Genomic DNA, 54,654 nt, shown 5'->3' with positions numbered 1-54,654 from the left:
CAGCTTTCAGGGCGCCCGGCTGGCGGCGCTCCACCTTGCGGCAGCCGGGCGCACCCGGCTCGGAACCGTCACCGGCCCGCTGGACATGACGGCCTCGGCGGATCGGCTCGCCGGCTGGCATGCGGGCCTCCGGGAAGCCGGACTCCCGCCGGGCCCGGTCGCCCACGGAGACTTCACCGCCGCCGGAGGCGCCCAGGCCACGGAGCAGCTGCTGGCCCAGGACGGAGGCCTGGACGGCATCTTTGCCGCCTCCGACCTCATGGCCCGCGGCGCGATCACGGCCATCCGGGCCTCGGGGCGGACGGTCCCCGGGGACGTCGCCGTCGTCGGTTTTGACGACCACGTGTCGGCTCCGGGCGAGCTGCCCCTGACCACGATCAACCAGCCCATGGTGGAAATGGCCACTGAGGCGGGCCGTCTCCTCCTCGCTGACATCGAAAATTCGGGTGCAGACCGCGATCCGGTGATCTACCCGGCGCGACTGGTTGTGCGGGCCAGCAGCGGGCCGAAGGGCGGGTAGGCCCGAAAGCCGTGGGCGTCATTACGGCTGGAGCGGTGCCGGCCCTGATCGGGTAGCAGCTGGTGACTGCGCCTGCTGCGTCTCCGCCTGACGGGTCGCGGCCCAGCTGGCCAGCAGCCGCAGCGCGTCCCCGGTGGGAGAACCGGGCTCGGCGGTGTAGACAAGCAGCGACAGCCCGGCGTCGGCCGCGAGATCCAGGCCCTCGTACATGAGGTGGAGGTCCCCGACCACGGGGTGCCGGAAGTGCTTGAGCCCGGTGTAGTGCTGACGCACGTTGTGGGCAGCCCACCGGGTGCGGAACTCCTCACTGCGTGTGGAGAGTTCCCCGACGAGGTCGGTCAGGCCCCGGTCGTAGGGGTCACGGCCGGCCTCGGTCCGCAGGATCGCCACCGTGTCATTCGCGGCACGCTCCCAGTCCGGGTAAAACCCGTAGGCCCGGCTGTCCAGGAAGATGAACCGGGCGTGGTTGGCCGGCCGGACAGGGCTGGCGTACATCTCGGAATACAGCGCGTAGCCGAGCTGGTTGGCGGCAAGGATATCCAGGCGTCCGTTGCGCACGAACGCCGGGGCGTTGGTCATCGCGTCGAGCATGAGTTGCACGGACGGACGGACGGGCTGGGTGGCGGGGCGGCGTCGCTGCGGCTTGCGGCTGGTGCTGGAGGCCCGGGCGAGGTCAAACAGGTGGGCCTGCTCCGCCTCGTCGAGCTGCAGCGCCCGCGCCAGGGCTTCCAGGACTCCCTCGGAGACGCCGGAGAGGTTTCCGCGCTCCAGCCGGGTGTAATACTCGACACTGACCCCGGCCAGCATGGCAACCTCGCCGCGGCGCAGTCCGGGGACCCGGCGGTTGCCGCCGTAGACGGGCAGACCCGCCTGTTCCGGGGTGATTTTCGCCCGCCGGGTGGCCAGGAAGTCCCGGGTCTCGCTCTGGTTGTCCATACCTTCAACGTTAGAGGGTGCGGCCCCGTAAGGGAGTCCCTGCCAGTACCCCTTACAGCAGGGCCTCCCTCTCCGGCAGCTGAGTAGTGTTTGATGGATAGTGCCCCCGATGACGTCCGGGCCGAAAGGCCGCACCTGACCGGTGCCGGACGCCGGGGCACCCCCCAAACCATCCAAAAGCAGGAGATCCATGCTTACCGTTAACGCTTACGCCGCCACTTCCGCGACGGAATCCCTCGTTCCGACCACCATTGAACGCCGGGACGTTGGCCCGCACGACGTCCTGATCGATATCAAGTTCGCCGGCATCTGCCACTCCGACATCCACACCGTCCGCGGCGACTGGGGCCCCCAGCAGTACCCGCTGGCACCGGGCCACGAAATCGCCGGCATCGTCACCGAGGTCGGTTCGGCCGTCACCAAGCACGCCGTCGGCGACCGGGTCGGCGTCGGCTGCATGGTGAATTCCTGCCGCGAATGCGTCAACTGCCAAAAGGGCGAGGAACAGTACTGCCTCGCCGGGAACACGGGCACGTACGGCGCCGTCGACCGCGACGGAACGATCACCCAGGGCGGCTATTCCACCCATGTGGTGGTGACCGAGGACTTCGTCGTACAGATCCCGGAGGGCATCGAGCTCGACGTCGCCGCGCCGCTGCTTTGCGCCGGCATCACCACCTACTCGCCGCTGCGCCACTGGGGGGCGGGACCCGGCAAGAAGGTGGCAGTCGTGGGGCTCGGCGGACTCGGACACATGGCCGTCAAGCTCGCCCACGCCATGGGCGCCGAGGTGACCGTGCTGTCACAGTCGCTGAAGAAGCAGGAGGACGGGCTCAAACTGGGCGCCGACCACTACTACGCCACCAGCGACGAAAACACCTTCACGGATCTGGCGGGCTCCTTCGACCTGATCATCAACACCGTCAGCGCGAAGATCGACATCAGTTCCTACCTGCAGCTGCTGACCCTCGACGGCGCCCTGGTGAACGTGGGCGCCCCGGCGGAACCGCTGCCGGTGAACGCGTTCGCCCTGATTATGGGACGCCGGTCCTTCGCCGGATCCATGATCGGCGGCATCCGCGAGACCCAGGAAATGCTTGACTTCTGCGCCGAGCACAACCTTGGCGCCGAAATCGAGGTCATCCCGGCCGAGAAGATCAACGACGCCTACGAGCGCGTGCTCGCCTCCGACGTGCGCTACCGTTTCGTGATTGACACCTCCACGCTGAGCTAGTCTCCGCGGCCGCGGCAAAGAGTGAGGCAAGGGGCCCGGCCGGTTTCAACCGGCCGGGCCCCTCCTGGTTCTGCTGGGCGGAAGATGGTCCTTGCCCGCGGCCGGTTCGGCGGGCACGCTGGCAGGATGACCAAACTGCATCCCGACGCCAACTTTTCCGGCCTGGACATCTCCGCGGGGATCGAAGCGGAGCCCGACGGCGTCCTCGCGCTGGACCCGGAACTGGCCGCCATCTGGACCCTTGCGGCGCCGTACCTGTTGGTTCGCGACAACGACGCCCACACGCTCTACGCCTTCGGGCTGGCCCGGGCGCTTCTCGAGGCGCACCCCGAGGCGGACGCCGCCGTCGTCCTCCCCGCGATCATGCTGCACGACATCGGCTGGTCCCGGGTGCCGCCCGCGGAGGTCCTGCAGGCAATTGCGCCCGGCGGCGGCAAGCCGGACCTGGTGCTGCTGCACGAGAAGGAAGGCGCCCGGCTCGCCGCCGGGATCCTCGCCGAGGCCGGGTACGACGCCGGGAAGGTGCCGGCCATCCTGGACATCATCGACGGCCACGACTCCCGCCGCGAGGCGATGTCGATCGAGGACGCGATCGTCAAGGACGCGGATAAGACCTGGCGGCTCAGCCCGCACGGCATCGACACGGTGATGGATTGGTTCGGCCTGGACCGCGGGCAGGCGCTGCGGCTGTGCAGCCAGCGGGTCCACGGGCATCTGTTCACCGCGGAGGCCCGGGCCATGGCCCGGGCACTGTCCGCGCTGGAATCGGTGACGCTGTGGCCGCAGCGGCAGGCGCTGCCCGGCGCGGGATAGGGCGCCAGCCGGGGGCGCACCGGGGCCATGCTGCAGAGTATCGTCCCAGCTCAGGCCTAGAATGAGCACGATGATGCCTGTAGAAGCTGTCGCCGCCGAAGGGAAGAATTCCCTGAGCGTGCGCGCGGGGATCATTGAATCCGTCTGGCGTCCCGGCTCGTTTGTTGACGTCGACGACGCCAAGGACGCCATGCTGGCCGTGGCTCGACTCAGCGGAGGCACCCCGATGCCGATGCTCTCCGAAATGACCGATGTGGAGATCAGCGCCGCCGCCCGGTACGAGTTCGCGCAAACCACCGGTGTGCTGGCCATCGCGGTCCTCGGATCCAGCGCAGTGGACCGCGTGGTTGCCGCCGCCATGAGCCGCCACACCCTGTACCCGCACGAGTTCTTTACCTCCAGGAACGCCGCCATGACCTGGCTGGCGGACGTCGTCAAAGGCCGGGGCTAGGTTCTCCCTGCTCAGACTCCGCTCAGGGTGTCGATGTAATCCAGCGTTTTGGCGCTGACATGCCGCACGGCCGCAAGGTCCTCCCGGAGGGCTGTTCTCCTGGCCGGGTCACCGAGCGCGGCTCGGAGTTCCACGACCGTCTCGATGCCCTGGCGCTCGAACACGCGTGTGATGTCCTCGACCTGGGCCAGGCGGCCCGGCGACGGCCAGCTGATAACGTCCGAGAGCTTCCCCGTCTCAAGGTGCTGGCGGAACCCGCTGGTCGTGGCGGCATCCGGCCATGCCGCAATCAAGGCGTCAACGCGCGGCTTGACGGTCTCGTGGTAGTTCTGCCGTCGCTGCAAGGTGGCATCGACAATGATCGCCCCGATGTGGTCCCAACCACGGCTGGCTTCGGTCGAGGCGTCTGTGCCGTGGGAGTCCTTTGGCGCCGGAAGGTTGGCAGCATCATTATCGCTAGTCATAAGTGAATACTTCCATGAGCCGGACGTGAGCGTGTGGCTGCGGCAGTCGAGGTCGGGGGAGGGGATCCCGCCAAACATATCTACGAGGGCAAGAAATCCGGGTCCTTGCCTAATCTGGCCCTGCCGCCTTCGGAGGGAAGACGTGAACCCAACGCGCAGCCATTGCCCTTGGTGTCTGCGTTGCATAGCCTAACCATGCCGAGCAGGGAGAAGGCCATGAAGCTGACAGTGACCGAGTTCGTGAGCATCGACGGCGTATCGCAGGGCCCGGGATCGCCTGAGGAAGACACCAGCGACGGGTTTACCCGGGGTGGATGGCTTGTCCCCTACATGGACCAAACATTCATCCGCCAGGCCGCGGAGTGGCTCAGCCGGGCCGACGCGCTCTTGCTCGGCCGGCGCACCTACGACGCCTTCGCGAGGGACTGGCCGCAGATCACAGATCCGAACGATCCCTTCACCCCGTCCATGAACAACCTGCCGAAATACGTCGCCTCGCGCACCTTAACCAGGGGCACATGGAATCCGACCACGATCCTCTCCGCCGACGTCGCAGCCGAGGTCGCGGAGCTCAAACAGCAACCCGGACGGGAACTCCAGATCCACGGAAGCGCTCGGCTCGTCCAGTCCCTGCTAGCCGCAGGGCTGATCGATGAGTTCCGACTCGTGATTGCTCCCGTCATCGTCGGTCTCGGTCGCCGCCTCTTCCCCGACGGCGGCCCGTCCGTGGGACTGCGCCTGGTCAGCAGTCAGACCACCCCTGGCGGACTCACCCTCCAGGTCTACGAACAAGCTGGACTCGCCACCTACGCGACCTACACGGGCGTCTCCGATCTGCCCTAGCAGTCAGACCTGCAGCCTTTTAGTGAGGCCCGACACCGCCTCATAATAGGGCTGAGCACCAAAGCGGTGCCGCAGAGAAGAGCCGACGGCTGGCGCCGTCGGAGGAGAGGAGTCCTCGCATGACGAAGTACCTGATCTCGTTCCCCGGTGAGGCCATGGTGTTCCCCGAGGAGGACTTCGAGGCTGTGGTCGAAGCCTCGCATGCCGTCATCGACGAGGCCAAGGCGGCGGGCGTGTACGTCTTCGGCGGCGGCATCGATGAGGACGTAGACCCCGTGCTCGTGGCCGGTGACGGCACCGTCACCGAGGGCACGTACCCAGGGCACAAGGTGCCCAACGGCGGCTACACCGTTCTCGAGCTGCCCTCGCGGGAGGCTGCACTCGAGTGGGCCGCGAAGATCGCCGTCGCCTGCCGCTGCTCGCAAGAGGTCCGGCAGTTCCAGTACGACCCGGCCAGCTGACGAGGGCAACCTCAACCAAAGGGTCGTGCATTGCGCGCCCATAACGAAAGAAGCGCAGCAGCGCACAGGGCGGGTGCCGTCGATCGACGGCACCTCGCTGGCCTATTCGTCGATCGGACCCGGGTGGCCATTGAAGGCTAAGCGCGGCCTTTTAGGATCAGGTTCCAGTACACCTGGGGGAAGATATCGCGGTCCACAACCCATGATGCGCGGCTTTCTTTCCACGTTGGCACCTTCGGGACAGAGGGCATGGGCCGGTACTGGTCATCGAACTCAGCGAAGACAACCGTTGCGCGGGAAACCGTGAAGGGGCACACCGAATATCCGTCGTACTTCTCCGTCAGGGGATTGCCCTTCCGGGCCGCTACCAGGTTCTTGGCCAAGACCTTCGTCTGCTTTCGCAACGCACCGCCGGACTTGGAGTTGGTGGTCGCCGCGGCATCCCCCAAAGACCAGATGTCCGGAAAACGGACGTGCCGGAGGGTCTGCGGATCCACCTCCACAAATCCGCCGGAGTCGCCCGGAGCGGGCAGCTCCGTGGCTTTGAGCCAGTCCGGGGCCGACTGCGGCGGGACGGCATTGAGCACGTCGTAGTGCAGCTCCTCGGTGGCTCCGGTTGCATTGTCCCGGATCAGCGCGTTCTGTGCCGCAGCGTCCACCGAAACCAGTTCGCTATTGAGACGCAGTTCAATGCCGTACTCGGCAATCTTGCGGTTCAGCTCGTCATCCACTCCGGGCACTCCGAACACGGTGGGGTACGGCTGCACCATGACTACCCGAATGTCCTGGAGCACCCCCTGCTCCCGCCAGTAATCGCAGGCCAGGTACATCGGCTTCTGTGCGGCGCCGCCGCACTTGATGGGGCCTGAGGGCATGGTGAAAACGGCGGTCCCGGCCGTGAGGCCGCTGAGCAGCGTCCAGGCCTTGGCTGCCAGGCTGAATTCATAGTGGGACGCGCCGGACGGGGAATGGACGGCCTCTGCCAGACCAGGGATCTTGTCCCAGTCCAGCTGCAGGCCGGGGCAAACCACCAAGTGGCCAAACCCCAGTTGCCCGCCCGAGGCCAAAGTCACCGTGTTGCCTGCCGGGTCGATGTCCACTGCGCCGTCCCGGATCCATTCCACGCCCCGCGGCATAACGTTGCGCTGGGGCCGGCTGGCTTCCGAGGCCTTAGCCCTCCCGCCGGCGATGTGGGAAAACAGCGGCTGGTAGAAGTGGTGGTCCTGGGGCTCCACCACGGCTACATCCTTAACCCCGTAGCGATGGAGGCGCGCCGCGAGGGAAACTCCGGCGTTACCCCCGCCGATAATGAGGACTTCGCGGTACTGCCCGGCCATGACGTTACTTCCTTACAGTCAGGGCAGAGGCTTTGTGGGCTGCCCGGGCGCCGGTTTTAGCGGACTCCACGACGTACTGCGGCTCGTCCTCACTGGCCCGGTGGGTTTTTCCGTCCACCTCGAAGTCACTGACTTTTTTCTGCACGATCTTGCCGTGGGTGGGGCCCTGGGGCGTGTTCCATTCCACGGGTGTTCCCTTGCTCAGCGACATCGGTGCTCCTCGGATAGGACGGTTCCAGCAGCGCATGGGTGACCTGCAACCGGAGCCTCAATAGTAAGCATGATGAGCTTTATTGGGTATGGTCCGCTGGCTGCCGGGATCCTGTTACGTCAGCCCGGCTCCCGGCAGCAACGCGACGGCCGCCCTCCTCTCACTGCACGTTGTGCTACCTTGCATTGCCGGACCACGAGGCGCCGCGTCTGCCCGGCAGGCAAGAACGAACCGAACCGTTTGGAGTCCGAAACGATGCCCAGTAACACCAAGCTGTCCCGCATCCTCGATGCCGGAGCGAACCTGACCGTGGACGGCGCACTTGCCACCGAGCTCGAAGCGCACGGCTGCGATCTGGAAGACCCGTTGTGGTCGGCTAAAGTCCTTCTGGAACAGCCTCACCTCGTCAAGCGCGTACACCTCGATTACTTCCGCGCCGGAGCAGCGGTCGCCATCACGGCAAGCTATCAGGCCACGACCCTGGGATTTGCGCGGCGCGGCCTCGGCGAAGAAGAGGCCTTGGAACGGGTGGGGTTGAGTGTGCGCCTGGCCGATGAGGCGCGCCGCGAGTACCTCGTCGAAAACCCGGATGCGGGCCCCCTGCTGGTTGCTGGGTCGGTCGGACCCTACGGCGCGTACCTCGCGGACGGATCGGAATACCGGGGCGACTACGTCCTCAGCCGAAACGAGTTTTTGGAGTTCCACCGGCCTCGAATCGCGGCGCTGGTGGACGCCGGAGCGGACTTTCTGGCCTGTGAGACGCTGCCTTCATTGCCGGAGGCCGAGGCCCTGGTGGCACTCATGAAAGAGTTCGACGTCGAGGCCTGGCTCTCCTTCACGCTGAGGGATGGCGGCCACATCAGTGACGGCACGCCGCTGGCTCAGGTGGCAGAGCTCTGCAGGGATCAGCCGCTCGCGGTGGCGATCGGCGTAAACTGTGTGCCGCTGGAGCTGGTCTCCCCAGCCCTGGAGGCCTTGGGCAACGCCACCGAAACGCCACTGATCGCCTACCCAAATTCGGGAGAAACTTATGACGCAGTCACCAAGACTTGGGGGCCGGCCGCGGCCGGGGACCGCCCGGCGGGCCCTCATAGCAAAACGCCCCTAAGCCTTGCGGAGGGAGCGCCGATCTGGCGTGAACTTGGTGCCCGGCTCGTGGGCGGATGCTGTCGAACGACCCCGCACGATATCGCCGCCGTGGCAAGGCTGTCCGGCAATCCCTGACCAGAATCTCCCGGCGGGGATTGTGCTTCAAGAACCCGCGTATTGGGCGACGGACGGGGCGCCGATTGCCATGTTGAGTTCTTCCAGGGTCGGAGGATTCGCTCCCGGGCGCTGTACGGTAATGGCCGCGGCTGCAGCTGCGGTGTGACCGAGCTGGTCCAAGACAGCTGGGGCAAAGCCCTCGGTTCCCCGGGTGAGAAAGCCCAGGATCAGGGCGGACATGTAGGAGTCTCCGGCGCCGATAGTGTCGGCAACTCTGCATTTATCGGCAGGAATGCCGACGTTAGCGGCGGCGGTCGTGAATTGTGAGCCGTGCGCGCCCTTGGTGATGACGGCAAGTCCGGCGCCCAAGCCGAGGAGGTGGGCTGCCGTTTCGTCCAGGCTTTTTTGGGGGTACAGCCATTGGGCGTCCTCGTCGCTGAGTTTGACGACGTCGGTTAAGGGCACGAGCTCTTCGAAGATGGCTTTCGCCTCCCTGTGGCTGCCGAGCAGGGCTGGCCGGATATTCGGGTCGTATGTGATCATGCAGTGTCTGTGGGCCTGTTCGAGGAGAGATTTCACGGCGCCGGCGCCGGGACTAAGGAAAGTGGCGATGGATCCGGTGTGCAGAATTCTTGGGAAGTGGGCGGGGGCTGCCGGGGCAAGGTCCCAGGAGATGTCGAAGTCGTACCTGGCGGAGCCGTCCGGTTCAAGTGTTGCTGTTGCCGATGCCGTCCGGGCCATGGATCTTGATCCGGGCAGAAGTATCACTCCTGCGCTGCGGAGATGGTTTTCGATGGCGATCCCCCGCGCGTCCGGGCCGATGGCCGTGAGCAGACCGGTGGTTACGCCGAGGCGACCAAGTCCGTAGGCGACATTGGCCGGCGAGCCGCCAGGGTGTTCCACTTGGTTGTGTGACGTAGTGACCACGTCGATCAGCGCTTCACCCACGACCATGACGTCGAGCGTCTGGTGAGGGTCGCGCCGGGCTGTTTTGAGGTAATCCATGCTGTGTCTCTCGTGGGAAGCTGATGGCGGGGCGCGTCCGAGCCACTTCAGTCCGCGGACTGGTAACCCGGTCCGCGGACTGAAATGGCGGCAGCAGTGGATCAGGCGGTGGCTGCGCCGGTCATGATCGCAACTGCATCGGTCATGGTGTGTGATTGCGGGGTGATGGTGGCAGCGCATTTGCCGAGGCGCTGGATGTGGATCCTGTCCGCTACGTCAAACACGTGGGGCATGTTGTGACTGATCAGGATGACTGGCAGGCCGCGGTCCCGGAGGTCCCGGACCAGCTGCAGGACCTGGTTGGATTCCCGGACGCCGAGAGCCGCCGTCGGCTCGTCCAGCACGACAACCTTGGAACCGAACGCCGCGGCGCGGGCCACGGCCACGGCCTGGCGCTGGCCGCCGGAGAGGTTCTCCACCGGCACTGTGACGTCCTGGAGGGTGGAGATTCCCAGCCGGGCCAATTCCTGTTTGGCCTTCGTGCGCATGCCTTTGGTGTCAAGCATCCGGAACACGCTCCCGAGGAGACCTGCACGCCGTTCTTCCCGGCCAAGGAACAGGTTGGAGGCGACGTCCAGGGCCGGCGAGACGGCAAGGTTCTGGTACACCGTTTCGATGCCGTGGGCACGGGCGTCCTGGGGGCGTTTGAAGTGGACCGGCTGCCCGGACACCATCAGCTCGCCGGTATCCGGAATTTCGGCACCGGTGAGGCACTTGATCAGCGTGGACTTTCCTGCGCCGTTATCGCCGATGATCGCCAGGACCTCGCCCGGGTAGAGGTCCAGGCTGACGCCGTCCAGCCCTACGACGCGGCCGAAGGTCTTGACGAGGTTCCGGGCCTGCAGGATGGGCTGCCGAACTTGGGTACCGGCCGGCTCCAGGTGGGTGGCGGTCATGATTTCACCTTTCGGATCCACTGGTCGATGGACACAGCGACGATGATGAGGACGCCCACGGCGAGTGTCTGGTAGAGCACGTCCAGGCCTGCGAGGGAGAGGCCGTTGCGGAAGACGCCAACGATCAGGGCGCCCAGGAGGGTTCCCCATACGGACCCGCGTCCGCCAAAGAGGCTGGTTCCGCCGATAACGACGGCGGTGATGGAGTCCAGATTCAGGTCGACGCCGGCGTTGGGACTGGCTGCGTTGGTGCGGCCGATCTGTATCCAGGCGCCGACGGCCAGGACAGCGCCGGCGGCGAGGTAAACGCTCATGAGGACTTTGTTGACGGCGATGCCGGCCAGGCGGGCGGCTTCCTTGTCATCGCCCACGGCGTAGACGTGCCGGCCCCATGCGGTCTTCCCGAGGATGAACGCGACGACGATGTAGAGCAGGAGCATTACGACGACACCGGTGGAGATCCTGACCGGGCCCACCGGGAACGTGGTTCCGGTCCAGGTGAGCAGGTCAGGCATGGCCGAACCGCGCACTGTCGCGCCGTTGGAGTAGAGCAGGGTCAGGGCGATGAAGATATTCAGCGTGCCGAGGGTGACGATGAACGGCGGGAGCCGGAACCGGGTGACCAGGAACCCGTTGAGGGCTCCGGCCGCGAGCCCAACGACCAGGCCTGCGAGGAGTGCGACGGGTGCGGGCAGTCCGTTGTTGACGGCGAGCTGGGCCACGACCATCGATGAAAGGATCATGACTGCCCCGACGGAAAGGTCGATGCCTGCGGTGAGGATGATGAGGGTCTGGGCGATGGCCAGGGTGCCGACGACGGAGACCTGCTGGGTAATCAGGGAGAGGTTTTCAACCCGCAGGAACCTGTCGTTGAGGAGGCCGAACACGACCACCGCGATGAGAAGTACGAGGGCAGGGCTGACGGCGGGGTAACGGTGGAGGATATTCCGAATCCGGCTGAGCGGCGTCTGCCGGTCAAGGAATTCCTCCGCCAGGTCGGCGTGCCCGGTGCTGGGCGGGCCGGCGGTCTGTTGCTGGGTCACGATTGATCCTGATCTTCGGTGGGGTTTGCTAGAGAAGTCCTAGCTCGATGGGTGCAGTGCGGGGAGGCCGGCAGCGGGCGCCGGCCTCCCCGGCAAAGAACTGTCTGGGCTACTTTCCCCAGCAGATGTCGGTGGCTTCGGTGGTGGTGATGCTCTTAATGCCGTCGGCCGGCTTGTCCGTGACGAGCTCGACGCCGGTGTTGTAAAAGTCCAATCCTGCGGAGTTGGCCGGCTTCTTGCCCGTCTTGGCGAGTTCCACGATTGCCTTGACGCCCAGCTCGGCCATCTTTACCGGGTACTGCTGGGCTGTGGCACCGATGACGCCGGACTTGATGTTGCCGACGCCGGTGCAGCCGCCGTCCACCGAGACCACCAGGACGTCCTTTTCCTTGCCGGCGGCCTTCAGCGCCTCGAAAGCACCCGCGGCCGCAGGTTCGTTGATCGTGTAGACGACGTTGATGTTCGGGTTTTTGGCGAGCAGGGTTTCCATGGCGGTGCGTCCGCCGTCCTCGGCGCCCTGCGAGGCCTGGTTGCCCACGATCTCGTAGTCGCCTCCCTTGCCGCCGGTGTACGTGCCGGTCTTGGCTTCATCGCCGTTCTTCTTGGCGTCGGCGGTGTCGACGCCGAGGCCCGTGAGGAAGCCCTGATCCCGGTTGTAATCAACCGAGACGACTTTGTCGTCAAAGAGATCGATGAGGGCAATGGTTGCCTTTTGCCCACCCAGCTGGGCTGCGGTCCACTTGCCGATCAGCTCGCCGGCGGCGAAGTTGTCGGTGGCGAACGTGATGTCTGCTGCGTCTGCCGGGTCCGGCGGCGTGTCCAGCGCGATGACGAACAGCCCCGCATCCCTCGCCTTCTTCAGTGCGTCCACGACGGAGGGGCCGTTGGGCGTGATCAGGATGCCCTTGTCGCCCTTGGAGATGGCGTTCTCGATGGCCTGGATCTGGGTGTCCTCGTCACCGTCAGCCTTGCCGGCTGCGAGCTTCAGGTCCACGCCCTCGGCAGCGGCTGCCTCCTTAGCGCCGTCCTGCATGGAGACGAAGAAGGGGTTGGTGGTGGTCTTTACGATCAGGGACACGCCGACCTTTTCGGCGGACGCGCTTCCGGGGGTAGCGGTGGAGGTTCCGCCGCAGGCGGAGAGGCTGAGGGTGCCGAGGGTCAGTACTGCGCCCATGGCGAGCAGGCGGTGGGTCATGGTGTGCGGGGCTTTGGAACTCAACATTGAATCTCCTGTTTTCGGGGCACTTCCGATGCCTGACAACGATGTCAGGCCTCATGTAACCAGCGTCACAAGGTAGAGTCAATGAAAATTCGATGATGAAGGACGATGTTGTGACAACGATGTCTAATCGTTACCAGGCGGACCCCGCGAAGAATCGCCCCACCATGCGCCACGTTGCAGCCTTGGCAGGCGTGGGCATCAAGACGGTTTCCCGCGTCATGAACGATGAGCCGGGCGTCTCCGAAGCCACCCGCCAGCGCGTGCTGGACGCGTCCCAGCAGCTCAACTACCAGCTGGACATGGCGGCGGGGAGTCTCCGGCGGACCGGCCGGCAGACGCTTTCGATCGGACTGTTGCTGCCCAGTGTGGCCAACCCGTTCAGCGGCGAGATCCATCGGGCCCTGGAAGACGCTCTTGCGGCCCGCGGCATCGCCGTCTTTGCCGCCAGCCTCGACGACGACCCAGAACGGGAAAAGGCCCTGGTGGCCGCCTTCCTCGGGCGGCGGGTTGATGGCCTGGTCCTCACTCCCATAGCGCGGAGCCAGTCCTACGTCATTCCGGAACACTCCCGCGATCTGCCCATGGTGTTCATCGACCGTGAACCCGTGGGCCTCGAGGCGGACGCCGTGGTGACGGACAACGCTATCGGTGCCGCCAGGGCAGCCGCCCAATTCCTGGCGCATGGTCATACCAAGCCCGCCTTCCTGGGCGACCGCACGGACATCCAGACTGCCCGGGAACGGCGGCGCGGCTTCATCGAGGAACTGGGCCGGGCCGGTATTGCAACATCGACGGTTCCGGTCCGCGACGGACTCCATGATGAGGAGGCGGCACGGCTCGCCGCGCTTGAACTGCTCAGGGCCGAGGACCCGCCAACGGCTATCTTCTCCAGCCAAAACCTCGTCACTTTCGGCGCCATGCGTGCTCTGAGGGAGCTCGGATTGAGCAATCGCGTGGCCTTGATAGGGTTCGATGACTTCACGCTTGCCGACATGATGGAGCCCGCGGTGACAGTCATCGCCCAACATCCCGAGCGGATCGGGAGGCTGGCAGCGGAGCGGCTGCTGGCCAGAATTGATGGCGACAAGCAGCCTGCGCGGACGTATGTCGTTCCCTCTGAGCTGATTCAACGAGGCTCCGGCGAAATCCGTCCTCCATCATGAGGCCATCTATGGCTGAACAACCGATTGATTTGGAAGGATACCCGTGACCAAGACCCTGTACGCCGAATTCACCGTCAAGCCCGGCAGTGAAGCCCGCGTGGCCGAAATGATGCTTGAACTAACCGAGAAAGTCCGGCAGGAACCGGGCAGTGTTCTATTCCTTCCGTACACGGGGGAGGAGAATCCCAGGGACTACTTCGTCTTCGAGGTTTATCGCGATGAAGCCGCGTTCCAGGAACACATCCGAGCCGATTATGGTGCCCGATTCAATGCGGAGCTGGCTCACCACATCGAGGGTGAGGGGTCGGCGCTGACCTGGCTCCTGCCCCTGGAGTAGTCTTCAGCCGGGTGTCCGCCAGCCGGCGTTGCCCGAGTCGCCAAAACCGTTGACTTGTCTGACGGACATAACTTAGCGTCCTTCCCACTGACAACGTTGTCTACCGGCAACGCGCGCGATGAAGGGCGAAACAAGCAGATGAAGAGAACAACCACCCGCAGGACGCAAGCCGTGTCTGCACTGACGCTCGCGGGACTGACGCTGGCGGCGGCACTGGCAGGTTCCCTGCCGGCGTCTGCCGACACAAGCCTCGGGGAAGAACCCTACCGGCCGGCCTTCCACTACACGCCCGAAAAAAACTGGATGAACGATCCCAACGGGATGGTCTTCCACAAGGGCGTCTACCACCTGTACTACCAGCACAATCCTTCCGGAAACACTTGGGGGAACATGTCCTGGGGTCATGCCACGTCCAAGGACCTTGTCCACTGGGAGGAGCAGCCCCTGGCGATCTCCACCGATGCCCAGCAGGACATATTCTCCGGAAGCGTCGTGGTGGACAAGGACAACACCTCCGGTTTCGGAACAAAGGAGAACCCGCCGCTGATCGCTATCTTTACCAGTGCGTACAAAGACGCTTCTCCGCATCGGGGCCTGCAGGCGCAGTCGCTGGCCTACAGCCTGGACGACGGGCAGACCTGGACGCAGTACGATCAGAACCCGGTTCTGGACCGTAACTCGGCAAACTTCCGCGACCCCAAGGTCTTCTGGTACAACCAACCCGGCGGCGGTGGCTACTGGGTGATGACGGCGGTAGAGGCAACCGAACACAAGGTTGTCCTGTACAAGTCGACCGACCTCAAGGACTGGACGGCGCTGAGCGAATTCGGGCCAGCCAACGCCACCGGGGGACTGTGGGAATGCCCGGACCTGTTCCCGCTCGCCGTGGACGGCGATAGGAACAACATCAAGTGGGTCATGGTCGTCAATATCAATCCCGGCGGTGTCGCCGGCGGATCCGCCGGACAGTACTTCGTCGGAAGCTTCGATGGCACCACGTTTACCTCCGACACCACCAAACCGGCCGCAGCGCTTCCTCCCGGCACGGTCCTGGCCGGGTTCAACGACGGAACCTACAACGGCTGGACGGTGAACAACGAGCCGGGCAACTGGAAAAACGGCCCTTTTAGTGACGCCCCCGCCTCCGGCGCTCTTCCCGGCCAGAGCCCGGTAACCGGATTCGGCGCCACCGGCCTTATCAATTCCTTCAACGACGGCGACTGGCCGCTTGGGTCCATGCAGTCACCAACCTTTACGGTGTCCGATGACTATTTGAACTTCCTCGTGGGCGGCGGCAAGCACCCGCGGGTCTCCGACAAGCTGGACAACACCCCACCCGAGGGCGAGCTCAAGTTCAACGGCTTCGAGGTTCCCCCAGGGACCACACTGGCCGACGCCGACTGGACCGGAACCGGCGACCTCGCCCCCAATTTCCAGCCCTCCGCCAGTGGCGGTGACTTTTACATCGGGGCCAAGCGGGTCAACACCTTCGACACCGGCACCGCACCGGGCGATGACCGGCAGGGCACCCTGACATCACCGGAATTCCCCATCACCAAAAATTTCATGAGCATGCTGGTCGGCGGCGGCAACCGCTCCGCGGACTCCGGACAGATTCTTGCCGTCCAGTTGCTCATCAACGGCAGCGTAGTCCGCTCCCTGGCAGGAGACAATGCCGGAATCCTGAACTGGAAGGGCTGGGACGTCTCCGAATTCGCGGGACAGAACGCACAGTTGCGGGTCGTTGACCAAGCCACTGGCGGGTGGGGACACCTTACCCTTGACCATGTCATGCTCACCGACGCAGCCGCCGTGCCCAGGTCCGATGAAGAATCCGTGAACCTGGTAATCGATGGACAGGTGGTGCGAACGGCCACCGGAAACGACAGTGAAACGCTCGACTGGGCTTCATGGAATGTCAAGGAATTCGTCGGCCAAGAGGCGCACATCAAAGTCGTCGACAACAACCGATTCGGCTGGGGGCACATCCTCGCTGACGAATTCATGGCGAGCTCCGCACCCGCGACAACCCGACTGCAGTCCTATGACTGGCTGGACTACGGCCGTGACTACTACGCCGCCGTGTCCTTCGCCAACATGCCAGAGGACAAGAGGGTCATGCTGGGCTGGATGAACAACTGGGACTACGCCAACGACATCCCCACCAACCCGTGGCGCAGCGCCATGTCCCTGCCGCGTGAAGTGAAACTGACGCAGACCCCTGAAGGTCCCCGACTCGCCCAAAGCGCCGTCAAGCAGGTCGACAAGCTGGCCCAGAAGCCAAGCTACTCAACCATGGGAGGCATCGCGATCGCGGAGGGAACGACCCCGCTGCCAGCGGCTGCCTCGGGTCAGGTCCAACGCGTCGACATCAGCTTCGCTCCTGGCACGGCCAAGAAATCCGGCATCACCGTGCTGGGCGATGGAACATCAGCCACCGTCGTCGGCTACGACGCCACGGCCGGGACGATGTTCGTTGACCGCACCAAATCCGGCAACACCGCGTTCCACCCGGCCTTCGCTTCAATCGAGGACGCCCCCGTCACCCTGGATGCGCAGGGGAATATCACGCTCCGGATCTACCTCGACCGCTCATCGGTAGAGGTGTTCGCCCAGGACGGTCTGCGGACCATCACCGACCAGGTATTCCCTAACGCCGGAGCAGACAAGATGACCCTCTTTGCAGAAGGCGGGTCCGCCCAGCTCAAATCACTCACCGTGACTCCGCTGGAGAAAGCAATGTTCCTACCCGAAAAGAAGGAGCCCTAGCCTACCGCCTGACCCGCTCCGCGGAATTGGAGGTGAAGGGACTGCGTACGGTATCGCACCGGACTCAGTCCCTCTACCTTTTCCATACTGCGGTGGCCGCGGCTGAAACAGGCACACCCAACCGGAGGAACCGACGTCAGGGTCTACGCAGGAAGTCCCGCACGGTATCGATGTACTCCGCGGCCCGCGTTGCCATCACACCGTGGCCGGCGCCCGCGAAAAGACGGACCTCAGCCTCGGGATAGAGAGCCCGGAGCGCCGCACGTGCCTGGGATGAGAACGCCTCGTCCCGAAAAACGCTCGTGGACGGGACTCCCTCGGCGTCGAGTATCGCCGCGACCCCTGCCACGAGCTTGGCCATGGTCCGCACCGAGGGATAGGAGGGGGAGATGACGCGGAAGCGGGGTTCGAAAGCGGTGATCGTGCGGAACGCGGAATCGCCGAAGGACAAGCCCCCGCCCAGGACGAGAAGCGCCGGTCTGGCTTCCTCAGCTGCGGCGGGAACGTCCGCGGCATATGGCGTGGCGGGTCCCGCGATGTACTGCCATTCGACACCGCCGACTGTCAGCGACCGGCGCGGGTGGGTGGCACGGAACGCCCGCAGTTCGGCATAGCCGTCAATGGATCCTCCCGCCGGATGGACTGATAGGAGGGAGACTACGCCGCGGCTTCCGGCCATCGCAACGGATTCCTGGGCAAGGCGTTACCAGCGGGGTCACCAGAATTTCTGCACACTGGAGGCGGCGTCACGCAGCCGGGAGCCGTCCAGGAAGATGGAGCACTCCTCCAGACCGAAGTCTTTCCACTGTGCGACCAGCTGAAGGGTCCCTACCGTCGGCAGCGGCCAGAGCCACAGCGTGCAGGAGCCGGAAAGTTCGTCGTCGCCGCCGTTCCCGCCGCCGTTTCTCATCAGGAGCACCAGCGGATCGGGCTCCTCGGTGCCTTCGAAGAATCCGTGGGGGTGCGCGCCGGTGCTGGACTTTGAACCGTCAGGGAAGGCCGCGCCGAACAGAAGCACCGAAGCTCCCCCGGCGACCCTCCGGGCGCCAGGCCCGGGCCGGAAAAACATCTCGTTGAGGTCCGCCCATTCCTCATCGGTCTGGTCGCCCCGGCGGATGGTCCAGGACACGTCGAAGGAACAACCCGTTGAGAAGACGTCCGCGCTCTTGACGGCCATCACCATCGTCGGGCCCTGGTGCAGGAACTGACCGATCTGGACGACGGCCGGAAGCTCGTACAGCGGGGCGCCGGCCCAGACCGGCGGGACGTACCTGACCGCCCTGCCGCGTGGGGGAGTGGGCGGCACGGGAAAGTCCTGGAAAAAGGTCATGGATGGTCCTTTCGTCCGTGGGCGCCCGCGGTCACTGCGGACGGCCGGGGAGTTGGAGGGTGATGGGCTGTGTTGACATGGGACCGCCGCATTCGTCCGAGCCGCCGACCCTGGTCCACTCAAGCTGGTGTTGCCGCCGGGCCAGCAGGGTGCCGGCAACCGCCAGCACCACGGCCGAGCGAAAGATCCCCCAATTCGACCTCATTTCGCCAGTCTAGACAGGTTCACGGCGGACTGCCCGGTTTCCTCGGCCGACGGACGGCCGTAGCTCTGCGTCTGGTTGACTGGTCCGTATGATCAGGGATGCCCGGGCAGAGGACCTGTCGAAAATGCGCGGCATCGAACTCGCCGCGGGCGAGGCATTCCGACTGATCGGCATGGCTGCGATCGCGGACGCTCCGCCGCCCGCCCTGGATGCCTTGGCCGTATACCAGCAGGATGGCAGGGCCTGGGTGGCCACCGATTCCGCGGATGAACCGATCGCCTACATTTTGCTCGACGTCGTCGACTGGTTCGCGCATATCGAGCAGGTGACCGTCCACCCCCGGTACGGCCGCCGCGGTATTGGCCGGTTGCTTATCGAAGAAGCGGCCCGCTGGGCAACAGCACGCGGACTGGAGGGACTGACCCTGACCACCTTTGACGAAGTTCCCTGGAACGCCCCTTACTACCGGCGCCTGGGTTTCCGGGAGGTGCCCGAAGCTCAATGGCCGGAAGGCATACGGCGGATCGTGCAGTCCGAACGTGCCCACCGTCTGGCGGCCTGGCCGCGCGTCGTCATGAAGAGGGCGGTCACCTCCACTGGCGGCTCGGACGGTCCGCAACCACTCGGCTGAACCTCAATACCTATTGACGTGAGACTCAGTTTCACGATAGAACGATGAGATGGTTCCTGACAATGTCGTTGAAACTGCCACGCCCGCGGGGGCCAGCACAGCTGTCTCCGGAGTCGCCGGAACGTCGGCCCGCGCGTACGCGGCGGCCCTCCTGGCCGCTGAACGGCAAGGCCCGCAGGGCTCGCCCGGCGCAGACCCGCGTCCTGTCCGGCGCGTTGGAGTAATCGGAGCCGGGCTCATGGCCAGTCAGCTGGCCCTGCTCTTCGCTAGGCAGCTTGGGGTTCCGGTGCTGATCACCGATCTGTCCCAGGCAAAGGTGGATGCGGCACTTAGCGGGATCGCCGGGCACCTGGACAAGCTGGTTCTGCGCGGGCAGCTAACGGCAACGGCGGCGCGGGATCTTGGCGGCCTTGTCCACGGAACGGTGGACAAGCGCGAATTCCGGAACTGCGACGTGGTCATTGAGGCCGTGTTCGAGGAGTTGAGCGACAAACGCGCTGTCTTCGCCGAGGTAGAGCCCCTGCTGCGTTCTGATGCTCTGCTGTTGACGAACACCTCGTCCCTTTCCGTGGCAGCAATTGGTCGGGGACTGGCCAATCCGGAACGCCTGGTGGGACTGCACTTCTTCAATCCGGTGGCTGTGCTGCCCCTGGTGGAAATCATCAGCACCGAAGACGACGACGAGGTCAGCGTCGCCACTGCCTGTTCACTCGCCCGGCTCCTGGGCAAGACGGCTGTCCTGGTCATGGTCACGGACACGCCGGGCTTTGTGGTGAACCGGATCCTGAGCCGGCTGTTCTGCGAACTTCTCCGGATCATTGATGACTGGGCGGAGGTACAGCTGGCGGACCACGCCCTGGATCCGCTGGGACTGCCAATGACCCCGTTGACCCTGCTGGGTTTGATCGGTCCCGCCGTCCAGCTGCATATCTGCGAAACCATGCACGCCGCATATCCGGACCGCTTTCAGGTCAGCACCAGCCTGGCCGCCATTGCGCAGGCGCGCCTGCGCGGCTATCTCGACAAGTCGGGCACCGTGCTTCCCGAAGCGGCCGCCCTGCTGCCGAAGGCCGTCGCCGGCGCTCCGGCACCCGGCGCGGACTCCATCCGGGCGCGGATCCTGGATGCCCTGGCGGAGGAGGTGGGCCTGATGCTGGCTGAAAAGGTGGTGGCCGGACCGGCGGAAGTGGATCTCTGCATGCTGCTCGGCGCCAACTTCCCGGAGCGCCAGGGGGCCTCACACCGATGCTTGACCTCAGCGGCGCCTCCCGGCGCGTGTGGGGACAGGACTTCCACCCCGGCACAGGCTTTTCCGAATAGCCACGGCGCGCGGAACGTCCAAACAAGCGCCGCCCCCTTCACCCGTTCCTCAATTCCCGCTAAGGATGCAAGCCATGCCTGACTATGACGTCACCGAACCACTCGATACCGACTACTACTCCGTCTTTGCGGATATTCCCGCCCCCGACCGTGAAGTCTGGAACCGTGCCAGGGCCTTCACTGCGGAGGCAATGCCGCAGATGAACGACTACTGGGAGCGCGCCGAGTTCCCCGCCCACCTGGCGAAGCGGATGGGCAGCATGAACCTGCTGGCCGACGGCATCGACGTCCCGGGCCTGGACCTGATGTCGCCCCTAGGCGCCGGACTGGTCAACATGGAAGTCTCCCGCGGGGACGGTTCGCTGGGTACCGTGATCGCAGTCCAGGGCGGCCTGGCAATGCGCTCGATTGCACTCTTCGGGTCCGAGGCCCAGCGCGAAACCTGGCTTGGTCCGCTGGGCCGGGGCGAAAAGCTCGGCGCTTTCGCTCTGACGGAACCGGACCACGGCTCGGACTCGGTGGCACTGGAAACCACCGCCACACTCGACGGCGGGGAGTACATCCTCAACGGCGAGAAGAAGTGGATCGGCAATGGCTCGGTGGGGGATGTCACCGTGGTCTGGGCACGCGATGATGCCGGTGATGTCCGCGGCTTCCTGGTGGAACAGGACCGGGAGGGGTACGAGGCCGAGACCATCACCGGGAAGGCGTCGCTCCGAGCAATACACCAGGCCCGGATCAGGCTCAACAATGTCCGCATCCCCAAGGCCAATCTGCTCCCCGGTGCGCGCACGTTCAAGGACACCTCCACGGTCCTTGTCGCCACGCGGCTGGGCGTGGCCTGGTCGGCCCTGGGCCATGCCACCGCCGTCTACGAAGCCGCGCTGAACTACGCCACGCAGCGGACACAGTTCGGCAAGCCGCTCGCAAAGTTCCAGCTGGTCCAGGAACGGCTGACCTACATGCTCTCGGAGCTGACCAGCATGCAGCTGCATTGTTTCCATCTGGCGGGTCTTGATGCGGCCGGCCTGATGCGCCCCACCCAAGCGGCGATGGCGAAGTACCACAACACCCGCAAGGCCCGCGAGCTGGCATCCATTGCCCGCGACATGCTGGGCGGCAACGGCATCCTTCTGGAAAACCACGTGATCCGGCATCTGCTGGACATCGAATCCATCCACACCTATGAAGGCACGCAAAGCATTCAGACCCTATTGATCGGCCGCGATGTCACCGGACAAAGCGCCTTCGCCTAAAGGACCCGCCTTGACTACCCTCGAGCGTCCCAACGAAACTCCGCTGAGCCCCCTGCGGTTCCTCCAGCGCTCCGCCGAGGTCTTCGGTCAGAAGACGGCGATCATCCACGGCGACCGCTCCTATACCTACTCGGACTTCGCCGCCGAAGCCCAACAGCTGGCCAAGGCGATCAGGCGCAAGATCCAGCCGGGCGACCGCGTGGCCTTCCTGAGTCCCAACGTGCCTGAACTGCTGATTGCCCACTACGCCGTTCCCCTCGCAGGGGGCGTCCTGGTGGCCCTGAACACGCGGATGACCGCCCGGGAGCTCCAGTACATCCTGGAACACTCCGAAGCCAGGCTGCTGTTTGCCGATTCGGAACTGCTGGGCACAGTGGCGGGACTGGACCTTGGCCTGACGCAGGTGGCCGACGTGATCGAAGTGCCCGACAGCACCGTCCCTTATCCGGAGGTCCCGGGCGGAACCGGCGCTACCCTCTACGTTGATTTCCTCGCGGCACCGGGTAGCCCGGACGCAGATCTCCCGTGGGGCGTCCAGGACGAACGCGCCCCCATCACGCTGAACTACACCTCAGGGACAACGGGCAAGCCCAAAGGCGTGCTCTATTCACATCGCGGGGCTTACCTGAACTCACTCGGGGAAACCATCCACAATCAATTCACCGGCGACACCCGCTATCTCTGGACTCTTCCGATGTTCCACTGCAACGGCTGGTGCACGACGTGGGCAGTGACCGCCGTGGCGGGTGTCCATATCTGCCTGCGTGCCGTGCGCGCGGATGCAGTCTGGGACGCCATCGACACACTCGGCGTCACTAACCTCTGCGGCGCCCCCACGGTGTGCAGCATCATCGCCGGCGCGCCCCAGGCGCACGAACTGAAAAAGCCGCTGCGGATCACGACGGCGGGAGCCCCGCCTTCGCCGGCGATCATCACGTCCCTGGACTCACTGGGAATCACCGTGGTGCACGTCTACGGGCTGACCGAGGTGTACGGCCCCTACACGATCTGCGAGTACCAGTCCGAGTGGGATGACCTGTCCCCTCAGGACCGGGCCGTGAAGATCTCACGGCAGGGAGTGGGGATGCTGCAGGCCGAGACGGCGCGCATCGTGGACCTGGACATGGTCGACGTCCCGGCGGACGGCACAACAATGGGTGAGATCGTGCTGCGGGGCAACAACGTGATGCTCGGATATTTCAAGGATCCCGAGGCCACGGCCGAGGCCTTCTCCGGCGGCTGGTTCCACACCGGGGACCTCGGAGTTATGCATCCGGACGGCTACATCCAGCTCAAAGACCGGGCCAAGGACATCATCATCTCCGGCGGAGAGAACATCTCCACCATTGAGGTGGAGCAAGCCATCAGCAGCCATCCTGCGGTGTTGAACGTGGCCGTGATCGGCGTCCCGCATGAGAAATGGGGCGAACGTCCAGTTGCCTTTGTCATCCGCAGCAGCTCCAACCCGGTCACGGCCGAGGAAATCCGATCCCATGTCCAGGGCCTGCTCTCCGGATTCAAGGTGCCGGACCGGATCCTCTTCCCCGACGAACTCCCGCACAACTCCACCGGCAAGGTCCTGAAGTCCCAGCTCCGCGCCCTGGGCGTCAGCGCCGTGCCGCTTAACCAGGAAACCGCGAAATGAGCGGCCAGGTGTCCGTCGCACTCTGCGGCGGCGGACAGGGCGACGCGCTGTTACTGTACCGGGATGGCATCAGTGGCTAATTTCCGTTCCGAGGTGGCCGAGGCCGCCCTGGATCTGTTTATCGACAACGGCTACGACCCGACCAGCGTGGACGATATTGCCCTGGCGGCCGGGATCTCCCGGAGCACCTTCTTCCGCCAGTTCCGCGCCAAGGAAGACGTGATCTTTGCAGACCACGAAGCCTTGCTCGATGAGCTGGGCAGCTATCTGGCCGCGCGTCATCCCGATCCGTGGGAAGCCGTGTGCCAGGCCGCGGCACTCGTCTTTGGGAAGTTCTCTGAACGCCGGGAAATAGCGCAAAAACGCTATCACGTGGTGCAGGGGGTGCCCGCGCTCCGGGACCGGGAAACGATCATGGTTTCGCGCTACGAGCGCCTTTTCTCGGACTACCTCCGGCAGGCACTCCCGGGACTTGCGGCACTGGATGCGATCCGGTTCGCTGCGGCGGTCACGTCCACGCATAACTATGTGTTGCGCGAAATGATGCTGGATTCCCCTCGCGGTTCCCTGAAGAACTTGGAAGACGAATTGCGGACAGTACGCCGCATTTTCGGCGTCCTGTCCCCGGGTGACCCGTCCGCCGCCCCCGCCGGGGATGACCTCGTTGTGGCCGTTTTCCCCCGCTCCACACCCACCGCTGAGGTGGCGCGCCGCATCCAGGACACTCTCGACGGGCGCTCCACCTAACCGCTGGGAGCGGCGAGATGACGTCCTCGAACGGACTGGGTGGCGGAAGCATCGGCGTTCTACCGTGCGGATCCGGCAATCCTGCTGGCGATGCTGAAGTCCAAGCCGTGACAGACTGCGGCCATGAGTATTGAGCAATGGTGGCCGAGGCTGAAGCCCTCGACGCGGGAATGGCTGATTGAAAACAACGGCGACGTTGTACCGGCCGAGGTACTTGGTGAGATCGAGGACGCCGGCGGTTCGGTCGCGTCCGGCGCCTGGTGGGTGGGTGAAAACGGGCCGTCAGGCTTCTATTTCTCGGACGAGGCGATCGACTGGATCGAGGCCGTGGGAAACGGCGAAACACCGGACACCCGCTGAAGGCTGCGCAGGGTATTTCAACGTCAACCCATGAAGTGCCCCCTGCCTTTGACAATAGGGGGCACTCCGTGGAGGGCTAAACGACCCTTTCTGGCGCGTTCTTTCGACTTGCCTAGTGGGTCAGGTCCTTGCCCTTGGTTTCCGGGATGGTGAAGACGAACAACACGCTGACCAGCAGCAGCACCACGGCGTAGACGTTGAACACGTTGGCCAGGCCGATGGTGCCGAGCCAGGTCTGCAGGTACGGGGCGGTCCCGCCGAACACGGCCACGCAGATGGAGTACGGGACGCCGACGCCGATGGTCCGGATGCTGGTGGGGAACAGCTCCGCGTAGACGGCCGGAACGATCGCGGCGCTGGCGGCAATGAAGATCAGCATGACGGACATGGCCACGGCCAGCTGCCAGGCCGAATCCTTCAGCAGCCAGGTCATCGGGAAGTGCATGACGGCGGCTCCGGCCGCACCGGCCCAGAGTACCTTTTGCGGCCGATCCTGTCGGACAGCTTGCCCTAGAACGGCAGGGTGGCGATGAACACGATGTTGGCCACAACGCTGGCCCAGAGGGTTTCCCCGCGATCGATTTTCAACGTGGTGGCGGCGTAGCTCGGGGCCACCACACCCCAGATGTAGTAGATCACCGTGAGTCCCACCGTCAGCCCGATGACCTGGAAGGCCTGCTTGCGGTACTGCACGATCTGCGGCCAGATCGGGGCGCGCTTCTCGGCGGCCGTTTCGCCTTCGAAGGCCTCGGTCTCGTGCAGTTTGGAGCGCATGATCAACGCGTAGAGGCCCATAACGGCACCGACCAGGAAGGGGATCCGCCAGCCCCTGTCCCGCACCGCCCAACTCCGGGCACCAGGGCAGCACGGTAAGCCCGTCTCTCGGCCGTCGATTGCCGGCACTGCCATGTTGTTCATGGCCGCGTCCAGCAAGAACAAGACGGCCGCACAATCGGCGCTCATGCTGCAACTGGTGAACACTGCCTTCGCCATCCACGAACTGCACCAACAGTCCGGACGAACCCGTGAAGCGCAGCGGCTCCGGGCTGTCGTCACAGAGCAGCTGAAACCATTCGCGGCGACCATGCCCCGCCCGGTCACCGTCGGTGCACCCGAACAGGCAGCGGCCCAGAACGCCGTAGAACTTGGACTCCGCGGCATGGCGCCCATCCGTCCAGGGTCAGCGGTACCGAGCACACCAAAGCCAGCCAAATCCCACCAGCACACGGGCAGGGATTCCGGCCCGGTGCTTGACCGATAAAGACCACCACCCAACTGCAAGGGGAGCACGATGAGTGAATCAGACGGAATGGACGAAGTTCTGGACGGCGGAATGCGGCAGTCCCTCATGATCGCCTCACGCATTGCCTAGACGCTGGCCCGTCGCCGGCAGGAATCACAACGGCAGCAGGAACACCAGGACGCCAAGGCAGCGCACGAAGCCCAGGCCCGCCTCACGGCAGATCGCAGTGCGGCGCACGCGGCGCTGGCACCGGTCAATAGGGACCAGTGGTGGGACAAGGCCCAGCCCCAGGACATTGCCACGGCACATGCCGTCGCTGAAGGCTGGAAAGACCACGACCCGACCGCCCTGGCGGCCTCGGAAAAGATCCGTCAGGAAGTCCTCACCCGCTACGGCATCGACACCCGCGATACCGGCAAGGATGCTGGATACCTGGAGTCAGATATCCAGCAGGCCGCCACGGACAAGGCACGGCAGGACGCACTGGACCGCAGCCAGGAAGAAACTCGCACGGCGGACGCCGAACATGAGAAGGCCATGGGCCTGCTCGCTGCTGCCCGTGCCGAAGAACTCCGCGCCCAGGCCGTGACGCTTGCCCCGGAAATGGAACGCCACCAGGTGCCCGCGGAATACCTGGCCAACCCGGAACTGGCCCAGGCATTGCAGACCGCTCACACTGCGAAGACGCCCTCAGCAGTGGCGGCCGCGGACGCCACCGTGCAGGAGCGCCTGTTCCTCATCGGCAAGGACGGCATCAACGGTCCCGACATCGACCAGCTGCGCAAGGAAACCACCGCGAACATTAGCGGCGCCGGAGACTCACACTTCAAGGATCCCGCCTTCGTCCAAGCAGCCAAGGACATGCACGAGGCCAAACTCCTGGCGGAGGGAGGCTTCACAGGGTCCGAAAGGACACCCGTGGAACAGCGGTACGCACGCGCCGAAAAGGAACTATTCGCCCGCATGGAAAGCGTCGGCAGCGAGATCGAAAACCGCGTCACCGGCAACGACAGCAGCCGGCTCAAAGACCGGGGCCTCAAAACGGAAAGCACGTCTGCCGCTGACTACGGTTCAGCGGAACGCCAGGAAGCTTTCGCCGCATCCCTGGCAACAACCGGAGCGAACGAAACCCAAATCCGGGGACGCGCCGCTGCGGAGCGCAGCGAGGGCGCACACCCCAGCGCTGCCGTCACCATGGGCAAGGGCGCAGCCAAGGCCAAGAAGACCCGCAGCGGGGCAGCAGTGGGTGCGGAACGGACGAAGAGCGGCCCGGCTCGCTAAGCAGTAGCCCGGTAGGGTTGCCGGGGAGACTGGCGAACAGATATGGCTTCGATGGTTGAGAGATTATGGTCCTATTGGTCATTAGGGCTCTGGATGGTCGGCGTCATGCTCATCGTCTACCTTGTCTTCCGTAAGTCGAACATCCGGCGGGTTTTCGTTATCTCCTTGTTGGGTTGCGCGGCTATTTACGCCTTGTCGTCGTGGGTCTATGCCGCTCAGGCAGATCTACCTGCCAGGACAGAAGGGACAGCCCTCAGAACGCGAACGAGCGATCTAGGCACTAGCCTCTGGGCAATATTCGGACTGCTCTTTAGCTTCTACGGCTTCCTTGGCATGGCCGCCTTCTGGGTGTTCATGAGGTGGTCCGTCTAGGGGCCAAACGAAGGACGTCGGCGACGGCCCAATAGCCCAACGGTCGAGGCGGTAACAGCGCTGGTCTGACTCGAGGCGGACGCCTAGGCGGTCTTCCCCGTTCCTGAATTGTCAAGGCTGAGCCGGCTCTTCCGAATACAGAAGCTCTCGGCACGACGTTCTCGACCTTGAGCTCATCGAACGGTTCTAGCCACGGTTCCAGGCCGAGCGTGGCCCGCAACGCCCGTTCGAGCCGCACTTGCGCAACGACCTTTCGATTCGGCAATGACGCGGCCTCCAACGAAGTCGCGGGCCGCCTGCGCGCTCCCGAGAAGTCGACAACCTCGACGTGCGTCGCCGAGCCCACAGCCTCCTTGTAAGCCGGCAACGGGATCGCTGGATTGACGGGCGCTTGAGCCACCACAGTCCAGTGGCCAGCGTGAAGCTTGGCGTCCATCGAGAGGGCGAGAAACAGCACCGGCGCCGAGAGACCCTCACCGGCTCGCCCGGCCGCCTCGTCCAGAGGCAGCACAAGGTCGAAGATCGCGAAGAAGTACGCGTCTTTGCCTTAGGTCGCAACCACCTGCCCGACCCCGGCCCGGTCGTCCCCCGCGGGTACGACAAAGACGTCCCCAATCGTTTGCTTGTTCACCACGGGTCTCCTCCAGCGCCCCAATATCGGGGGTCGCTCATCTGTTGTCTGAGGTTCGAGAGACCACAGTTGGGGTTGCCAAGATTGGTTGGCCCGCCGCCACGTCGGATGAAGAACTCTTCCATACTGTCGAGCTTAGGTACTTTGCGTCCGGGCGTCGCGGAACCAGCCGTCAGGTGCTTTCTTGAGTTCCAGATGGCAGTCCGCGCCCGTTAACGCTGGGCCGACAAGACACGACCAGCCATCGCATCCATGGTTCGCAATCGGTCTGCTGCTGGGCGGGGATGCGGGTCAGGTTGTTGTCCGTGGCCCGGTGTTGCCGCCGAGTCCCAGCTTGGCCAGCAATGCTGAGACGTGCTCACGCACCGTGGTCGCGGCCAGAGCAAGAGCTTCGCTGATTTGGCGGTTGGTCTGTCCCTGGGCGATCAATGACAGCACGTCCTCCTCCGCGTCGGTTGGTACATCAAACCTCGGATCGACGGACGCTTTGATCAGCTCCGCTCTGGCACTGCCGAGCACGTCCTCGCTCATAAGTGACTCGCCGGCGGCGGCGCGGCGAATTGCTTCCTCCAAGTGCGGGTTGGGAAGTTCCCTCAGCACGTAGCCGGCCGCTCCGGCCAGCACGATGCCCCGAAGAGCCTCCTCATCGGCGTAGCTGGTCGGTATCAGGCACTGGAGTGACGGAGCAGCCGAGCGCGCGTCCCGGCATACTTCGATGCCGGTGCCGTCGGGGAGGAGCACGTTCAGCACCGCGACGTTTGATCCCGCCTCCAGAATCTGATGGCTGGCATCGCGCGCACTCGCGCATTCACCGACCACTTCAAGGCCCTGCGTGTCGAGCAATCCTCTTAAGCCCTGTCTGACGAAGTCCCGACCTTCGACAAGGAACACGCGCACCGGGACCTTGGACCGGCCCCGGACGGGGACAACTTTTGAGGACTCTCTCATGTGCATGCTTTCGGCACCTCATCGGAAGACCCCTGGGGCGGCATTCTGCCGCCTGTTGGCCCTTAGCTGGGTCTAATCATTCCGCCCTGACCACAGGGCCAAAAGACCGAAGCGCACCAGGACGCCAAGGAGCGGCGGATCAAAGCGGGCCTGATGGGGGTTCACGGCCGGCGCTGTGCCCGGCTTGACGGGGGATTTCGTTCCCGGGAGCTCAGCCGCCGTCTGATCCGAGGCAACCAAATTTTTGGCGTTTGTCCCGGTTCTCGAATTCCTCGTTCAGTTCGTAGCGGCCGAACTCTGTTTTCCGGTTCGGTTCGCCCTCGGCCACGATCGCGTGGTCAAACGGGCGCGGGTTCTGGCTGTCGAGCGCCTGCAGTTCCCGGTCCGGGACCGGCTCCAGGCTCTCCGGCAAGGGCTCCTCCGGGGTCAGGTGAAGGTTCTCCTTCACGTCAGAATCGGGTCTTGGCGTCAGCTCGGTCCGGGCCGCGGCAAGGGCTGCGGTGAGCCTGCCGGCAACCCCCGTCCGCTCCCCGGGCGGCACGCTACCGTCCTCGCGAATGCAGTCCAGAAGTGCTGCCGTGACCTCCGCGGCCGCGTCCGGGAAGACACTGAACCGGTAGCCGCCGTATGCGGGGTCTTCCGATTGACTCAACACCGTGGTGATGAGCACTGCGGCTTCTGTCCGACGCGTCAGGCCAAGCTTCATCAGCGCGGACGAGACTATGTTCTTTACGGTTTTTTCCGACAGGGACATTTCCTGGCCGATCTGGCGGTTCGTCATACCCTTCCCCAGACCGATGACGACCCTGCGTTCCTGCCTCGACAAAAACAGGAGTTTCCCACCCGGCTGACCTTGGCTGTGGCCGGGGAACGGGGTAAGCACGGCCTCCTGGAACCGTCGGCTGAAAGCGGTGTGCCCCGCCAGTGCCCGGCGGATCAGCCTCAGCTGTTCGCTGTTGCCGTCCTGTTTTGACAAGCACCCCCACGCCCCGGCCAGGATCGCGTCAATCAACACACCCTCGGTGGCTTCCGCGGTCAGCACCAGGCACCGGATTGAGGAGTCTGCCGCCGCCAGGTCCCGGCAGACATCGGTGCCGGACCCATCAGGAAGGTCATCGTCAAGGATCACCAGATCCGGGCGCAGGGCCGGGATCCGCCGGGCGGCCTCGCGGGCGGACCCTGCCTCCCCACGATAGTGAAACCGCTGGATTCCAGGAGCCTGCGCAGCCCCCGCCGGACAAGCTCGTGATCTTCGAGCAGATACACGCCCAGGCCGGGCGCGGTGTCCTCCTGCCCTTTTCCCAGATCAGCCATCGCCACCGTTCCGTTCGTTCACCGCCGCCGGGGCTCTGCCATATGCGGCACCCCACCTTGCGGCTACGGCGTTCAGCCGCCATGCCCTCATCCTATGGAGGAACGGCGGCGGGAACGGCAGCGGCTGCCCCGATCGCGCCGTGCCCCGTCAGATCGCCCGGGGCCATCAGCCCGGACGAAGGAGCGGGAAAAGTCCGTCCACTTGATCTCGCGCCCGTCGGGTCCGCAAGTAAGCGTGTACCTGCCTGACACCGCGCAGCCTCTGGCGATGGGGCCTTAAGCCGGGAAGCACGCGTGGTGTCAGCCTCCGAGGTCGGCGGCACTGGGCCACCCCCATACGGCACCCGGTTGTGGCCTGGGCCTGGGTGTCAGGTATCTCTGGCCCCGGCTGGACGGTTTGGATCTGGCGCCCTGACCCGAATCTGGGTGCCGACACCGTAACCGCGGGAAGGAACGGGGAGTTTTCTTGGATCCCGCGAGGCACCTCTGCTGGCCGCCCGTCAGCCACCGGCAGGTCACTTGCCAGAACCGGAGGATTGGAGCAGTTTTCTCAAGAGTCTTGATATACAAATGTTCCGACGCTTAGACTCGCCCAAGGCCGCAACAAGCCGATTTTTTGTTTTTGGGGGAAATCGCCAGTCTCTGCCGGCTTCGGCAATGAAGTGCAGGGAAGTCCGTCGGCTGCGGCCGGCGGCGAATGAGAACAGGGGAAGGCCGTTGCGCCCACATATGCGGGTGACGGCCTTCCTCCTTTCGACCTGACGGTCCGGCGGAAGGCTGCTCGGCCGTGACGGTGAGCGTGGATCCGAATCCGGGATCCGGGTGCCTGGGCCGCAGGTTTCAGCGGACAGGATGGCGTGCCGGTGCATGACCGGCGCCAGTTTCCTGGTCAGTCCGCGCCGCTTCGGTGGCAACAAAGGGCCCCGGTGCGGCCGGTAGCTCCGAGCAGTGCCATCCTCATGGTGTCTCCTTGCGGGTTGAGGTGGGCTTCCAAATGTCGCGTTCCCGGTGGGCGAAGTCGGGGAAGCTGATCGGGTCCCGGCCAAGAACCTGTTGCACGGTGTTGGACAGGCCGCCCGCCAGTCCGAGCCGGGCCGTTGTGTAGATCGCCGCGGTGACAATGACCATGCCCCAGGGCATTCGAAGGGTCCGGCGCGCGTGCCGGAGGTACCGGACGATCCCGGGACGGGCGTAGCGTATGGGCCGTCCGAGCTCTGCGGTCAGGATTCGGGCGATCTGTTCGTAGGTCAGCGCTTCCTGCCCCGTCACTGTCCAGGCGGTGTTGCGGTGTGCGGCGGGGTTGAGCAGAGCGGCCGCGGCGACGGCACCGACATCCTCGCCATCGACGAACGCGGTTGCACCGCCGCCGGCCGGGACCAGGATCTCATCGCGGTCCCGGATATCGGTCAAGTGCGTAGTGGAGAGGTTTTGATAAAAGAACGAGGCCCGCACGAACGTCCAGTCGACACCGGCACCGCGCAGCCACGACTCGATGGCGGCATGCGGAACAACCTTGTTCTTCTCCGCACCCTGAAGAGAAAGGAACACCATCTGCCCGACGCCGTGGGCTCGCGCGTACTCGAGGGCGGGAATGATTTGTTTCTTCGGCTTGCCCAGATGCGGCGGGCGCAGAAGAAACATCCGCTGAACCCCGTCAAAAGCGGCCGGCCAGGTCGACTCGTTGGTGAATTCAAGGCCGACGGCCTCCACCCGGTCACCGAACATCAGCTTCACCGACTCGGTGGTGCGCCCGGCCGCGCGGACTCTCCGCCCGGCGGCCAGCAGCTGTTCGACCACGATATGGCCGATGTTGCCCGTAGCCCCGGTCACCAGAATCACCTCGTCCGCCATCACGTCTTCCACTGCTCATGGTGTGCCGTACGCGCCCGCAATTTCCCGGCTCGGCCTTCACTTGTTGAAGTGGTCATGAAATTTCTGCATCTCCTCCGAGCGTGGTTTTAAGTAGTCATAGCGGCCCGCTACACCCGTCCTGGCAGAACCTCCGGGTGGTAGGAATTAACCGGTCCTCCGCAGGCTCCTTCCACACTCGGATCCCGATCAACCCCTCGCTCAACATACGACGCACGACCACGAGATGTTGGCCAAGGCTGGTTCCCGAGGCTGTGACCCTGGCCGGTGCTGTCGTCCAGTATCTGTCGCAGCCCAAGAAGTACGAAGCTATAGGCGGTTATAGCCTTTTTCACATAGTGCCTTATAATTTTGTATATGCATCTGGAACTCAACCCCTACAACCCTGGTTCGGGCCTTCCTCCCAAAGTTATGGGGGGCCGCCAGGCCGAGATCGACGCGTTTGACCTCTTGGTCGCCCGAACCAAAAGAGGGTTGCCGAACCGTGGGATGGTGCTCTCCGGGCTGCGGGGGGTTGGTAAAACCGTACTGCTGAACTACTTGCGGGCCCGCGCGGATAACCAGGGCTGGTTTACCATCTGGATCGAAGGCAAGCCGGAGGCTCAGGGTTTCACCGAAGTTCGGGAGAAGCTGGCGAGGGAACTGACCACCGCCGCCCGCAGATACGGTGGCTCCCGGCCCAAGGAGCGGTTCAAGCAGGCCATGGGCACCATACAGTCGTTCAATCTCTCTCTAGGGCTGACAGGCGTGAGGGCGGGCGTGGGATTCAAGACCGGACGTGCAGACTCGGGCCAAATTGACATAGACCTCGAAGAGTTGGTCGATGACATCTGCAGCTCTTTGAAAGAGGACAGGAGCGCCTTCGGCATTTTCATTGATGAGATGCAGGACCTGGATCCTGCCCTTCTCACGGCACTGATCTCAGTCCAGCACATGGCCGGACAGCGGGGATGGCCCTTCTACATCATCGGGGCCGGGCTACCGAACCTTCCAACGACCCTCAGCGAAGCCCGGACTTACGCTGAAAGACTATTTGACTACAGAATGGTCGGGCCCCTGGATCAGCCTGCGGCCGAATATGCTTTTGCGAGGCCGGCCCAGGAGATGGGGGCCGCCTTCGAACCTACTGCCCTAGCCAGGGTCGTTGAGGCCTCCGGAAGATACCCCTACTTCATCCAGGAATTCGGCAAGGCCATCTGGGATGCAGCTCCTGAGACGCCGTTCACCGATGCCGACGCAGACCTCGCCATAGTTGCCGGCCGGGGCCAACTCGACGCGGGATTTTTTCCGTCTCGATGGGGCCGGGCAACTAAGAAGGAAAAGAGCTACCTGCGGTCCATGGCCCAGGACGGCGATGAGGGTTCGAGTACAAGCCAAGTTGCCGAGCGGCTTGGCGTCAAGCTCACGAGCCTTGGACCGACCCGGGCGCAGCTCATCAGCAAGGGACTCATCTACTCACCGGAATACGGCAAAGTCGCGTTCACCGTTCCCGGCATGTCCGGGTTTATCCGGCGGCAACACGAGCAGTGATGCTTTCTCGCACCTGAAGCCACCAATCAGCCTGCGGCCGCGAACGCGCGTGCGGCGGCCAGTACCTGCGGTCCGGCGTCCTTCAGATGCCCGTCATGCAGCTGCTCGCAGCGGCCCGCGCCGAAGAACTCCGCGCCCAGGCCGCGACACTGGCCCCGGAACTGGAACATCACCAGGTGCCCGCGGACTACCTGACCAACCCCGAGCTGGCACAGGCATTGCAGACCGCACACAGCGCGAAGACCCCCAGTGCTCTGGAAGCAGCGGACGCCACCGTGCAGCAACGCATGTTCCTCATCGGCGAGGACGGAGTCAACGGTCCCGACCTTGCCAGCTGCGCAAAGAGACCACCGCGAACGTCAACGGCGCCGACGACCCGCACGTCGAGGACCCCGCGTTCGTCAAAGCCGCCAAGAAGATGCGCGAAGCCAAACTTCGGGCCGAGGGCGGCTTCACAGGCGCCCAATGGATGTTTCTGGAACAGCCGTACGAAGGCGCCGAAGAGGAACTCTTCGCCCGCATGGAAGGCCTCGGTCGCGAAATCGAGAACCGCGTCACCAGGGACGACAGCAGCCGGCTCAAACGCCAGCGCCTGAAAACCGAAAGTACGTCGGCCGCTGACTACGGCTCAGCCGAACACCATGAGAAGTTCGCCGAGACCCTGGCAAACACCGGCCCGAACGAAAACCAGGTACGTGGACGCGTCGCCGCAGCATCCAGCGACGGCACACATCCCAGCGCAGCAGTAACCGCTGGCAAGGCCGCCAAAGCCAGGAAGACCCGCACCGGGTCAGCAGCGGGCTATGAGAGGGGCAGGAATGGACCCGGCCGATAGTTCAGTGCTGATGCAGAAGGCGGCTGACTAAAGCCCGACTCAGGACCACTGGGATGGGTGGATTTTGACAATTGGCGCAGCTCCAGGGCGGTTGGATGCGGGTGTTCAGGAGCTCAGCAAGCGCTCTCTCTGCGGTTCGGCGTGAGATGTTGTTGCGTATGTCAACTTGGTGCAGGACACCCCTGCGCCGACGCTGACCAATTTGGTCATCGTAGCGAGGGAGGACCCATCCAAAAGACAGCCTGCTGACGAAGTAGCTAGAGTCGGCGTTGTACGCCGATCCCATCTCACAGTTGGAGGCTTTTCATGACTGAAGTTACTGCCCATCACGGCCTGTTCAAGGATACGAACCTGCACGTCGACGACACGGGGGGCCCGGGCCGGCCGGTCGTTCTCATTCATGGGTGGCCCCTGTCGGGGGAATCCTTCGCAGCCCAGGTGCCTGTCCTGCAGACTGCCGGCTACAGGGTCATCACCTATGACCGGCGGGGCTTCGGACGTAGCGACAAACCCAATACCGGCTGCACCTACGACACCCTCACCGCAGACCTGCACGCCCTCCTCGAGGCACTCGAGCTCACCGACACGACCCTCGTCGGATTTTCCATGGGCGGCGGTGAAGTGGCCCGGTACTTCACCAAGTACGGTACCGACCGGGTGCGCAGCGTCGTTTTCGCCGCGGCCGTCCCCCCGTACATGATGCGGGGCCAGGACAACCCGGATGGGCCTCTCACCGAGGACGCAGCAGCCGAGATGACCGCTGGCTTGACGAAAGACGAAGACTCCTTCTACGACGATTTCACCCGGCAATTCTTCTCCGTCAACGGGGAGCTTAAAGTCACCGAGCAGCAGCGTCAGGAAGCCCTCCGGCTCTGCAAGCAGGCTGACAAGAAGGCGGCGCTGGCCTGTATGGAGGCTTTCGGCACAACCGACTTCCGCGACGACCTGCCCAATATCACCGTCCCGGCCCTGATCCTGCACGGCGACGGCGACGGCACCGTGCCCTACGAAGGATCCGGTGCCCGGACCCACGCAGCCCTGCCCGGCAGCTACCTGCACGTTATCCTCGGCGCACCGCACGGCTGCAACGTCAGCCACCCCGATGAATTCAACCAGGCACTCCTGAGCTTCCTCCAAAAGTAGAAGCCCAGCGATCCAGTGAGACATCACTCCAGCAAATCAGGGTGAGGCGACCACAAAGGGCGCCTCACCCTCGTCTCGAGGCTTTACCCCTGCGGACGCGATCACTTAGCTCATCGTGGTCGACCTCATGCTCCATGCCGTGAAGACGGCCGGTTCCGTGTCCCTGATCGGTTGAGTCGCTTTATTGCTCACGCCAATCCGAAGCACCATGTGTTCCGAATCACAATAGACCAGCGGGATTTCCTCACTGGCCTGATCGAGGAGTGCATTGTGAATCGAACATCTGTAGTGGCCCTTGGGGCCTCAGCCGTTGCTTTAATCGCTGCTACCACCCTGACAGTGGTGCCCGCCCAGGCCCATAATTCCAAATCAGAAGAGAAAACCGTCACCCTGACCGCCAAGCTGAAACAGCTCAATGGCTCCGGAGCCTCAGGCACGGCTACCGCCGTCGTTCGCGGTGAAACGATCAAGCACATTGAGGTGCACGCCAAGGGCCTGACACCTGATGCCCCCCACGCCCAGCACATCCACTACGGCGAGCAGGCTCTGAACGAGTGCCCCACGCTCGAACTGGATACCAACAACGACGGGCGCCTGAACACCGTCGAGGGCGTACCCGCTTACGGGCCGGTCGTCGTGTCCCTGAACACGAGCGGCGACACCACGCCAGCGAGCTTCCTTGACGTCACGCGTTTCCCGGTCTCGAAGGACGGCCGCTACAACTACAGCCGCAATAACATCGCGTTCACCGATGTGGCAGGCACGGGTTACCCAGGAACCGGCGGTACGGGCACCGCCAAACAGATCGCCGAGGCCATCCGTGACGGTGAGGGCGTTCTAGTCATTCACGGATTGGACTACGACGAAAACGGCACGTACAACTTCAGCAACCCGGAAGGCGCCAGCGAGCTGAACCCGGACCTCCCGGCAGAGGCCACCGACCCGGCAGTCTGCGGAGTCCTCGAACGCCACTAGCACACCCCGCGGGCCCTGATCCAGCACAGGTGTCCGTGCCGATGCGTGCAATGGGTGCGTACAACATGACTCCGATGGTCCGCCCTGCCGTGTGGGGCGGACCATTGACATGTCCGGGCGCGGCAGCCGCGGCGACGGAAACGGTATTTGGTGAGGTGTGTCGCAGTCAGTGCCATCCGCTACCGGGCCGGATCCGAACGACAGGCGCAAGCTGCCGGCCCTCGTGCCCAGGCTGCAGAAAACGGAAGGACGCAGTGGCTCGTTGAGAGATAGCAACACTCGCCGTCGGCACAGGCCCTCCCTGCCGGCATCCTTGGCTTCGTCCCTGGCCGCACCAGCCAATACGACCAGCTTTAGTTCCCGGGGCACCATCCGGGGCGATGCTGATCGGCTTGTTCCAAGGGCGGTACCGCACACCACAACATCCTCCAGCCCTGACCCGCCGGATTTCGACGTCGACGTCGAGGAACAGCACGAACTCGTTCGACGCATTCTCTTACAGCCGAGTGGTGGCTGGGTATGGACGGGCCGATTACCGGAGAACTCGACGCTGCGCGCTCCCCGGCGTCGGATACGGACGGCCCAGTTTGGCCGTAGGGTGGAGCCGGCTGGCGTCGCGGGGACGGCAGGGCACACCGCATGCGCTGCGCCATCAGGGCACGGACTGCTACGGACTAAAGATATCGTTCGTCAGGGCGCTGCTGGCGGGCCAGATTATCCAGGGGCTTAGCCGTTCCAGGTGGCGCTTGGCTATACAGCTTTGAGTTGGGTCCTGAGCCTTTGGAGGCCATCCCTGATTCTGGATTTGACCGTGGGCAGCGGTACGCAGAGCTTTACCGAGATCTCCCGGTAGGTCAACGAACCGAAATAGGCAAGGACAATGGATTCGCGCTGCAGAGCCGACAGGCATGCCAACGAGGCGATGAGGATCCGGGCGTCCATCTTGTCTGCCACGGCATCGAGGACGCCGTCGTAGGCGTTCGGCGCGTTCGCTGCCCATCGATGGTCACGGTTGCGGCTACTTTGGTTTGCCCGGACTTTGTCGACTGCCCGTCGGTGCGCGATGGTCATCAGCCAGGCCATAGGAGTGCCAGTGTCCGGCCGGTATTTTGCTGCGTCCTGCCAGACGACGATGTATATTTCCTGGACCACTTCCTCGCTGAGCTCCCGGTCAATGATGACGCGCTGGACCAATCCCGTGACCTGTCGGGATGTGCGGAGGTAGAACTCACTGAATGCCTGATGATCGCCCTGTGCCGTGAGCAGCAGCAGACCGGCAAGAAAGTCCCGGGCCTGGTCGGTCGGAGCTGGAACATTCTGGTCAGCTAAACGGGTCATCGTGCCTTCAGGTCTGGGAACCGAGAACCACGGGTTGGCTGCGCGGACAGGGCGGCCAGATGCTCTGCTGTGGTGTCCAGCACCCGGGATCTGCCGCATTTGGAACAGAGGACGGCCACCGCGAGAGTGCCTGCCTGCCCACCCCGAACGGTCGGTGAATCAACCTCGAGGTGCAGGTCGGTGTCACACACTGGGCACCAGGGGCGATTTCCCCGTGGCTGATGCGCGTTCCGGGGTAGGTAACTGCTTGACGCTGTGGTCATGGCGGGGTTCACACCACGGCCCGGTAGCTGGTCAGGATGTAGTCTGCAGCCGCCGGTCCCTTCATGCGCAGGCACTGTCCGGGACCGACGCGTTGCCTCATCGCGGCCCAGAAGGTGTGCTCCGTCCGAGGGGAGTTGTGGGACACGCTGCACCAGCTGGTGTAGAGGCCAAACAAGGAGTCCCCGTCAAGAGTCGAGTCTGACTCCTGTTCACGATAAGTGGCTTCCTGAAGGAACTGGTCGAACTCTGCATAGGCCATGAGGGCTCTTCTCAACAAGATGCGGTGGTCCGCCGTCGGGCTACAGCGGATTCAAAACTCGGCGCCCTGGATAAGGACGCCAAGCGGAACTGCGGATCATCGTCCGGCGGAGAAACAGAGGTGAGGCGAATCAGCTACTTCCGGCGCGGGCGCCGGACGAGCGTGTATCAGGCGCGTTGGATTCGGGTGCGGGCCGTCGCCGGCCCGCTACCGGCCTGAGCGGCGACGCCCCCGTGGCTGGAGATGAGGGAAACGGCCATCCGCTTGGCCCAGACGGCTGCCTCTCTGTCTCCTTCGACCGCTGAGATAATGGAGCCCTTCGTCAGGATGTGGCAGGACCGCGCAAAAACGTCCGGCTGGTCGAGACCCGCCTCCTCGGCGAGAGTTCGCATGAAGGCCCTTACTCGGGCCAGATAGCTGACGGATGCCTCTCCCAAGGGATGTTTGGGGCCCATTTCCAGCATGGTGCTCACGAAGGCGCAGGCCTGGAAGTCATCCCGGCGAAACCACCCGTCCAGAACATCGAAAATCGCCAGCAACTGGGCTGTTGGGTCGGCGGATCTTTTCCTGCAATCAGCGATGATCTGCTCAACAGTAAGGTCCTGATGGCAGCGTTCCAGGAAAGCCAGAACCAACTCATCCTTGGACGTGAAGTGTCCGTAGAACGTGGCCTTGGCAACCCCGGCGCGCGAAATCAGCTCAGCTATGCCGACATCGCGGATGCCACGCTGTGCGAATAACTCGTAGGAGGCAGCCAATATGCGCTCCCGCGCGCCAACGCGGGATGGACGTGAAGGGGCAGGGGTGCCAATTGGGTCAGCTAATGAGCTTTGAGAGTGTTCCATCACCAGCAGACACTACATGCAAACCAGACAGACCGGTCAGTACGGTTCAAAAAATCCGGTTGTGAAATCCATGCTGCATCCGACCTGAACAGCCGCCACTGGGCTGCGCTCCGCGTCTGAGCTGACACATTCACAAACTGGGGAACACGACCGCAACTGCTACATAGAACCCACTGCTGAGTTCGGCCGCCTTGCGATGGACTCAAAGCACCGGGAAAACGACCCGAAAACACGCATCTGTTGCGTCGACACCCAAGAAACCGCCCATCCATTATGGGCAGTCGATGCAACAACAGGTTCAGGTCAAATATGGTTTGAAAGCCCTGCCGCCGGTAACGACGAGCCCGGAAAGGCCATGGGCGTCTACCTCGGAAATCGGGTACTGGAGTATCCTTGCGGCCTCCGCCTGCTGCTCCCGGGCTAGGAATTGCGCCGTATCATCAGGCAGCCCACCAGGTCGAGTGCTCCATCCGCTCGGAATGCTGCTCCGCCACGCACCGGGGGTAATCCTGATGATCGTGACATAAAAACGCTGACCGGATCGCTGGCCGTACCCGGCTGATCGGCGGAGTGTTCGCTGCGACCGCAGGCGTCATCGCGGCGGCGGTTTCGGCGGACTCCAGCGATGACCCCTCACAGTGATTTGGTTTGAGCCGGTGCTTCCGGGAAGCGCGCTCCCGACCACGCCCGGAACCGGGAGGACGCCGGTTTGTCCGTAAGCGTCCATTACCGGGTGTCCGACATGGGCTCAGCACCGCACATATCGCAACTCAAAGCGGTAAGTTCGCGGTTACGATCGGTCCGCGGATGCTTTCTGCTTGAACGAAATGAGCCCTCATGCCTGACATGCCCGCAGTTATCGTTTTTGACGTCAATGAAACACTGTCCGACATGTCAGTCATGGGGGAACGGTTCGCCGAAACCGTGGCGCCGTCCTTTCTGGCCAAGGTCTGGTTTTCCGGGGTGCTGCGGGACGGGTTTGCAATGACTGCGGCGGGGGACGCAGAACACTTCGTGGAGATCGCGACGGGGCTACTGCGGGTGAGCCTGACGGGACTGCCGTTGAACCGTGGTGTCGAGGTCGCCGTCAAAACACATCATGGACGGATTCGACGATCTGGTGCTGCACCCTGACATTGTCGGCGGAGTCAGGGACCTGGAAGCGGCAGGATTCCGGCTGGTGACACTGTCCAACGGCTCCGCCCAAGTGGCGCGGAAGCTGTTCGATGACGCCGGAATCGCTGAGGACTTTGAGGCCCTGCTGTCCGTTGAGGACGGGCCGGCCTGGAAACCGGCTCCGGAGGCGTATCGGCACGCTGCCCAGATGTGCGGTGTGGAACCAGGGCGCATGCTCCTGGACGCTGTCCATCCCTGGGATATCCACGGGGCAGCACGGACCGGGCTGCGCACGGCGTGGATTAACCGCAGCGGCGCATCCTACCCGTCCTATTTCACGCCACCGGAGATCACCATCGGGTCACTTCGTGAACTCGCGCCGCTCCTAAGGCCGGGTGCCTAGCCTGTAGAGGTGCGGGGATACCCCGGATTCCACGGAACGTGAGGCAGTGCCGGCCGGCTGATGCCCTCTGTCCTGCCGGTGCGGGGAGCCTAGCTACGCAGGTCCGGCTCTTCTGTTCAGGAGCGGTGGGCATGAACTGGGAGTGGTGGGCCCTCGATCAGACGGGCTGGCCGGGCATGAACTCTCGCGGACCTCTTGCGCACAGCGGCAGGGATGGCGATCTTGGCCGCTGGGGGTTACCCGCTGAGGCCCAACTGCTCGAGTGGGCCCACGACGTCGTAGTGGCGGCGCCCGTTGACGATCAGGCCGTGATCATCAACGAGCGTGAAGAATGCCATCTCGAACCTGAGGGATCTGCCGGTGGTGGGATGTCCCCGGACGGCAGTGTCAACGGGCCGGTATGCGTGCCCGCTAGGGTCAATTCGGCTGTGAGGGTCGAGCCGCTGACGACGCTGCACGCCACCTCGACCCGTAGGTTCGGGAAGGCGGTGAAGAAGGCCGAGGAGTCGTTCGCCACCGCGGCCCGTCCGAGCAGCGGTTCGGGATATTGCGGGTCGCGGACGGCGGCCTCCTCGCTGTAGAAGGCAGCGAACCGTGCGACATCCTATTTCACCGTGAGGGTGCCTTTCATGTTGCCGTGGAAGATGCAGTGGTAGGGGTAGGTCCCTGGTTCGGTTGGGGCGGTGAAGGTGCCGGTGCCGGTGCCGACTTTGATGGTGGCGTCGAACGCGTTGGCGGTGTCCGCGGTGATGGTGTGCGCTTCGATGTCCTCGTTGGTGACACTGATTGTCGCTCCGGGACTCACCGTTTCCGCGCCCTGGTATTTGAAGCCCTTGATCAATATTTCGGCCGGGGCCGCCGTGGATGAAGTGCCGGGGCTGGAGGTTGGGGGAGTGGTTCCTGGGCTGGTGGCTGGAGCTGATGTTGGCTGTGTTGTTGGCGCTGATGCCGTGCCGGACGCGGACGTGCCGGGGTTCCCGCAGCCGGAGAGGGCGAACAAGGTCATTGCCGCCGCGAGTCCGAGTGCTCGCATTGTTCTGATGTTTGTCTTCATGTTGAAACCTTTCGTGGAGCCCGGCTGTGATGGTGTGCTGAGGAGCTGAGTCAGGGGTGTTCGATCCAGCAGGCCAAAATGGTGGTGGAGAGCTGGTAGGCCAGGGCGTTCCTGCTGATGCTCTCGGGCCCCAGGGCGGGGTGCAGTCCGGTGGCGTCCACGTGCAGGACGAAGTTGTCTTTTTGGAACACCGCTGAACCGTCGGCGGTTTCGTAGGCCGGGAATCCCAGGTTAGCGAGGCCTTCGATGGGTTTGGCGTCTTTCGCGAGGGCCTGCATGGCGTCGAAGTATGTCATTGCTGATGTCTTGTCCGCGGCTTCTTGGACGGAGATTTCCAGGGCCCCTTCGGCCAGGTGGTAGGTGCAGGTGAAGGTGTTGTCGGCCCAGTCGTTGACGGTGTGCGGGTCTGAGTCCAGGTCCAGGATGGCTGTGAGCCTGTCCATCGGCTGGTCGCCGCATACCATCAGGGCAGCGGCGCTGGGACCGTCCGCCGTCGCACCCGGCGACGCTGATCCCTGACTGTGATGCCCGCCGCCGTGACTGCCGGCGTGGCCGGTCTCAGATGAAGCTGCAGGTGACGTCGACGGGGCGTTCGATGGCGCGGACACGGCCGCGGACGCGGCGCAGCCGGTCAGCAGCAGGGCGGACAAGGCCAAGGAGGCCACTAATGGCTTGCGGTGTTTCACAGCTCTTCCATCCTGGCCGCCGCACTTTCCGGGTCAGCGGCCGTTGTCAGGCTTTGAGTTTGGCGTAGATGACGTAGTTGTCGTCGAAGAGCCCGGTGGCGGGGTCGAAGCCGTCGCAGGTGATGAGCCGGAGCTCAGCTCCGGGGGTGTTTCCGTAGACTTCGAGGGTGGGGAACTGGTTTTTGCCGTAGAGGGCGCCGCGGTCAACGGTGAACACGGCGGTGCTGCCGTCGGTTCGGGAGACGTTGATTTCAGCGCCGGGGGCGAGGTTGCGCAGGTCCGCGAAGACGCCTCTGGCGCCGCCGAGTGCGTTCACGTGGCCCAGCATCACGGAGGGGCCGCGTTCCCCGGGGGCGGGGGAGCCGTTGTACCAGCTGGCGGGTGCGTCGCTGCCGGTGCCCGGTACCTCGAGGGACCCGTTCTCCCGTAACCCCAGGTGGAGCAGGTCGGTTCTGACGCCGATGGAGGGAATCGCCAGGGTGACGGGGGCGGAAGCGCCCATCACCGGTGGAAGCTGCTGCGTTGCCGGAGCCGCCGGAGGGCCAGCGGACGGAGCCGGGGAAGTGTCGGGTGCTGCCGCAGCCGGGACGGAAGCCGAAGGTTGGGAGCCGGCGTCCGGCGTTCCGCTGTTCCCCGCGGCGCAGCCACTCACGCTGAGGAGGAGCAGAACCCCGGCCGCCGTGGCGGCCCGGAGGCCCCCGCGGCGGCCGGAATTCCTGATTGTCACAGTAGTGATCCGGTCCGTCGGTGCTTAGGCTGCTGCGCCGGCGGTGCGGCGGCGGATAACGTAGGCTCCACCGGCGAGGGCGATCAGGGCCAGGCCGCCACCGACAGCGAGGGCGCCGGTGTCGGTGCCGGTTTCCTGGGTGACGCCGGTGTCAGCGCCGCCTGCAGGCATCTTCATCTGCCCGGCCTTCAAGGTCCCGCACAGGGCGGGGGAGGTGGCGGCCAGCGGAAGCGTCGGAGCCAGATCGCTCTTGGCGGCCTGGCCTGCCGCGCTGAGGGTGGCGGGGTCCAGGCCGTGGACGACGACTACAGCGGTGCCGGCCTCAAGGGCGGCCTTGGTTTCGGCGTTCAGTTCGAACGTGCGGTCAACCGTGTAGGCGGCACCCTGGCCGCCGACCTTAAGATCAAGGCCCGCTGCGGGGCTGGTGTCACCGCTGGTGGACAAGGTGGTCACGATCCCGCCGTAGGACGGGGCGCCTTCGGTGGTGGAGATGACCTTGTCGCCGTCCTTATCGGCCGAGGGCGCCGGGCAGACACCCTGGGCGCCGCCGTGAATGTGCTGGACATGCGGGTACGGAGCGTCCATAAAGGTCGCCGGCATGCCCGAAACCTTCAGGACGACGTGGGCCTGATTGCCCGTGACATCAACACTGATGGTGCCCGAGCCGGCGCTGCCGTTGAGCTGGCCCAGGGTGGACTGGTAGGACTGGTCCGCTGCCATCGCAGGGGAACCGGACAGGGCAACTGCGGCCAAAGCCAGAGTGGGGACCGCCATAAAGCGAAGCGTCTTTTTCATTGGATAAATCTCCTCATACACGCGCGTGGATGTTGGCACCCCAGGGAAGGGGACAGCAGTACTTCGGAACAACGCCGGGAAAAGACGGGTATGGATGTGGCCGGGTTCACATATTTTTAGTCAGACCAATGTCGGGCAGGCACCAGAGGCGCCTTCCCGGGCCGGTAAACCCGTCCGGGTCATGCCGTTGAAGCCCCGCGGCGGCGGCCCCTGGCAGCAGGCCCTGATTCAGGTGGGGTCTTGCGCAGCAGGGCGTACCCGGCCACCGCCAGGCCGCCAGCGGCCGCTTCGGCCACCGCTGTGATGACCTTGGCCGCGTACCAGACCGGTTCATACATCGAAGGCAACGGCCCAATAGCAGGGACCTGGACATACCGGTAAAGGATGACCGCGGCCAGGGACGATAACGCGACCACCGCGGCGGCCGCGAAAGCGGTCCGGGAACCTACCAGCAGCACAAACACGGCAGCGACGACCGAGGAGCCAGCCTGGACCAGAAACAGGGTGCCTTGCCCGAGCCCGCCCGGGGCCGCCAGCTGATAGCCCGGGGCGAGCTGGACATGGACCACGGCACTGACCACCAGGCCCGCAGCGACACAGACACGCAGTACCCAAAGAGACCGTGCCTGCGGTTTTATTGCGGGCCTGCTCATTTCACGACCAGCGTCCCCGTCATCTGCGGATGAAAGCTGCAGATAATCCCGTACTCACCCGGAGCATCCGGAGCCCGGAAGCTCACCGTTGCACCGCCCGGGACTTCAACGTCGAAACCGCCCTCGTCCTTGGCCGTCAGGGTATGCGGGGCGCTGTCCGCGTTCGTCACCGTCACCATCGCCCCCGGCTTTATCGACGCGGGAACCTCATACGCGAAGCCCCTAATCGTGATGACAGCCTCACCGGCCGAGGCCGACCCACCAGCTGACGGGAAAGAGGAACTGGTGGCGGGCGGAGCGGCGGAGGGTGCACCTTCCTGGGCGGCGCACCCGGTAATGGCCGCCAACGACACGGCGACAGCTACGGTCAAGATTCGATTGATCGTTCTCATGACAATCCCTTTCCCAGGGATGTGTCCGCCGCGCGCCGGACTGGTGCGCCTGTCAGGAAACTACCCACACACCCTATTCGTCACCCCCGCCCTCGCGGACTGCCCGGGCCTCTGGGTCGAAATGCCCCAGTATGCGGCCGGCCTGTGTAGGTCGGCCTAACCGGGGAGGTGGCGGCTCACCAGGCGTCACTTTTGGTGCGGTGGAATCAACACAGCGTCAGCTCATAACGCCGACACCAGATGCACTGCTTCCCGGTCCGGCCACCGGTCGGCAAAGCATTGGATGCCGGGTTAGGCTGGCGCGATGACTGATCAAGAGAATTCCAAGTCCGTAAAGGCCACCGAACTGCTCCGCCTGCACCGGGCCCCGGAGGTCCTTCAGCTCATCAATGTTTGGGATGTCATCACGGCTCGTGTGATCGCTGATCTGCCCGGCACCAAAGCCCTTGCTACCGCTTCCCACTCCATTGCCGCGTCGTACGGTTACGAGGACGGGGAAAAGATGCCCGTGGAGCTGATGCTGGAGGTTGTCGGCCGTATCGCGGCGTCCACTGCTTTGCCGGTCAGCGCTGACCTGGAAGCCGGGTACGGCAACCCGGGGGAGACGGTGCGGCGGGCGATCGGTGCAGGTATTGTCGGGGCCAACATTGAGGACCAGATGCGCCCGCTGGCGGAGGCCGTGAAGCAGATGGGGGATGCCGTCCGGGCCGGGGAGGCCGAAGGGATCGATTTCGTCCTCAACGCCCGAACCGACGCTTTCCTCCTCGGACAAGGCAGAGACCCCTCGGACGTCCTGGCCGACGCCATCGAACGCGGAAAGGCATTCCTGGACGCCGGAGCGTCCTGCGTCTTCGTTCCCGGCAAGCTTGACGAAGCGACCGTGGCAGCCCTGGTCGAAGGCATCGGCCTGCGGAAAGTCAGCGTCATAAACGTCCCCGGCTCCCTCGCCCCGTCCCGGCTGCAGGAGCTCGCCGTCGCACGTATCTCCTATGGGCCCTGGACCCAGCGCGTGGCCCTGACTGCCCTCGCGGACACCGCCACTGAACTGATGAACGACGGGGCCCTGCCTGAGAACACCAGAGCTTTGAACTGACAACTCAGGACAGGCCAGGATCCCCATGGGGCCGGGTTGGCTGACCGGACGGCTCCGATGGTGGGGACGGCCCGACCGGCCGGCCGCCTCTATCCCCTCCGGCACCCGCACGCCGGGGTCCTGGCCTGAAGGGGTGTGTCAATCCGTTGAGGATGCGGCGCCGAATAGTGGTCGGGCCTCCGTAGACCTTCCCGTCACGATCGACCTTGATCCTGGGCACCAAAGGAGCCACGGCCACGGCCGTGCGGCTTGGCGCGGACAACTCCACAGGGGTGCGGCTTGGCCGCAGCGTCGCCGGGAAGCGCCCGCTGTGGGCCTCCTGGGAGGACATGCTGATCCTTATCGCCGGTCCCCGGACGATGAAGACCACCTCCTACGCCGCCCCGGCAATCCTGGACGCACCCGGGGCGGTGATCGCCACCTCGAACAAGCGCGACATCGTGGATGTCACCCGCCCGATCCGGGCAGAGGTCGGCGCCGTGTGGGTCATTGACCCGCAGGCCGTCGCGGAAGAAGATTCCACCTGGTTGTGGAACCCGCTGTCCTATGTGAAGAACGAAGCGACGGCCGGGAACATGGCTCAGCACTTCGCCAACGGGTCCCGGGAACCCGGGACCAAACCGGATGCCTACTTCGACCCGGCAGGGAAGAACCTGCTCAAAGCCTTCCTGCTCGCCGCCTCACTCGACTCCGCCCCGGTCACGCAGGTCTACACCTGGCTGACCCGCCCGCACGACGAGGCCCCCGCAGAACTGTGAGGACCGCCGGCTATATAACCTGCTCTCGGACATGGTCATGGGCCACATCAGGGAACCGGAAAAGCAGCGGGCCGGTGTCTTCGGCACCGCCCGGGAAATGGTTTCCTGCCTGACCGACCGCGAGGTCAGCCAATGGTCACCCCGCTGCGGAACACGACGGTGGACACCGACCCGCGGCCGCAGTTCGTCCCCGAGGACTTCGTGCGGCAAAGGCACGCTCTACAGCCTTTCCCGCGAAGGCGTCGGCACCGCCAGCCCCCTCGTCACCGCCCTGACCGTCGCCGTCGTAGAAGCGGCTGAAAAGTACGCCACCTCCCAGCCCGCCGGTCGGCTCGCCATCCCGCTGCTCGGAATCCTCGATGAAGCTGCGAACGTATGCCGTTGGAAGACCCTGCCGGACCAGTACAGGCACTACGGCTCACGCGGGATCATCCTCATGACCATTCTGCAGTCCTGGTCCCAGGGCGTGGAGGTCTGGTCGCTGGAAGGGATGCGGAAGCTCTGGTCGGCGTCGAACGTGAAAATCTACGGCGGCGGCGTCCCGAGGTCGGCTACCTCGACGAGCTCTCCCGCCTGATCGGCCAATACAGCTACATCAACGTCTCCCGCAGCCACAGCAAAAACGGGTCGTCGTCCTCCCGGCAGGAGAAGAAGGACGAGATCCTCTCCGTGGCAGACCTGACAGCCCTGCCCAGGTTCCGGGCCATCCTGCTCGCCTCCGGTGCCCCGGCAACCATGATCGAAACCATCCCCTGGATGAACGGCCCCCACGCCCAGAAGGTCAAAAACTCCCTCACCACCCAGGAGAAAGTCGATCGCGAGCCTGCCGTCGTTCCGGCGCACAATCCATGGATGGACGGCCACGCGTGAGGGCGGAGTTCGGGGACGCGTTCGGCGACGAAGAGGCCCAGCCCACACCGAGCGGCCACAGCCATGACGAGCCTGAACCGGAGCTGGTTTACTCCAGTGCCGTTGAATTCTTCGCCGAGCTCCTGGCCCAGTCCTACGTCCGGGAACACTCAACGAAGGGGCAACGTTCGCCTGGTGCCCCGAATGGTACAAACACCCCGAAACCCTGATCCGCATGGAAGCCATTTGGCGCGCCTGGGAACACCTGCGCCTTGAGTCGGCCCTCGGCGTCAGCACCTGGTGGCCCGCAGCATTCGCACAGGGAGCCCGAGGCCGGTATCTTCGGCTCAGGACCAGCGTCGGTTTCGCCGGCCCCCTGATCCTCTGGGGTGGCCGAGTCGGTCGGTTACTTCGTGGCCATCAGCGGGTCGGTGGCTTGGGGTTCTGTATTCGCTCAGGTCTCAGGCTCTTCTTTTGGTGCTGCTGTTCCTGGGCATCGGCGTGATGCTGGTGGCTCGCTGTCGCCCGGCTGCCACGGGGGACCCCGCAGTACGTGCGGGGTCCCCGGCAGCAGGGTCACCGGGCGCTGGCGGCAGGTTCGTCCTCGAGGTCCTCCGGTGCCGTGAGGTCCATTTCGAGCAGCGGCACCACTTTGGACTTAGTGATGAAGCGGTGGGCCAGCCACAGGACGATGAAGACCGGCAACCCGATATAGGAGGAAAGCACCTCCATGCCCCTTCCGGCGAGCACGGCCTCGTAGTTCTGTCCCGCGATCACCAGGACCAGCAGGGCAAAGGCCAGCAGCGGGCCAATGGGGAACAGGGACGCCTTGTACGGCAGGTCGCTGACCTTGTTTCCCTGGGCCAGGAAGCCGCGCCTGAAACGGTAGTGGGAGACCGCGATCCCCGCCCAGACGATAAAGCCGCACAGGCCAGAAATGTTCAGCAGCCAAGAATAGGCCGCGCCCTGACCGACGATCGCGGCGAGGAACCCGAAGAGTCCCACAGCCGCGGTCGCCAGCAACGCCGGGATCGGCACGCCACGCGCATTAGTGCGGCCGAAGATCTTCGGGGCCATGCCGTCATGGGCCATGGCGTAAAGCATCCGGGTCGAGGCATACAGTCCTGAGTTACCCGCGGACAGGATGGCTGTCAGGATCACCGCGTTCATCAATGCCGCGGCGAAGGCGATCCCGGCGCGCGAGAAGACCAGAGTGAATGGTGATACTGCAATATCGGCTTCGCCGGAGGTCAGCAGGCTCGGATCGTTGAACGGGATCAGGCAGCCGATGATGAAGATGGCACCAATGTAGAAGAGCATGATGCGCCAGAAGACAGTGCGGATAGCCTTCGGCACTTCACGACGCGGGTTCTTGGCTTCGCCTGCGGCCACGCCCACCAGCTCGGTGCCCTGGAAGGAGAACCCGGCAATCATGAAGACTGAAATGATCGAGACCCAACCCCCGTGGAACACCTCATCGCGGTTTTCCCAGTTGCTCAGTCCCGGGGAGTTATCCCCGAGGATGCCGAAGATCATCAGCACGCCGGCGATCAGGAAAACTACCACTGCGCTGACCTTGATTAAGGAGAGCCAGAACTCCGATTCACCGAAGGACTTGGCCGAGAGGGCGTTGAGCCCGGTTAAAACCACCAGAAAGATCCCGGCCCACACCCAGCCGGGGACCCCCGGGAACCAGAAATCCATAATGATTCCGGCCGCGACCAGCTCGGCGGCCACGGTGATGGCCCAGTTGAACCAATAGTTCCAGCCGATCGCGAACCCAAAGGACGGGGAGACAAAACGGGTGGCAAAGGACTGGAAGGAGCCGGCGACCGGAATTTTGGCTGACATTTCGCCCAGCGACTGCATCAACAGGAATACCATCAGCCCGACCAGCGCATAAGCAGCCAACGCACCGCCGGGACCCGCCTGGGAAATGGTGCCGCCCGAGGCCACGAACAGCCCGGTACCGATCGCACCGCCAATGGCGATCATCTGCAGGTGGCGGCCGCTTAGCCCGCGCTTGAGTTCGTTGCCAGTTTCTCCGGAGGCGCGTCCGGCCCCTGTCGCCAGGGATGATCCGGTTCGTGCCACTGCATCGGGGTTGATATCTGCGACAGTTCCGCTCATTGGCGGATCATCTGTTTGGGTGGGGGAGCTGAGTCCCATGGTGCCTCCGGGAAGGTAGCAGCGAATGAGTTTGGGCTTTCCGGCGGGTCGGCCGGGAACAATGGTGACCAAGCTAACACACGCAAAGAAAGAGCCCTTTGGGACCGGAATGTTGCATGAGAATGCGGGCAAGGTCTTACGAATAGGCCTGACTTCCCCGTTCTGAGCATAAGATTTGCTAATTTGCTTGCCCTGAAAGGGTAAGCGGCTCTGGCGATCTGCTATGGCACTCGGCGGGGAAGCGGGATCCGGGCTTTTGGAACTGACACGGTTACCGCTGGCACAGCGTCGTGACTGCAGGCGGCGGGACGGAACTCCTCGGCGGGGCGGTGGCACTGCGGGCCGGTCCGCCCGCATCAAAGGCCGAGCGGTTCGGGATCTCCCTTTCCTCGTGGCCCGGATCTGGCGCAGGTGGAACATCCAGCCGCACGGCATCGAGACGTTCAAGTTCTCCACCGATCCCAGCTGGAGGCCAAGCTCCGTGACAAGGTCGGCCTCTGCATGTCACCGCCGGAGAACGCGGTTGTGGTCAGCATCGACGAGAAGACCCATCCAGGCCCTTGGCCGCACCCATGCGGACCAGCTGCTGTCCCCGGACCATGCGTCCCAGCAGACCCACGATTACAAACCGTAACGGGACCATGGCACTGTCGCGGTCCTGGACGGCTTTGACCTACAGGCAAATTCTGTAGGCACATCTGCTGATCGGGCCCAGTGGCAGGAGCTGAGCCTGGGAAGAATGCATCAGGGGCACAAAATCATTTTTAGATGCGCTGACTCTAGGATGACCGGAGCATTCAACACCAAGACCCGCAAGAGGCATAGGTGGGAAGAGAGCGCATTTAGCAATAGAGTTTCTTATGCTTAGCCCAAAAACCAGTCAAGCCTCCTTATCCTTTGCTACGTTCTTCGGGAACCCATCAACGGAAGGAACGAGCATGTCTGTAATCGCAAACCCGGAAGTGACAACCATCCGGGCAGACGACCTCAAGGCGCTCCCGGCCTGGCAGGCCCTGAAGAGAGCCGTCATTGGACTGCAGCAGGTTCAAGCGCAGGACGGCTCCGTTCCGGAACCTGCTCATCACGATCAGGCCCGCCTGAATGTCAGTACCATTGCCGACTCAATCGAAGACCTGCGTCCCCACCTTCTCCACGACATCGAATACCTTGGACTACTCGTCCAAGACTTCAACCGTTGGGAGTCTGAGTGCTTCGGTGTTCCGGACTTCCTGAACTCCCTGATTGCCTTCCACCCCGAGCAGTGGCGCACCGATGGGCTGCCGCACTTGGTTGTGTTCCCCATGTACACGCAGAACGGCAGCACCAACCGACACTTTGAGGCCGTCCTCATCGAGGTTATTTGGCCTTCCTTCGTCGCTGAACTGGAGGCAGGAAGCTACTCCAACAAGCTGTTCGTCCCCATCAGCTTCGCCGATTTCACGCCGGGCTATGACACGAACTCCGCAGTACTCTTCCCCGAGACCGTAGCGGTCCGGAGCACCCCGTCGTTCACTTGGGGAGCCATCTTCGCGGACCGCGAAGCCGCCCGCTTCCGCCGCGTCTTAAAAGCTGCTGCCGACATCACTTCCCTGGACCTGCCGACTGACGCCGCGGAACTGCTCGAGGACCAACACCTCACGGAGAAGACCTTCGTGATGTGGGACCTCATCCACGACCGGACCCACATGCGCGGTGACCTGCCCTTTGACCCGTTCATGATCAAGCAGCGGATGCCGTATTTCCTGTATTCACTCGAGGAGCTTCGCTGTGACCTGACCGCCTTCCGCGAATCAGTCCTCATCGAGAAGGACGAGAACGCTTCCGAGGATGCGCGCAAGCACGCCAAGCTGGTCCAGTACGCCGTGATCTTTGACCGGATCTTCCGCTTCGCGATTACCGGGAACCGGGTCCGTAACTACGACGCCGTGGGCGGCCAGTTGCTGTTCGCCTGGATGCACCAGCACCGGGTCCTGCACTGGACCGACGGAAAGTTGAGCATTGACTGGAAGGACGTCGCGGGCGTGGTCGTCGAGCTGGGTATCCGCATCGAGGAACTTTACTGGCGGTCGATCGACCGGCCGAAGACCGCACACTGGCTGGCGGCCTATGAGCTCGTCTCCGAAACCCTTACCCCCAACCCGTCCTCGGTTTGGGCCAAGGGACCGGACGCCCTTCCGCTCGACGGCCCTCCTCGGGGACTGACGGACCAGGTCCTTGATGACGAATTTCCCTTGTCAATGTTCTACGAGGCACTGGAGAAGAAGATGCGCTCTGTCATTGAGTCAACTGCCGGGATCACCGGTAAGAGCCCGGTGAAGACCGAGGGCGAGGCGGGCGCATGAGCCGGGTCCTCTCGGGGCGTACAGTCGTCGTCGCCGGTTCGACCAGCGCTGCCGGCGTTGCAGTGGTCCGTACCCTCTCGGATGCAGGGGCACGGGTGGCCGCGGTGGACATTCTTGAGGACCGAGTGCAGGAGCTCGCGGGCGCGTACGACAACGTCACAGGCTATGTCTGCAACCTCGCGGACCTGCAGGCCGTTGAGGATTTGGCGAATTCTGTCCGGCACGATCTGGGTCCCGTGGACGGCCTCGTCCATCTTGTAGGAGGGTGGCGCGGCGGTACCGGCATTCAGGGGCAGACGGATGAAGACTGGGACTTCCTGCACACCAGTGTCCTCACCACTCTGAGGAACACCAGCCGCGCGTTTTACGATGACTTGGCTGCCTCCCCTGCCGGACGCCTGGCCATCGTTTCCGCACAGTCCGCTTCCTCGCCGACGGCGGGCGGCGCCGCCTATGCGGCGGTCAAGTCCGCCGCCGAGGCATGGACTCTGGCCGTGGCCGACGGATTCCGGGACCTGCAGGGAGGAAAAGAAAGCCCTCTCCCCGCGCAGCACTCAGCCGCCCTGGTCTTCGTCGTCAAGGCTCTGGTCGATGACCGGATGCGCGCAGCCCAGCCGGAACGCAAATTCCCGGGATTCACCGATGTCAGTGTCCTTGCCGACGCCGTAGAGCGGATCTTTGACCTGGAGGCAGGACAGATCAATGGGCAGCGCCTGCCCCTCACGACCGGCCATATTTTGGGTTCACCGGCATGAGCGTCAATGTCGGTTTCACAGCAGCCGTCCCGCAGGTCCTGGCGGGGCGCCTGCATGACCCGAACTACCGGGGCTTCGCCTCGGATAACTACGCCGGGGCTCATCCCGAAATCATCGAAGCAGTTCAGGCAGCCAACGAAGGCCACGTCACCGCGTACGGTGACGACGTCTACACCGGGCGGCTTCAACAGGTCGTCCAGTCCCACTTCGGGACTGCTGCAACCGCATATCCCGTCTTTAATGGAACGGGGGCCAATGTCCTTGCCCTCCAAGCCCTGCTGCCGCGCTGGGGCGCTGTCATCTGCGCGGCGACTGCGCACATCAACACAGATGAGAACGGCGCCCCGGAACGCATCGGCGGAATAAAACTCCTCCCGATCCCAACCGCGGATGGCAAACTCACCCCGGATCTGATCGACGCCGAAGCCTGGGGATGGGGAGACGAGCATCGTGCGCAACCGCTGGTCGTATCGATCACCCAGACCACCGAACTCGGCACCTGCTACACGCCGGAAGAAATCCAGCGGATTTCTGAGCACGTCCATGCGAAAGGAATGAAACTCCACCTGGACGGAGCAAGGCTGGCCAACGCTGCAGCACACCTCGGGCTTCCTTTGCGGGCATTCACCACCGATGTCGGTGTCGACGTCCTGTCCTTCGGCGGCACCAAAAATGGGCTGCTGTTCGGCGAAGCCGTGGTCTGGCTCAACTCACAGTCCGACCCAGGAATGAATTACCTGCGCAAGATGAACATGCAGCTTGCCTCAAAGATGCGGTTTGTCTCTGCGCAACTGATTGCCCTGCTAACGGATGAGTTGTGGCTGCGGTCCGCCAGTCACGCCAACGACATGGCTCAACGTCTCAGCGCAGGGATTTCGGCCATTGACAGTGTCTCCCTGACGCAGGTCACACAGTCCAGTGGCGTCTTTGCCGTCCTTCCACCCGGAGCTGCCGCGAAAGTCCGGGAAGCCTTCCGCTTTTATGACTGGGACCAGGCACGCGGTGAAGTCCGGTGGATGTGCTCCTGGGATACCACCGAAACCGATGTCCAATCCCTCGTGGCTGCCGTTGAAGCGGCCGTGGGCTCCCTGGCCTCAGCAAACGGCTGACCGCGGAGACGTACCCCCTTAACGGCGGGTATTTCCGGTTGTCGCAGTCTTAAATTGTCGCGCCCGCGTCATCGTCACCGGAGGGACAGGGGATCTCATCCGCCGCGATATGTGGGGCTGAGCCAGTTCGCCCCTGCTCATCCTGAGCCAAGACGGACCCCCGTGGCACCATTCTCCCCGGTCCATCTCGCCCTCCAGATAGGAATTTCTTCATGACCACGAGGACCATATCCCCCACAAAAGTGACGGGCAGCAACCGCGTCAAGCGCGGCATGGCGGAGATGCTCAAGGGCGGCGTCATCATGGACGTCGTCAACGTCGAGCAGGCCCGCATCGCTGAGGATGCCGGAGCCGTGGCAGTCATGGCGCTGGAACGCGTTCCCGCCGACATCCGCGCTCAGGGCGGCGTGTCCCGCATGTCCGATCCGGACATGATCGAGGCGATTATCGCCGCCGTGTCCATCCCGGTCATGGCCAAGGTCCGCATCGGCCACTTCGTCG

At 64.1% G+C, this 54,654-nt stretch carries 57 protein-coding genes and 3 pseudogenes (1 of these 60 only partly in view); 33 read left to right on the top strand and 27 right to left on the bottom strand.

Going from position 1 to position 54,654, the window contains the following annotated elements:
* Positions 1 to 520, top strand: the final stretch of a protein-coding gene (locus AC50YC_RS06925; protein WP_494952825.1) for a LacI family DNA-binding transcriptional regulator. The gene continues 539 nt to the left of window position 1, outside the view; only the last 520 of its 1,059 coding nucleotides appear in the window; its start codon lies off the left edge, out of view; it ends in the stop codon at positions 518 to 520.
* A 21-nt stretch (positions 521 to 541) separates the two neighbouring features.
* On the opposite strand, the gene AC50YC_RS06920 is transcribed toward AC50YC_RS06925, so the two are convergent.
* Positions 542 to 1,456: a helix-turn-helix transcriptional regulator gene (locus tag AC50YC_RS06920; RefSeq protein WP_494952824.1), complete on the bottom strand. Its 915-nt coding sequence runs from the start codon at positions 1,454 to 1,456 to the stop codon at positions 542 to 544.
* 190 nt (positions 1,457 to 1,646) lie between these two features.
* Between AC50YC_RS06920 and AC50YC_RS06915 the strand changes: the two genes are divergently transcribed.
* The 3 genes from AC50YC_RS06915 to AC50YC_RS06905 all read left to right on the top strand — a co-directional run bounded on the left by AC50YC_RS06915 (position 1,647) and on the right by AC50YC_RS06905 (position 3,954).
* Entirely contained in the window at positions 1,647 to 2,690 is a 1,044-nt protein-coding gene (locus tag AC50YC_RS06915) for an NAD(P)-dependent alcohol dehydrogenase (protein ID WP_494952823.1), read from the top strand.
* A 126-nt stretch (positions 2,691 to 2,816) separates the two neighbouring features.
* The gene (locus AC50YC_RS06910) at positions 2,817 to 3,503 is read left to right on the top strand and encodes an HD domain-containing protein (RefSeq protein WP_494952822.1); all 687 of its coding nucleotides are present in this window, start codon (positions 2,817 to 2,819) and stop codon (positions 3,501 to 3,503) included.
* 70 nt (positions 3,504 to 3,573) lie between these two features.
* The gene (locus AC50YC_RS06905; RefSeq protein ID WP_494952821.1) at positions 3,574 to 3,954 is read left to right on the top strand and encodes a DUF7793 family protein; all 381 of its coding nucleotides are present in this window, start codon (positions 3,574 to 3,576) and stop codon (positions 3,952 to 3,954) included.
* A gap of 11 nt (positions 3,955 to 3,965) precedes the next feature.
* Here the strand turns inward: AC50YC_RS06905 and AC50YC_RS06900 are convergent, their stop codons facing one another.
* Positions 3,966 to 4,418: a hypothetical protein gene (locus AC50YC_RS06900; protein WP_494952820.1), complete on the bottom strand. Its 453-nt coding sequence runs from the start codon at positions 4,416 to 4,418 to the stop codon at positions 3,966 to 3,968.
* A gap of 216 nt (positions 4,419 to 4,634) precedes the next feature.
* Between AC50YC_RS06900 and AC50YC_RS06895 the strand changes: the two genes are divergently transcribed.
* Both AC50YC_RS06895 and AC50YC_RS06890 read left to right on the top strand, forming a co-directional pair.
* Positions 4,635 to 5,261, top strand: coding sequence for a dihydrofolate reductase family protein (locus tag AC50YC_RS06895; protein ID WP_494952819.1), 627 nt, complete (start codon positions 4,635 to 4,637; stop codon positions 5,259 to 5,261).
* A gap of 119 nt (positions 5,262 to 5,380) precedes the next feature.
* A complete protein-coding gene (locus tag AC50YC_RS06890; RefSeq protein ID WP_056627301.1) occupies positions 5,381 to 5,722 on the top strand; it encodes a YciI family protein in 342 nt (113 codons plus the stop codon).
* 137 nt (positions 5,723 to 5,859) lie between these two features.
* Here the strand turns inward: AC50YC_RS06890 and AC50YC_RS06885 are convergent, their stop codons facing one another.
* Both AC50YC_RS06885 and AC50YC_RS06880 read right to left on the bottom strand, forming a co-directional pair.
* Positions 5,860 to 7,059 carry an NAD(P)/FAD-dependent oxidoreductase gene (locus AC50YC_RS06885; protein WP_494952818.1) on the bottom strand — a complete coding sequence of 400 codons (1,200 nt, stop codon included), beginning with the start codon at positions 7,057 to 7,059 and terminating at the stop codon, positions 5,860 to 5,862.
* Between the two features lie 4 nt (positions 7,060 to 7,063).
* Complete coding sequence (locus AC50YC_RS06880; RefSeq protein ID WP_494952817.1) at positions 7,064 to 7,270, bottom strand: hypervirulence associated TUDOR domain-containing protein; 207 nt, start codon at positions 7,268 to 7,270, stop codon at positions 7,064 to 7,066.
* 255 nt (positions 7,271 to 7,525) lie between these two features.
* Here AC50YC_RS06880 and mmuM point away from each other — a divergent pair, with 255 nt between their 5' ends.
* Entirely contained in the window at positions 7,526 to 8,494 is a 969-nt protein-coding gene (gene mmuM, locus AC50YC_RS06875; RefSeq protein ID WP_494953064.1) for a homocysteine S-methyltransferase, read from the top strand.
* Between the two features lie 27 nt (positions 8,495 to 8,521).
* On the opposite strand, the gene AC50YC_RS06870 is transcribed toward mmuM, so the two are convergent.
* From AC50YC_RS06870 to AC50YC_RS06855, 4 genes are all read right to left on the bottom strand, one after another.
* On the bottom strand, positions 8,522 to 9,481 hold the full coding sequence (locus AC50YC_RS06870; protein ID WP_494952816.1) for a carbohydrate kinase family protein: 960 nt from the start codon (positions 9,479 to 9,481) through the stop codon (positions 8,522 to 8,524).
* Between the two features lie 101 nt (positions 9,482 to 9,582).
* The gene (locus AC50YC_RS06865; RefSeq protein WP_494952815.1) at positions 9,583 to 10,377 is read right to left on the bottom strand and encodes an ATP-binding cassette domain-containing protein; all 795 of its coding nucleotides are present in this window, start codon (positions 10,375 to 10,377) and stop codon (positions 9,583 to 9,585) included.
* Positions 10,374 to 11,420, bottom strand: a complete 1,047-nt coding sequence (locus AC50YC_RS06860) for an ABC transporter permease (RefSeq protein ID WP_494952814.1) — start codon at positions 11,418 to 11,420, stop codon at positions 10,374 to 10,376. Before AC50YC_RS06860 ends, AC50YC_RS06865 begins: the two co-directional genes overlap by 4 nt.
* Before the next feature lie 109 nt (positions 11,421 to 11,529).
* Positions 11,530 to 12,642, bottom strand: coding sequence for a substrate-binding domain-containing protein (locus tag AC50YC_RS06855; RefSeq protein WP_494952813.1), 1,113 nt, complete (start codon positions 12,640 to 12,642; stop codon positions 11,530 to 11,532).
* 164 nt (positions 12,643 to 12,806) lie between these two features.
* Between AC50YC_RS06855 and AC50YC_RS06850 the strand changes: the two genes are divergently transcribed.
* The 3 genes from AC50YC_RS06850 (at position 12,807) to AC50YC_RS06840 (ending at position 16,911) form a co-directional block, all read left to right on the top strand.
* A complete protein-coding gene (locus tag AC50YC_RS06850; protein WP_494952812.1) occupies positions 12,807 to 13,805 on the top strand; it encodes a LacI family DNA-binding transcriptional regulator in 999 nt (332 codons plus the stop codon).
* A 43-nt stretch (positions 13,806 to 13,848) separates the two neighbouring features.
* Complete coding sequence (locus tag AC50YC_RS06845; protein ID WP_494952811.1) at positions 13,849 to 14,142, top strand: putative quinol monooxygenase; 294 nt, start codon at positions 13,849 to 13,851, stop codon at positions 14,140 to 14,142.
* A gap of 138 nt (positions 14,143 to 14,280) precedes the next feature.
* A complete protein-coding gene (locus tag AC50YC_RS06840) occupies positions 14,281 to 16,911 on the top strand; it encodes a GH32 C-terminal domain-containing protein (RefSeq protein WP_494952810.1) in 2,631 nt (876 codons plus the stop codon).
* A 136-nt stretch (positions 16,912 to 17,047) separates the two neighbouring features.
* Here the strand turns inward: AC50YC_RS06840 and AC50YC_RS06835 are convergent, their stop codons facing one another.
* Genes AC50YC_RS06835 through AC50YC_RS06825 form a run of 3 tightly spaced genes read right to left on the bottom strand, consistent with a single transcriptional unit; the run spans position 17,048 to position 18,446 of the window.
* Positions 17,048 to 17,590 (bottom strand): alpha/beta fold hydrolase, encoded by a 543-nt coding sequence (locus AC50YC_RS06835; RefSeq protein WP_494952809.1) that lies wholly within the window; start codon positions 17,588 to 17,590, stop codon positions 17,048 to 17,050.
* 36 nt (positions 17,591 to 17,626) lie between these two features.
* Positions 17,627 to 18,241 carry a hypothetical protein gene (locus AC50YC_RS06830; protein WP_494952808.1) on the bottom strand — a complete coding sequence of 205 codons (615 nt, stop codon included), beginning with the start codon at positions 18,239 to 18,241 and terminating at the stop codon, positions 17,627 to 17,629.
* Positions 18,242 to 18,272: 31 nt separating this feature from the next.
* Positions 18,273 to 18,446 (bottom strand): hypothetical protein, encoded by a 174-nt coding sequence (locus tag AC50YC_RS06825; protein WP_494952807.1) that lies wholly within the window; start codon positions 18,444 to 18,446, stop codon positions 18,273 to 18,275.
* Positions 18,447 to 18,534: 88 nt separating this feature from the next.
* Between AC50YC_RS06825 and AC50YC_RS06820 the strand changes: the two genes are divergently transcribed.
* From AC50YC_RS06820 to AC50YC_RS06795, 6 genes are all read left to right on the top strand, one after another.
* Positions 18,535 to 19,077 (top strand): GNAT family N-acetyltransferase, encoded by a 543-nt coding sequence (locus tag AC50YC_RS06820; RefSeq protein ID WP_494952806.1) that lies wholly within the window; start codon positions 18,535 to 18,537, stop codon positions 19,075 to 19,077.
* Positions 19,078 to 19,126: 49 nt separating this feature from the next.
* The gene (locus tag AC50YC_RS06815; protein WP_494952805.1) at positions 19,127 to 20,479 is read left to right on the top strand and encodes a 3-hydroxyacyl-CoA dehydrogenase family protein; all 1,353 of its coding nucleotides are present in this window, start codon (positions 19,127 to 19,129) and stop codon (positions 20,477 to 20,479) included.
* A complete protein-coding gene (locus AC50YC_RS06810; RefSeq protein ID WP_494952804.1) occupies positions 20,463 to 21,653 on the top strand; it encodes an acyl-CoA dehydrogenase family protein in 1,191 nt (396 codons plus the stop codon). Before AC50YC_RS06815 ends, AC50YC_RS06810 begins: the two co-directional genes overlap by 17 nt.
* The gene (locus AC50YC_RS06805; RefSeq protein ID WP_494952803.1) at positions 21,625 to 23,298 is read left to right on the top strand and encodes an AMP-binding protein; all 1,674 of its coding nucleotides are present in this window, start codon (positions 21,625 to 21,627) and stop codon (positions 23,296 to 23,298) included. The genes AC50YC_RS06810 and AC50YC_RS06805 overlap by 29 nt, the downstream gene beginning before the upstream one ends.
* Positions 23,299 to 23,361: 63 nt before the next feature.
* The gene (locus AC50YC_RS06800) at positions 23,362 to 24,045 is read left to right on the top strand and encodes a TetR/AcrR family transcriptional regulator (RefSeq protein ID WP_494952802.1); all 684 of its coding nucleotides are present in this window, start codon (positions 23,362 to 23,364) and stop codon (positions 24,043 to 24,045) included.
* A gap of 123 nt (positions 24,046 to 24,168) precedes the next feature.
* On the top strand, positions 24,169 to 24,405 hold the full coding sequence (locus AC50YC_RS06795) for a hypothetical protein (RefSeq protein ID WP_494952801.1): 237 nt from the start codon (positions 24,169 to 24,171) through the stop codon (positions 24,403 to 24,405).
* 112 nt (positions 24,406 to 24,517) lie between these two features.
* Here the strand turns inward: AC50YC_RS06795 and AC50YC_RS06790 are convergent.
* A pseudogene (locus AC50YC_RS06790) lies at positions 24,518 to 25,233 on the bottom strand (MFS transporter); the annotation flags it as partial.
* 88 nt (positions 25,234 to 25,321) lie between these two features.
* Here AC50YC_RS06790 and AC50YC_RS06785 point away from each other — a divergent pair.
* Both AC50YC_RS06785 and AC50YC_RS06780 read left to right on the top strand, forming a co-directional pair.
* On the top strand, positions 25,322 to 25,666 hold the full coding sequence (locus AC50YC_RS06785) for a hypothetical protein (RefSeq protein ID WP_494952800.1): 345 nt from the start codon (positions 25,322 to 25,324) through the stop codon (positions 25,664 to 25,666).
* Between the two features lie 519 nt (positions 25,667 to 26,185).
* Positions 26,186 to 26,929, top strand: a complete 744-nt coding sequence (locus AC50YC_RS06780; RefSeq protein ID WP_494952799.1) for a hypothetical protein — start codon at positions 26,186 to 26,188, stop codon at positions 26,927 to 26,929.
* Between the two features lie 1,294 nt (positions 26,930 to 28,223).
* On the opposite strand, the gene AC50YC_RS06775 is transcribed toward AC50YC_RS06780, so the two are convergent.
* From AC50YC_RS06775 to AC50YC_RS06765, 3 genes are all read right to left on the bottom strand, one after another.
* Complete coding sequence (locus tag AC50YC_RS06775) at positions 28,224 to 28,823, bottom strand: response regulator transcription factor (protein WP_494952798.1); 600 nt, start codon at positions 28,821 to 28,823, stop codon at positions 28,224 to 28,226.
* A 268-nt stretch (positions 28,824 to 29,091) separates the two neighbouring features.
* Positions 29,092 to 30,009: a response regulator transcription factor gene (locus AC50YC_RS06770; RefSeq protein WP_494952797.1), complete on the bottom strand. Its 918-nt coding sequence runs from the start codon at positions 30,007 to 30,009 to the stop codon at positions 29,092 to 29,094.
* Between the two features lie 1,142 nt (positions 30,010 to 31,151).
* Entirely contained in the window at positions 31,152 to 32,057 is a 906-nt protein-coding gene (locus tag AC50YC_RS06765; protein WP_494952796.1) for an NmrA family NAD(P)-binding protein, read from the bottom strand.
* Positions 32,058 to 32,420: 363 nt separating this feature from the next.
* On the opposite strand from AC50YC_RS06765, the gene AC50YC_RS06760 reads away from it, so the two are divergent.
* Entirely contained in the window at positions 32,421 to 33,593 is a 1,173-nt protein-coding gene (locus AC50YC_RS06760; protein WP_494952795.1) for an ATP-binding protein, read from the top strand.
* A gap of 26 nt (positions 33,594 to 33,619) precedes the next feature.
* Here the strand turns inward: AC50YC_RS06760 and AC50YC_RS06755 are convergent, their stop codons facing one another.
* Positions 33,620 to 33,766 (bottom strand): hypothetical protein, encoded by a 147-nt coding sequence (locus AC50YC_RS06755; protein WP_494952794.1) that lies wholly within the window; start codon positions 33,764 to 33,766, stop codon positions 33,620 to 33,622.
* A gap of 245 nt (positions 33,767 to 34,011) precedes the next feature.
* On the opposite strand from AC50YC_RS06755, the gene AC50YC_RS06750 reads away from it, so the two are divergent.
* The 3 genes from AC50YC_RS06750 to AC50YC_RS06740 all read left to right on the top strand — a co-directional run bounded on the left by AC50YC_RS06750 (position 34,012) and on the right by AC50YC_RS06740 (position 36,546).
* On the top strand, positions 34,012 to 34,428 hold the full coding sequence (locus AC50YC_RS06750) for a hypothetical protein (protein WP_494952793.1): 417 nt from the start codon (positions 34,012 to 34,014) through the stop codon (positions 34,426 to 34,428).
* Between the two features lie 306 nt (positions 34,429 to 34,734).
* The gene (locus AC50YC_RS06745; protein ID WP_494952792.1) at positions 34,735 to 35,571 is read left to right on the top strand and encodes an alpha/beta fold hydrolase; all 837 of its coding nucleotides are present in this window, start codon (positions 34,735 to 34,737) and stop codon (positions 35,569 to 35,571) included.
* Positions 35,572 to 35,913: 342 nt separating this feature from the next.
* Positions 35,914 to 36,546, top strand: a complete 633-nt coding sequence (locus AC50YC_RS06740) for a hypothetical protein (protein ID WP_494952791.1) — start codon at positions 35,914 to 35,916, stop codon at positions 36,544 to 36,546.
* 750 nt (positions 36,547 to 37,296) lie between these two features.
* On the opposite strand, the gene AC50YC_RS06735 is transcribed toward AC50YC_RS06740, so the two are convergent.
* From AC50YC_RS06735 to AC50YC_RS06725, 3 genes are all read right to left on the bottom strand, one after another.
* Positions 37,297 to 37,884, bottom strand: a complete 588-nt coding sequence (locus AC50YC_RS06735; protein ID WP_494952790.1) for a sigma-70 family RNA polymerase sigma factor — start codon at positions 37,882 to 37,884, stop codon at positions 37,297 to 37,299.
* A gap of 271 nt (positions 37,885 to 38,155) precedes the next feature.
* Entirely contained in the window at positions 38,156 to 38,407 is a 252-nt protein-coding gene (locus tag AC50YC_RS06730) for a hypothetical protein (RefSeq protein ID WP_494952789.1), read from the bottom strand.
* Between the two features lie 167 nt (positions 38,408 to 38,574).
* Positions 38,575 to 39,165: a TetR/AcrR family transcriptional regulator gene (locus AC50YC_RS06725; RefSeq protein WP_494952788.1), complete on the bottom strand. Its 591-nt coding sequence runs from the start codon at positions 39,163 to 39,165 to the stop codon at positions 38,575 to 38,577.
* Positions 39,166 to 40,089: 924 nt separating this feature from the next.
* On the opposite strand from AC50YC_RS06725, the gene AC50YC_RS06720 reads away from it, so the two are divergent.
* On the top strand, positions 40,090 to 40,386 hold the full coding sequence (locus AC50YC_RS06720; protein WP_494952787.1) for an HAD family hydrolase: 297 nt from the start codon (positions 40,090 to 40,092) through the stop codon (positions 40,384 to 40,386).
* Complete coding sequence (locus AC50YC_RS06715) at positions 40,352 to 40,771, top strand: HAD-IA family hydrolase (RefSeq protein WP_494952786.1); 420 nt, start codon at positions 40,352 to 40,354, stop codon at positions 40,769 to 40,771. The genes AC50YC_RS06720 and AC50YC_RS06715 overlap by 35 nt, the downstream gene beginning before the upstream one ends.
* Before the next feature lie 301 nt (positions 40,772 to 41,072).
* Here AC50YC_RS06715 and AC50YC_RS06710 read toward each other — a convergent pair.
* The 7 genes and pseudogenes from AC50YC_RS06710 to AC50YC_RS06680 all read right to left on the bottom strand — a co-directional run.
* A pseudogene (locus AC50YC_RS06710) lies at positions 41,073 to 41,315 on the bottom strand (ester cyclase); the annotation flags it as partial.
* A 60-nt stretch (positions 41,316 to 41,375) separates the two neighbouring features.
* Positions 41,376 to 41,804: a cupredoxin domain-containing protein gene (locus tag AC50YC_RS06705; protein WP_494952785.1), complete on the bottom strand. Its 429-nt coding sequence runs from the start codon at positions 41,802 to 41,804 to the stop codon at positions 41,376 to 41,378.
* Positions 41,805 to 41,875: 71 nt separating this feature from the next.
* Positions 41,876 to 42,511 (bottom strand): hypothetical protein, encoded by a 636-nt coding sequence (locus AC50YC_RS06700; RefSeq protein ID WP_494952784.1) that lies wholly within the window; start codon positions 42,509 to 42,511, stop codon positions 41,876 to 41,878.
* A 46-nt stretch (positions 42,512 to 42,557) separates the two neighbouring features.
* Positions 42,558 to 43,013: a sortase domain-containing protein gene (locus tag AC50YC_RS06695; RefSeq protein ID WP_494953063.1), complete on the bottom strand. Its 456-nt coding sequence runs from the start codon at positions 43,011 to 43,013 to the stop codon at positions 42,558 to 42,560.
* A gap of 249 nt (positions 43,014 to 43,262) precedes the next feature.
* Entirely contained in the window at positions 43,263 to 44,033 is a 771-nt protein-coding gene (locus tag AC50YC_RS06690) for a hypothetical protein (RefSeq protein WP_494952783.1), read from the bottom strand.
* Between the two features lie 179 nt (positions 44,034 to 44,212).
* The gene (locus AC50YC_RS06685) at positions 44,213 to 44,686 is read right to left on the bottom strand and encodes a hypothetical protein (RefSeq protein WP_494952782.1); all 474 of its coding nucleotides are present in this window, start codon (positions 44,684 to 44,686) and stop codon (positions 44,213 to 44,215) included.
* On the bottom strand, positions 44,683 to 45,078 hold the full coding sequence (locus AC50YC_RS06680; RefSeq protein ID WP_494952781.1) for a cupredoxin domain-containing protein: 396 nt from the start codon (positions 45,076 to 45,078) through the stop codon (positions 44,683 to 44,685). Before AC50YC_RS06680 ends, AC50YC_RS06685 begins: the two co-directional genes overlap by 4 nt.
* A 304-nt stretch (positions 45,079 to 45,382) precedes the next feature.
* On the opposite strand from AC50YC_RS06680, the gene AC50YC_RS06675 reads away from it, so the two are divergent.
* The 5 genes from AC50YC_RS06675 to AC50YC_RS06655 all read left to right on the top strand — a co-directional run bounded on the left by AC50YC_RS06675 (position 45,383) and on the right by AC50YC_RS06655 (position 48,283).
* On the top strand, positions 45,383 to 46,171 hold the full coding sequence (locus AC50YC_RS06675; protein ID WP_494952780.1) for an isocitrate lyase/PEP mutase family protein: 789 nt from the start codon (positions 45,383 to 45,385) through the stop codon (positions 46,169 to 46,171).
* Positions 46,172 to 46,377: 206 nt separating this feature from the next.
* Positions 46,378 to 46,929: a type IV secretory system conjugative DNA transfer family protein gene (locus AC50YC_RS06670; protein ID WP_494952779.1), complete on the top strand. Its 552-nt coding sequence runs from the start codon at positions 46,378 to 46,380 to the stop codon at positions 46,927 to 46,929.
* Between the two features lie 37 nt (positions 46,930 to 46,966).
* Positions 46,967 to 47,506: a TraM recognition domain-containing protein gene (locus AC50YC_RS06665; RefSeq protein WP_494952778.1), complete on the top strand. Its 540-nt coding sequence runs from the start codon at positions 46,967 to 46,969 to the stop codon at positions 47,504 to 47,506.
* Positions 47,507 to 47,598: 92 nt separating this feature from the next.
* Positions 47,599 to 47,799 (top strand): hypothetical protein, encoded by a 201-nt coding sequence (locus AC50YC_RS06660; protein WP_494952777.1) that lies wholly within the window; start codon positions 47,599 to 47,601, stop codon positions 47,797 to 47,799.
* 106 nt (positions 47,800 to 47,905) lie between these two features.
* Complete coding sequence (locus AC50YC_RS06655) at positions 47,906 to 48,283, top strand: DUF4913 domain-containing protein (RefSeq protein ID WP_494953062.1); 378 nt, start codon at positions 47,906 to 47,908, stop codon at positions 48,281 to 48,283.
* A 71-nt stretch (positions 48,284 to 48,354) separates the two neighbouring features.
* On the opposite strand, the gene AC50YC_RS06650 is transcribed toward AC50YC_RS06655, so the two are convergent.
* The gene (locus AC50YC_RS06650; protein ID WP_494952776.1) at positions 48,355 to 49,908 is read right to left on the bottom strand and encodes an amino acid permease; all 1,554 of its coding nucleotides are present in this window, start codon (positions 49,906 to 49,908) and stop codon (positions 48,355 to 48,357) included.
* 977 nt (positions 49,909 to 50,885) lie between these two features.
* Between AC50YC_RS06650 and AC50YC_RS06645 the strand changes: the two genes are divergently transcribed.
* The 4 genes and pseudogenes from AC50YC_RS06645 to AC50YC_RS06630 form a co-directional block, all read left to right on the top strand.
* Positions 50,886 to 52,289, top strand: a complete 1,404-nt coding sequence (locus AC50YC_RS06645; RefSeq protein WP_494952775.1) for a DUF6421 family protein — start codon at positions 50,886 to 50,888, stop codon at positions 52,287 to 52,289.
* Positions 52,286 to 53,044, top strand: a complete 759-nt coding sequence (locus AC50YC_RS06640) for an SDR family NAD(P)-dependent oxidoreductase (protein ID WP_494952774.1) — start codon at positions 52,286 to 52,288, stop codon at positions 53,042 to 53,044. The genes AC50YC_RS06645 and AC50YC_RS06640 overlap by 4 nt, the downstream gene beginning before the upstream one ends.
* Positions 53,041 to 54,153, top strand: a complete 1,113-nt coding sequence (locus tag AC50YC_RS06635) for a threonine aldolase family protein (RefSeq protein ID WP_494952773.1) — start codon at positions 53,041 to 53,043, stop codon at positions 54,151 to 54,153. The genes AC50YC_RS06640 and AC50YC_RS06635 overlap by 4 nt, the downstream gene beginning before the upstream one ends.
* A 212-nt stretch (positions 54,154 to 54,365) precedes the next feature.
* Positions 54,366 to 54,654, top strand: a pseudogene (locus tag AC50YC_RS06630) (pyridoxal 5'-phosphate synthase lyase subunit PdxS); the annotation flags it as partial.

The organism is Pseudarthrobacter sp. MDT1-56 (assembly GCF_059383555.1).
Note: the sequence above shows the minus strand (reverse complement) of the source record. Positions and strands in the feature narration are given on the sequence as shown.

Coding starts and splice junctions, on each gene's coding strand:
- AC50YC_RS06900 (WP_494952820.1), bottom strand. CDS start 4,418: ATGACTAGCGATAATGATGCTGCCAACCTTCCGGCGCCAAAGGACTCC.
- mmuM (WP_494953064.1), top strand. CDS start 7,526: ATGCCCAGTAACACCAAGCTGTCCCGCATCCTCGATGCCGGAGCGAAC.
- AC50YC_RS06640 (WP_494952774.1), top strand. CDS start 52,286: ATGAGCCGGGTCCTCTCGGGGCGTACAGTCGTCGTCGCCGGTTCGACC.
- AC50YC_RS06830 (WP_494952808.1), bottom strand. CDS start 18,241: ATGACCTTTTTCCAGGACTTTCCCGTGCCGCCCACTCCCCCACGCGGC.
- AC50YC_RS06735 (WP_494952790.1), bottom strand. CDS start 37,884: ATGACCCGTTTAGCTGACCAGAATGTTCCAGCTCCGACCGACCAGGCC.
- AC50YC_RS06705 (WP_494952785.1), bottom strand. CDS start 41,804: ATGCGAGCACTCGGACTCGCGGCGGCAATGACCTTGTTCGCCCTCTCC.
- AC50YC_RS06760 (WP_494952795.1), top strand. CDS start 32,421: ATGCATCTGGAACTCAACCCCTACAACCCTGGTTCGGGCCTTCCTCCC.
- AC50YC_RS06690 (WP_494952783.1), bottom strand. CDS start 44,033: ATGAAAAAGACGCTTCGCTTTATGGCGGTCCCCACTCTGGCTTTGGCC.
- AC50YC_RS06890 (WP_056627301.1), top strand. CDS start 5,381: ATGACGAAGTACCTGATCTCGTTCCCCGGTGAGGCCATGGTGTTCCCC.
- AC50YC_RS06695 (WP_494953063.1), bottom strand. CDS start 43,013: ATGGGCGCTTCCGCCCCCGTCACCCTGGCGATTCCCTCCATCGGCGTC.
- AC50YC_RS06855 (WP_494952813.1), bottom strand. CDS start 12,642: ATGTTGAGTTCCAAAGCCCCGCACACCATGACCCACCGCCTGCTCGCC.
- AC50YC_RS06745 (WP_494952792.1), top strand. CDS start 34,735: ATGACTGAAGTTACTGCCCATCACGGCCTGTTCAAGGATACGAACCTG.
- AC50YC_RS06895 (WP_494952819.1), top strand. CDS start 4,635: ATGAAGCTGACAGTGACCGAGTTCGTGAGCATCGACGGCGTATCGCAG.
- AC50YC_RS06920 (WP_494952824.1), bottom strand. CDS start 1,456: ATGGACAACCAGAGCGAGACCCGGGACTTCCTGGCCACCCGGCGGGCG.
- AC50YC_RS06730 (WP_494952789.1), bottom strand. CDS start 38,407: ATGGCCTATGCAGAGTTCGACCAGTTCCTTCAGGAAGCCACTTATCGT.
- AC50YC_RS06665 (WP_494952778.1), top strand. CDS start 46,967: ATGGGCCACATCAGGGAACCGGAAAAGCAGCGGGCCGGTGTCTTCGGC.
- AC50YC_RS06800 (WP_494952802.1), top strand. CDS start 23,362: ATGGCATCAGTGGCTAATTTCCGTTCCGAGGTGGCCGAGGCCGCCCTG.
- AC50YC_RS06850 (WP_494952812.1), top strand. CDS start 12,807: ATGCGCCACGTTGCAGCCTTGGCAGGCGTGGGCATCAAGACGGTTTCC.
- AC50YC_RS06785 (WP_494952800.1), top strand. CDS start 25,322: ATGGCCGCGTCCAGCAAGAACAAGACGGCCGCACAATCGGCGCTCATG.
- AC50YC_RS06680 (WP_494952781.1), bottom strand. CDS start 45,078: ATGAGAACGATCAATCGAATCTTGACCGTAGCTGTCGCCGTGTCGTTG.
- AC50YC_RS06825 (WP_494952807.1), bottom strand. CDS start 18,446: ATGAGGTCGAATTGGGGGATCTTTCGCTCGGCCGTGGTGCTGGCGGTT.
- AC50YC_RS06780 (WP_494952799.1), top strand. CDS start 26,186: ATGGGCCTGCTCGCTGCTGCCCGTGCCGAAGAACTCCGCGCCCAGGCC.
- AC50YC_RS06905 (WP_494952821.1), top strand. CDS start 3,574: ATGATGCCTGTAGAAGCTGTCGCCGCCGAAGGGAAGAATTCCCTGAGC.
- AC50YC_RS06865 (WP_494952815.1), bottom strand. CDS start 10,377: ATGACCGCCACCCACCTGGAGCCGGCCGGTACCCAAGTTCGGCAGCCC.
- AC50YC_RS06815 (WP_494952805.1), top strand. CDS start 19,127: ATGGTTCCTGACAATGTCGTTGAAACTGCCACGCCCGCGGGGGCCAGC.
- AC50YC_RS06840 (WP_494952810.1), top strand. CDS start 14,281: ATGAAGAGAACAACCACCCGCAGGACGCAAGCCGTGTCTGCACTGACG.
- AC50YC_RS06880 (WP_494952817.1), bottom strand. CDS start 7,270: ATGTCGCTGAGCAAGGGAACACCCGTGGAATGGAACACGCCCCAGGGC.
- AC50YC_RS06645 (WP_494952775.1), top strand. CDS start 50,886: ATGTCTGTAATCGCAAACCCGGAAGTGACAACCATCCGGGCAGACGAC.
- AC50YC_RS06805 (WP_494952803.1), top strand. CDS start 21,625: ATGTCACCGGACAAAGCGCCTTCGCCTAAAGGACCCGCCTTGACTACC.
- AC50YC_RS06810 (WP_494952804.1), top strand. CDS start 20,463: ATGCAAGCCATGCCTGACTATGACGTCACCGAACCACTCGATACCGAC.
- AC50YC_RS06650 (WP_494952776.1), bottom strand. CDS start 49,908: ATGAGCGGAACTGTCGCAGATATCAACCCCGATGCAGTGGCACGAACC.
- AC50YC_RS06820 (WP_494952806.1), top strand. CDS start 18,535: ATGATCAGGGATGCCCGGGCAGAGGACCTGTCGAAAATGCGCGGCATC.
- AC50YC_RS06870 (WP_494952816.1), bottom strand. CDS start 9,481: ATGGATTACCTCAAAACAGCCCGGCGCGACCCTCACCAGACGCTCGAC.
- AC50YC_RS06685 (WP_494952782.1), bottom strand. CDS start 44,686: ATGAGCAGGCCCGCAATAAAACCGCAGGCACGGTCTCTTTGGGTACTG.
- AC50YC_RS06720 (WP_494952787.1), top strand. CDS start 40,090: ATGCCTGACATGCCCGCAGTTATCGTTTTTGACGTCAATGAAACACTG.
- AC50YC_RS06885 (WP_494952818.1), bottom strand. CDS start 7,059: ATGGCCGGGCAGTACCGCGAAGTCCTCATTATCGGCGGGGGTAACGCC.
- AC50YC_RS06795 (WP_494952801.1), top strand. CDS start 24,169: ATGAGTATTGAGCAATGGTGGCCGAGGCTGAAGCCCTCGACGCGGGAA.
- AC50YC_RS06715 (WP_494952786.1), top strand. CDS start 40,352: ATGGACGGATTCGACGATCTGGTGCTGCACCCTGACATTGTCGGCGGA.
- AC50YC_RS06675 (WP_494952780.1), top strand. CDS start 45,383: ATGACTGATCAAGAGAATTCCAAGTCCGTAAAGGCCACCGAACTGCTC.
- AC50YC_RS06910 (WP_494952822.1), top strand. CDS start 2,817: ATGACCAAACTGCATCCCGACGCCAACTTTTCCGGCCTGGACATCTCC.
- AC50YC_RS06915 (WP_494952823.1), top strand. CDS start 1,647: ATGCTTACCGTTAACGCTTACGCCGCCACTTCCGCGACGGAATCCCTC.
- AC50YC_RS06835 (WP_494952809.1), bottom strand. CDS start 17,590: ATGGCCGGAAGCCGCGGCGTAGTCTCCCTCCTATCAGTCCATCCGGCG.
- AC50YC_RS06750 (WP_494952793.1), top strand. CDS start 34,012: ATGCGCGAAGCCAAACTTCGGGCCGAGGGCGGCTTCACAGGCGCCCAA.
- AC50YC_RS06635 (WP_494952773.1), top strand. CDS start 53,041: ATGAGCGTCAATGTCGGTTTCACAGCAGCCGTCCCGCAGGTCCTGGCG.